This is a genomic window from Martelella sp. NC20, from assembly GCF_013459645.1.
Classification (GTDB): Bacteria; Pseudomonadota; Alphaproteobacteria; order Rhizobiales; family Rhizobiaceae; genus Martelella.
This window is the reverse complement of sequence record NZ_CP054861.1, coordinates 2,819,974-2,876,577: the sequence shown is the minus strand read 5'-3', so window position 1 is coordinate 2,876,577 and position 56,604 is coordinate 2,819,974. Positions and strand designations below refer to the sequence as shown.

At 63.1% G+C, this 56,604-nt stretch carries 51 protein-coding genes and 1 tRNA gene (2 of these 52 cut by a window edge); 25 read left to right on the top strand and 27 right to left on the bottom strand.

Features of this window, described 5'->3' with window-relative positions:
* Positions 1-1,176, top strand: partial view of a bifunctional phosphoribosylaminoimidazolecarboxamide formyltransferase/IMP cyclohydrolase gene (gene purH, locus HQ843_RS13670; RefSeq protein ID WP_180897801.1) — the 3' portion only. 441 nt of this gene lie to the left of the window's left edge; 1,176 of the gene's 1,617 nt are visible here — the last part of the coding sequence; the start codon falls outside the window, past its left edge; the stop codon is at positions 1,174-1,176.
* Here the strand turns inward: purH and HQ843_RS13665 are convergent.
* Positions 1,157-2,479 (bottom strand): MFS transporter, encoded by a 1,323-nt coding sequence (locus HQ843_RS13665; protein ID WP_246710422.1) that lies wholly within the window; start codon positions 2,477-2,479, stop codon positions 1,157-1,159. The genes purH and HQ843_RS13665 overlap by 20 nt on opposite strands.
* Before the next feature lie 133 nt (positions 2,480-2,612).
* The gene (locus HQ843_RS13660; protein ID WP_180897803.1) at positions 2,613-7,394 is read right to left on the bottom strand and encodes an NAD-glutamate dehydrogenase; all 4,782 of its coding nucleotides are present in this window, start codon (positions 7,392-7,394) and stop codon (positions 2,613-2,615) included.
* A 214-nt stretch (positions 7,395-7,608) separates the two neighbouring features.
* Here HQ843_RS13660 and pdxY point away from each other — a divergent pair, with 214 nt between their 5' ends.
* Positions 7,609-8,490, top strand: coding sequence for a pyridoxal kinase (pdxY, locus tag HQ843_RS13655; RefSeq protein WP_180897804.1), 882 nt, complete (start codon positions 7,609-7,611; stop codon positions 8,488-8,490).
* 38 nt (positions 8,491-8,528) lie between these two features.
* The gene (locus HQ843_RS13650) at positions 8,529-9,167 is read left to right on the top strand and encodes a carbonic anhydrase (protein WP_180897805.1); all 639 of its coding nucleotides are present in this window, start codon (positions 8,529-8,531) and stop codon (positions 9,165-9,167) included.
* 22 nt (positions 9,168-9,189) lie between these two features.
* Here the strand turns inward: HQ843_RS13650 and HQ843_RS13645 are convergent, their stop codons facing one another.
* Positions 9,190-9,627 carry a metallopeptidase family protein gene (locus HQ843_RS13645; protein ID WP_180897806.1) on the bottom strand — a complete coding sequence of 146 codons (438 nt, stop codon included), beginning with the start codon at positions 9,625-9,627 and terminating at the stop codon, positions 9,190-9,192.
* A 425-nt stretch (positions 9,628-10,052) separates the two neighbouring features.
* On the opposite strand from HQ843_RS13645, the gene HQ843_RS13640 reads away from it, so the two are divergent.
* A tRNA-Met gene (locus HQ843_RS13640) sits at positions 10,053-10,129 on the top strand.
* Between the two features lie 122 nt (positions 10,130-10,251).
* Here HQ843_RS13640 and HQ843_RS13635 read toward each other — a convergent pair.
* Entirely contained in the window at positions 10,252-11,361 is a 1,110-nt protein-coding gene (locus tag HQ843_RS13635; RefSeq protein WP_180897807.1) for an AbrB family transcriptional regulator, read from the bottom strand.
* A 221-nt stretch (positions 11,362-11,582) separates the two neighbouring features.
* Here HQ843_RS13635 and HQ843_RS13630 point away from each other — a divergent pair, with 221 nt between their 5' ends.
* From HQ843_RS13630 to HQ843_RS13615, 4 genes are all read left to right on the top strand, one after another.
* Positions 11,583-12,734 (top strand): CaiB/BaiF CoA transferase family protein, encoded by a 1,152-nt coding sequence (locus tag HQ843_RS13630; RefSeq protein ID WP_180897808.1) that lies wholly within the window; start codon positions 11,583-11,585, stop codon positions 12,732-12,734.
* Positions 12,735-12,797: 63 nt separating this feature from the next.
* On the top strand, positions 12,798-13,415 hold the full coding sequence (locus HQ843_RS13625; RefSeq protein ID WP_180897809.1) for a TetR/AcrR family transcriptional regulator: 618 nt from the start codon (positions 12,798-12,800) through the stop codon (positions 13,413-13,415).
* Positions 13,416-13,864: 449 nt separating this feature from the next.
* Positions 13,865-14,824, top strand: a complete 960-nt coding sequence (locus HQ843_RS13620; protein ID WP_180897810.1) for a helix-turn-helix domain-containing protein — start codon at positions 13,865-13,867, stop codon at positions 14,822-14,824.
* Positions 14,825-14,999: 175 nt separating this feature from the next.
* The gene (locus HQ843_RS13615) at positions 15,000-15,707 is read left to right on the top strand and encodes a carbonic anhydrase (RefSeq protein WP_246710107.1); all 708 of its coding nucleotides are present in this window, start codon (positions 15,000-15,002) and stop codon (positions 15,705-15,707) included.
* 78 nt (positions 15,708-15,785) lie between these two features.
* On the opposite strand, the gene HQ843_RS13610 is transcribed toward HQ843_RS13615, so the two are convergent.
* Together HQ843_RS13610 and HQ843_RS13605 are read right to left on the bottom strand one after the other, a co-directional pair.
* Positions 15,786-16,817 carry an aspartate-semialdehyde dehydrogenase gene (locus tag HQ843_RS13610; RefSeq protein ID WP_180897811.1) on the bottom strand — a complete coding sequence of 344 codons (1,032 nt, stop codon included), beginning with the start codon at positions 16,815-16,817 and terminating at the stop codon, positions 15,786-15,788.
* 262 nt (positions 16,818-17,079) lie between these two features.
* Complete coding sequence (locus HQ843_RS13605; RefSeq protein WP_180897812.1) at positions 17,080-17,910, bottom strand: phosphatase PAP2 family protein; 831 nt, start codon at positions 17,908-17,910, stop codon at positions 17,080-17,082.
* Between the two features lie 338 nt (positions 17,911-18,248).
* On the opposite strand from HQ843_RS13605, the gene HQ843_RS13600 reads away from it, so the two are divergent.
* On the top strand, positions 18,249-19,199 hold the full coding sequence (locus tag HQ843_RS13600; RefSeq protein ID WP_180897736.1) for an IS110 family RNA-guided transposase: 951 nt from the start codon (positions 18,249-18,251) through the stop codon (positions 19,197-19,199).
* Positions 19,200-19,210: 11 nt separating this feature from the next.
* Here the strand turns inward: HQ843_RS13600 and HQ843_RS13595 are convergent, their stop codons facing one another.
* From HQ843_RS13595 to HQ843_RS13580, 4 genes are all read right to left on the bottom strand, one after another.
* The gene (locus HQ843_RS13595) at positions 19,211-19,960 is read right to left on the bottom strand and encodes a phosphatase PAP2 family protein (RefSeq protein WP_180897813.1); all 750 of its coding nucleotides are present in this window, start codon (positions 19,958-19,960) and stop codon (positions 19,211-19,213) included.
* Positions 19,961-20,069: 109 nt separating this feature from the next.
* Entirely contained in the window at positions 20,070-21,185 is a 1,116-nt protein-coding gene (leuB, locus tag HQ843_RS13590) for a 3-isopropylmalate dehydrogenase (RefSeq protein ID WP_180897814.1), read from the bottom strand.
* Positions 21,186-21,319: 134 nt separating this feature from the next.
* Positions 21,320-22,294 (bottom strand): polysaccharide deacetylase family protein, encoded by a 975-nt coding sequence (locus tag HQ843_RS13585; protein WP_180897815.1) that lies wholly within the window; start codon positions 22,292-22,294, stop codon positions 21,320-21,322.
* 181 nt (positions 22,295-22,475) lie between these two features.
* The gene (locus HQ843_RS13580) at positions 22,476-23,756 is read right to left on the bottom strand and encodes a glycerate kinase type-2 family protein (protein WP_180897816.1); all 1,281 of its coding nucleotides are present in this window, start codon (positions 23,754-23,756) and stop codon (positions 22,476-22,478) included.
* Between the two features lie 209 nt (positions 23,757-23,965).
* Between HQ843_RS13580 and HQ843_RS13575 the strand changes: the two genes are divergently transcribed.
* Together HQ843_RS13575 and HQ843_RS13570 are read left to right on the top strand one after the other, a co-directional pair.
* Positions 23,966-25,303 carry a glycosyltransferase gene (locus HQ843_RS13575; protein WP_180902201.1) on the top strand — a complete coding sequence of 446 codons (1,338 nt, stop codon included), beginning with the start codon at positions 23,966-23,968 and terminating at the stop codon, positions 25,301-25,303.
* Positions 25,290-26,048, top strand: coding sequence for an HAD-IIB family hydrolase (locus tag HQ843_RS13570; protein WP_180897817.1), 759 nt, complete (start codon positions 25,290-25,292; stop codon positions 26,046-26,048). Before HQ843_RS13575 ends, HQ843_RS13570 begins: the two co-directional genes overlap by 14 nt.
* Positions 26,049-26,382: 334 nt before the next feature.
* Here the strand turns inward: HQ843_RS13570 and HQ843_RS13565 are convergent, their stop codons facing one another.
* On the bottom strand, positions 26,383-26,664 hold the full coding sequence (locus HQ843_RS13565) for a BolA family protein (protein WP_180897818.1): 282 nt from the start codon (positions 26,662-26,664) through the stop codon (positions 26,383-26,385).
* Positions 26,665-26,772: 108 nt separating this feature from the next.
* Here HQ843_RS13565 and HQ843_RS13560 point away from each other — a divergent pair, with 108 nt between their 5' ends.
* From HQ843_RS13560 to HQ843_RS13545, 4 genes are all read left to right on the top strand, one after another.
* A complete protein-coding gene (locus tag HQ843_RS13560; RefSeq protein ID WP_180897819.1) occupies positions 26,773-27,411 on the top strand; it encodes a J domain-containing protein in 639 nt (212 codons plus the stop codon).
* Positions 27,412-27,481: 70 nt separating this feature from the next.
* Positions 27,482-28,474 carry a cobaltochelatase subunit CobS gene (cobS, locus tag HQ843_RS13555; RefSeq protein ID WP_180897820.1) on the top strand — a complete coding sequence of 331 codons (993 nt, stop codon included), beginning with the start codon at positions 27,482-27,484 and terminating at the stop codon, positions 28,472-28,474.
* Positions 28,475-28,484: 10 nt separating this feature from the next.
* Positions 28,485-30,383, top strand: coding sequence for a cobaltochelatase subunit CobT (gene cobT / locus HQ843_RS13550; RefSeq protein ID WP_180897821.1), 1,899 nt, complete (start codon positions 28,485-28,487; stop codon positions 30,381-30,383).
* Positions 30,380-31,318 carry an esterase-like activity of phytase family protein gene (locus tag HQ843_RS13545; protein WP_246710106.1) on the top strand — a complete coding sequence of 313 codons (939 nt, stop codon included), beginning with the start codon at positions 30,380-30,382 and terminating at the stop codon, positions 31,316-31,318. Before cobT ends, HQ843_RS13545 begins: the two co-directional genes overlap by 4 nt.
* Before the next feature lie 24 nt (positions 31,319-31,342).
* On the opposite strand, the gene amyA is transcribed toward HQ843_RS13545, so the two are convergent.
* Positions 31,343-32,830 (bottom strand): alpha-amylase, encoded by a 1,488-nt coding sequence (amyA, locus tag HQ843_RS13540; RefSeq protein WP_180897822.1) that lies wholly within the window; start codon positions 32,828-32,830, stop codon positions 31,343-31,345.
* A gap of 186 nt (positions 32,831-33,016) precedes the next feature.
* On the opposite strand from amyA, the gene HQ843_RS13535 reads away from it, so the two are divergent.
* Complete coding sequence (locus HQ843_RS13535) at positions 33,017-34,450, top strand: mannitol dehydrogenase family protein (protein ID WP_180897823.1); 1,434 nt, start codon at positions 33,017-33,019, stop codon at positions 34,448-34,450.
* Here the strand turns inward: HQ843_RS13535 and HQ843_RS13530 are convergent.
* Both HQ843_RS13530 and rpmB read right to left on the bottom strand, forming a co-directional pair.
* Positions 34,440-35,072, bottom strand: coding sequence for a VUT family protein (locus HQ843_RS13530; RefSeq protein WP_180897824.1), 633 nt, complete (start codon positions 35,070-35,072; stop codon positions 34,440-34,442). The two genes, HQ843_RS13535 and HQ843_RS13530, sit on opposite strands and share 11 nt — an antisense overlap.
* Before the next feature lie 96 nt (positions 35,073-35,168).
* Entirely contained in the window at positions 35,169-35,465 is a 297-nt protein-coding gene (gene rpmB, locus HQ843_RS13525) for a 50S ribosomal protein L28 (RefSeq protein WP_180897825.1), read from the bottom strand.
* A 225-nt stretch (positions 35,466-35,690) separates the two neighbouring features.
* Here rpmB and HQ843_RS13520 point away from each other — a divergent pair, with 225 nt between their 5' ends.
* Both HQ843_RS13520 and yddG read left to right on the top strand, forming a co-directional pair.
* Positions 35,691-36,470, top strand: coding sequence for a DUF3108 domain-containing protein (locus HQ843_RS13520; protein ID WP_180897826.1), 780 nt, complete (start codon positions 35,691-35,693; stop codon positions 36,468-36,470).
* Between the two features lie 4 nt (positions 36,471-36,474).
* The gene (gene yddG, locus HQ843_RS13515) at positions 36,475-37,347 is read left to right on the top strand and encodes an aromatic amino acid exporter YddG (RefSeq protein WP_180897827.1); all 873 of its coding nucleotides are present in this window, start codon (positions 36,475-36,477) and stop codon (positions 37,345-37,347) included.
* Here the strand turns inward: yddG and HQ843_RS13510 are convergent.
* Both HQ843_RS13510 and gloB read right to left on the bottom strand, forming a co-directional pair.
* Entirely contained in the window at positions 37,344-37,784 is a 441-nt protein-coding gene (locus HQ843_RS13510) for a cupin domain-containing protein (protein WP_180897828.1), read from the bottom strand. The genes yddG and HQ843_RS13510 overlap by 4 nt on opposite strands.
* Positions 37,784-38,554 carry a hydroxyacylglutathione hydrolase gene (gloB, locus tag HQ843_RS13505; RefSeq protein WP_180897829.1) on the bottom strand — a complete coding sequence of 257 codons (771 nt, stop codon included), beginning with the start codon at positions 38,552-38,554 and terminating at the stop codon, positions 37,784-37,786. Before gloB ends, HQ843_RS13510 begins: the two co-directional genes overlap by 1 nt.
* A gap of 88 nt (positions 38,555-38,642) precedes the next feature.
* Between gloB and HQ843_RS13500 the strand changes: the two genes are divergently transcribed.
* The 3 genes from HQ843_RS13500 (at position 38,643) to HQ843_RS13490 (ending at position 41,633) form a co-directional block, all read left to right on the top strand.
* A complete protein-coding gene (locus tag HQ843_RS13500) occupies positions 38,643-39,404 on the top strand; it encodes a class I SAM-dependent methyltransferase (protein WP_180897830.1) in 762 nt (253 codons plus the stop codon).
* 184 nt (positions 39,405-39,588) lie between these two features.
* On the top strand, positions 39,589-40,713 hold the full coding sequence (gene hisC, locus HQ843_RS13495; protein ID WP_180897831.1) for a histidinol-phosphate transaminase: 1,125 nt from the start codon (positions 39,589-39,591) through the stop codon (positions 40,711-40,713).
* Positions 40,710-41,633 carry a prephenate/arogenate dehydrogenase family protein gene (locus tag HQ843_RS13490; protein ID WP_180903220.1) on the top strand — a complete coding sequence of 308 codons (924 nt, stop codon included), beginning with the start codon at positions 40,710-40,712 and terminating at the stop codon, positions 41,631-41,633. Before hisC ends, HQ843_RS13490 begins: the two co-directional genes overlap by 4 nt.
* Positions 41,634-41,793: 160 nt before the next feature.
* Here HQ843_RS13490 and HQ843_RS13485 read toward each other — a convergent pair whose 3' ends face one another.
* Positions 41,794-42,789: a DUF2125 domain-containing protein gene (locus HQ843_RS13485; protein WP_180897832.1), complete on the bottom strand. Its 996-nt coding sequence runs from the start codon at positions 42,787-42,789 to the stop codon at positions 41,794-41,796.
* A gap of 48 nt (positions 42,790-42,837) precedes the next feature.
* Here HQ843_RS13485 and HQ843_RS13480 point away from each other — a divergent pair, with 48 nt between their 5' ends.
* The gene (locus HQ843_RS13480; protein ID WP_180897833.1) at positions 42,838-43,389 is read left to right on the top strand and encodes a gamma-glutamylcyclotransferase; all 552 of its coding nucleotides are present in this window, start codon (positions 42,838-42,840) and stop codon (positions 43,387-43,389) included.
* Between the two features lie 6 nt (positions 43,390-43,395).
* On the opposite strand, the gene HQ843_RS13475 is transcribed toward HQ843_RS13480, so the two are convergent.
* From HQ843_RS13475 to ftsE, 4 genes are all read right to left on the bottom strand, one after another.
* Positions 43,396-44,187, bottom strand: coding sequence for a lysophospholipid acyltransferase family protein (locus HQ843_RS13475; RefSeq protein ID WP_180903513.1), 792 nt, complete (start codon positions 44,185-44,187; stop codon positions 43,396-43,398).
* Entirely contained in the window at positions 44,187-44,867 is a 681-nt protein-coding gene (locus HQ843_RS13470; protein ID WP_180897834.1) for a YdcF family protein, read from the bottom strand. The genes HQ843_RS13475 and HQ843_RS13470 overlap by 1 nt, the downstream gene beginning before the upstream one ends.
* Before the next feature lie 226 nt (positions 44,868-45,093).
* On the bottom strand, positions 45,094-45,975 hold the full coding sequence (locus HQ843_RS13465; protein WP_246710421.1) for a cell division protein FtsX: 882 nt from the start codon (positions 45,973-45,975) through the stop codon (positions 45,094-45,096).
* 520 nt (positions 45,976-46,495) lie between these two features.
* Positions 46,496-47,155, bottom strand: a complete 660-nt coding sequence (gene ftsE, locus HQ843_RS13460) for a cell division ATP-binding protein FtsE (protein ID WP_180902204.1) — start codon at positions 47,153-47,155, stop codon at positions 46,496-46,498.
* Positions 47,156-47,403: 248 nt separating this feature from the next.
* Between ftsE and hpt the strand changes: the two genes are divergently transcribed.
* Together hpt and HQ843_RS13450 are read left to right on the top strand one after the other, a co-directional pair.
* On the top strand, positions 47,404-47,946 hold the full coding sequence (hpt, locus tag HQ843_RS13455) for a hypoxanthine phosphoribosyltransferase (protein ID WP_180897835.1): 543 nt from the start codon (positions 47,404-47,406) through the stop codon (positions 47,944-47,946).
* Positions 47,947-48,108: 162 nt separating this feature from the next.
* Positions 48,109-48,468 carry a response regulator gene (locus tag HQ843_RS13450; RefSeq protein WP_180897836.1) on the top strand — a complete coding sequence of 120 codons (360 nt, stop codon included), beginning with the start codon at positions 48,109-48,111 and terminating at the stop codon, positions 48,466-48,468.
* Positions 48,469-48,789: 321 nt separating this feature from the next.
* Here the strand turns inward: HQ843_RS13450 and HQ843_RS13445 are convergent, their stop codons facing one another.
* The 5 genes from HQ843_RS13445 to argH form a co-directional block, all read right to left on the bottom strand.
* Entirely contained in the window at positions 48,790-49,539 is a 750-nt protein-coding gene (locus HQ843_RS13445; RefSeq protein ID WP_180897837.1) for an SDR family NAD(P)-dependent oxidoreductase, read from the bottom strand.
* A gap of 118 nt (positions 49,540-49,657) precedes the next feature.
* On the bottom strand, positions 49,658-52,195 hold the full coding sequence (locus HQ843_RS13440) for a TIGR02302 family protein (protein WP_180897838.1): 2,538 nt from the start codon (positions 52,193-52,195) through the stop codon (positions 49,658-49,660).
* A gap of 101 nt (positions 52,196-52,296) precedes the next feature.
* Positions 52,297-53,559, bottom strand: coding sequence for a diaminopimelate decarboxylase (gene lysA / locus HQ843_RS13435; RefSeq protein ID WP_180897839.1), 1,263 nt, complete (start codon positions 53,557-53,559; stop codon positions 52,297-52,299).
* Between the two features lie 12 nt (positions 53,560-53,571).
* Positions 53,572-53,832: an LPS translocon maturation chaperone LptM gene (lptM, locus tag HQ843_RS13430; protein ID WP_180897840.1), complete on the bottom strand. Its 261-nt coding sequence runs from the start codon at positions 53,830-53,832 to the stop codon at positions 53,572-53,574.
* Positions 53,833-54,174: 342 nt separating this feature from the next.
* Entirely contained in the window at positions 54,175-55,566 is a 1,392-nt protein-coding gene (gene argH / locus HQ843_RS13425) for an argininosuccinate lyase (protein WP_180897841.1), read from the bottom strand.
* Between the two features lie 23 nt (positions 55,567-55,589).
* Here argH and tlpA point away from each other — a divergent pair, with 23 nt between their 5' ends.
* Positions 55,590-56,255: a thiol:disulfide interchange protein TlpA gene (tlpA, locus tag HQ843_RS13420; protein WP_180897842.1), complete on the top strand. Its 666-nt coding sequence runs from the start codon at positions 55,590-55,592 to the stop codon at positions 56,253-56,255.
* A gap of 115 nt (positions 56,256-56,370) precedes the next feature.
* Here the strand turns inward: tlpA and HQ843_RS13415 are convergent, their stop codons facing one another.
* A protein-coding gene (locus tag HQ843_RS13415) for a hypothetical protein (RefSeq protein ID WP_180897843.1) crosses the window boundary here: on the bottom strand, positions 56,371-56,604 show its end. It continues 315 nt past the right edge of the window; 234 of the gene's 549 nt are visible here — the last part of the coding sequence; the start codon falls outside the window, past its right edge — the gene reads right to left on this strand; its stop codon occupies positions 56,371-56,373.

Genomic DNA, 56,604 nt, shown 5'->3' with positions numbered 1-56,604 from the left:
GCCAAGAACCACGCCTATGTCACCGTGATCACCGATCCGGCCGATTATGACGAGGTGAGCGAGGCGATCGAGGCCGGAAACGGCACCGTGCCCTACGCGCTCCGGCAGAACCTCGCCGCCCGCGCCTATGCCCGCACGGCCGCCTATGACGCCGCGATTTCCGGCTGGTTCGCTGAGGCGCTGTCGCTTGCAAACCCGCGCCACATGACGCTTGGCGGCACGCTGCGCCAGGAAATGCGCTATGGCGAAAACCCGCATCAGGCCGCAGCCTTCTACGTCACCGGCGACAAGCGCCCGGGCGTGGCAAACGCCGTGCAGCATCAGGGCAAGCAGCTTTCCTACAACAATATCAACGACACCGACGCCGCCTTCGAACTGGTTGCGGAGTTCCCGCCGGAAGCAACCCCCGCCTGCGCCATCATCAAGCACGCCAACCCCTGCGGCGTGGCGCGTGCGCAAACGCTGGTCGAGGCCTACCGGCGGGCGCTCGCCTGCGACAGCCAGTCGGCCTTCGGCGGCATCGTCGCGCTCAACCGCACGCTCGATGGCGAGACCGCCTCGGAAATCGTCAAGCTGTTCACCGAGGTGATCATCGCGCCCGACGCCGATGACGCCGCCCGCGAAATCATCGCCGCGAAGAAGAACCTGCGCCTGCTCACCACCGGCGGCCTGCCGGATCCGCGCGCGCGCGGCATGAATTTCAAGACCGTCGCCGGCGGCTTCCTGGTGCAATCGCGCGACACCGCGATGATCGACGAGATCGAGCTCAACGTGGTTACCGAACGCGCGCCGACCGACCGCGAGCTCGAGGACATGAAGATGGCCTTCGCGATCGCCAAGCACGTCAAGTCGAACGCAATCGTCTACGTCAAGGATGGCCAGACCGCCGGCATCGGCGCCGGCCAGATGAGCCGCATCGATTCAGCCCGGATTGCCGGCATCAAGGCCGAGGAAGCCGCGAAAGCCGCCGGCTGGCCCGAGCCGATGACCAGGGGCTCGGCCGTCGCCTCGGAAGCCTTCTTCCCGTTCGCCGACGGGCTGCTCTCTGCCGTGGCCGCGGGCGCCACCGCCGTGATCCAGCCGGGCGGTTCGATCCGCGATCAGGAGGTGATCGACGCCGCCAACGCCAATGGCGTGGCGATGGTGTTCACCGGGGTCAGGACCTTCCGTCACTGACGGCAACCGTCGCGGGCACGAACAACGCCAGCCCGGCGACCAGAAACACCAGCAGGCTCGCCATGCCGATATTCGGCGAGCCCGTCCAGCTTGTGAGCAAGGCGAAACCGGCCGTCGCCATGAAGCTCGTCATCCGCCCGGTCAGCGAGAACAGGCCGAAGAAGCGGCCTGCCTCCGACGCATCGACGGCGACCGCAAGAAACGCGCGCGAGCCCGCCTGCACGGGACCGAATGCGAGGCCGATGATAACGCCGTAAAGCAGAAACGCCTTTTCCGCGCCCGACGAGAACAGCCCGCCATGGGCCGGCAAAAGCGGTATTGCCCCGAACAGCGTGGCATCGACGCTGGTGGAGACCACGCCGAAGGTCGCGGCAATCAGCATCGAAAGCGTGACGATCACCACCCGTCCGGCGCTGACGCGGCGGCTGAGCCGGGCAGCAACGAAGCAGCCGAAAATGGCGGCGACATTGAGGATCATGCCGTAAATGCCGATCTCGGTGATCGACCAGCCGAACATCGAGGCGGCAAATGCGCCGCCGAGGATCAGGAGACCGTTGAGGCCGTCCATGTAGAGCATGCGGGCGATGAAGAAACGGAACAGCGCCGGGCGTCGTCTGAGGCTGAGAAGGGTCGAGAGAAAGTCGGCAAGCCCTCCCCCCAGCCGCCTGCCTGCCCCGCCTGCTTTTATGCTGTCGGGCGTGAGCAGAATCATCGGCATCAGAAAAACCAGATACCACAGCGCCGCAAGCGGCCCCGCCAGCCGCGCCGGCTCGCCTTCGGCCGCCGACAGGCCGAAGACCGGAGGGCGGCCCAGTATCGTGAGGCCGGTGTCGGGATCGGCGGACACGAACAGCAGGAACAGCACGAGAAAGATCATGCCGCCCAGATAGCCGAGCCCCCAGGCATCGTTGGAAATCCGGGAGATCGCTCCCCGCTCCACCAGCCGGGGCAGCATGGCATCGTTGAAGACCACCGAGAGTTCGGCGGCAATCGTGGCGAACACGATCATCACCGCAGGCCAGAAATAGCCCGAGCCCGGCGCCGCATGCCAGAGCATGGCAAGGCTCGCGATCTGCACGATTGAAAGGGCGCAGATGAAGCGCTTGTTGCCGCCGACGGCATCCGAGAGCGCGCCGGCAAGCGGGGCCGTGAGCGCAATCACGAGGCCCGCCACCGTCGCCGCGTTGGCCCAGGCCGTCTGGCCCGCGACCTTGTCCGGACCGAGTGAGGCAACGAAATAGGGGCCGAAGATGAAGGTGATGATCACCGTGAAAAAGGGCTGCGCCGCCCAGTCGAAGAACATCCACCCCAGAATGCCCGACCGGCCCGCCGCGCGCCCGTCCACCCTGCCCTCAGCCAATGTCACTGCCCTGCCCCCTGTCACGCCTGCCGCCATCCGATAGAATGACGGCGGGCGTTGCGCAAGTCATCCGCGATCAGACGAGATCACGCGCCAGATCTCCCAGGAGACCGGCGGCCACGGTTGTCTTCGCGATTGTCGGGTCTCCGGACGCGGCAAGGCGCGAGAGCTGATCGGTGATCTGCAGCACCCGCCTGGAATGGGCCTCGCGCCAGGCTTCGACAGGTTCTTCCTGATCGCCATGGCCAATCAGCGCGTTGGCCGCCAGATCGCGGCGGCTTGCGGAAATCTGGTCCATGGACCGGGCGAGCGCGAGCGAATCGTAGAAATCGGTGGGACTCATCCGGCTCGCCGCCGACAGCAGCGGCGAGACATAGAACATATTCGTCACCTCGAAATAGGCCTTCGCCGCCTGTTCCAGGCTCTGGCCGCTGCGGCTTGCGATCTGCAACGCCTCCGGCACGAACATCATGGACAGGTGTTGGGCAAGACGCCGCGACAGCACTTCCGGCACGCCCGCCTGCAGCCAGCCAGCCTCCTGGCCCGCCAGCCATTCGGCGCGCGCTTCCGGCAGCAGATCCCCGATTTCCGACTCGAACAGCGAGAACGCGTCACGCAGCTTTTCGACCGAGCCGGCGATATCCCCCTCGGCGAGGCCGTTGCGCAGCAGCAGATGCGTCAGGATCCGGAACACATAGCGAAGCTGGGTATAGATCGCGTTCTGGACATCGCCATCGATCGTGCCGTCAAGCGCATTGACCGCTTCCCAGACCTCCTCCATCGCGAAACCGTCGCGCGCGATGATCGCGGCCTTGACCACCTCCGCCGGCGTCGCCGCCGTCAGATCGCAGGCATTGATGACGAATTCCGGTCCGCCGCGATTGATCACGTCATTGGCAAGCCTGGTGGAGATGATCTCCCGGCGCAGGCGATGGCCGGCGATATCGTCTGAGAACGCCTCGCGCATACGCTCCGGGAAATAGCCGTAGAGCAGCGGCACCATATAGGGATCGTCCGGCAGGTCGCTTTCCAGAAGCTGGTCGAACAGCACGATCTTGCCGTAGGACAGCAGCACCCCGGTCTCGGCCCGCGTCATCGCCTGGTCGGCCTGGCGGCGGGTTTTCAGCGCCTCCTCATCCGGCAGCGTTTCCACGGCGCGATCGAGATGGCCCTCGCGTTCCATAACCTCCATCATCCGCGACAGCGACAACAGGCTCTGCAGCCCCTGGCGGGTGCTGAGCGAGATCGCGAGCGTCTGGAGATAGTTGTTTTCGAGCACGATTTCCGCCACCGCCTCGGTCATCTCCGCAAGCAGGCGGTCGCGGTCCCCGCGCGACAGCCTGCCCGCGCGCATCGCGGAGGCGAGCGCGATCTTGATGTTGACCTCGACGTCGGAGCAGTTGACGCCCGCGGAATTGTCGATGGCGTCGGAATTGCAGCGACCGCCCTTGAGCCCGAAGGCAATGCGGCCCTTCTGGGTGACGCCGAGATTGGCGCCCTCGCCGATGACCTTGACGCGAAGCTCGTTGGCATTGATACGGATCGCATCATTGCCGCGATCGCCGACCTCGGCATTGGTCTCGCCCGCGGCCTTGATATAGGTGCCGATGCCGCCGAACCACAGCAGATCGACCTCGCTCTTGAGGATCGCGGTCATCACCTCGAACGGCGAATATTGCGCGGCCTCGAGCCCGATCGCGGCTGCCGCCTCGGGCGTCAGCGTCACGGATTTCACATTGCGGGAGATGATCATGCCGCCCGCCGACATCTTCTCCCGGTCATAGTCCTGCCAGCTTGAGCGCGGCAGATCGAACAACCGCTTGCGCTCGGCGAAGCCCGCCGCCGGATCGGGATCCGGGTCGATGAAGATATCGCGGTGATCGAAGGCGGCCACCAGCCGGATCTTTTCGGAAAGCAGCATGCCGTTGCCGAACACATCGCCCGACATGTCGCCGACGCCGGCAACGGTAAACGGCGTGGTCTGGATATCGATGTTCATCTCGCGGAAATGCCGTTTTACCGCTTCCCAGCCGCCGCGCGCGGTAATGCCCATCTTCTTGTGGTCATAGCCGGCCGAGCCGCCCGAGGCGAAAGCATCGTCAAGCCAGAAATCCGCCTCCTGCGCCAGAGCATTGGCGGTGTCGGAGAAAGTCGCCGTGCCCTTGTCGGCGGCGACCACGAAATAGGGGTCGTCCTCATCGGCGCGCACCGTATCCTTCGGCGGCACCACCTCGCCGTCGATGATATTGTCGGTGATCGACAGCAGGGTGCGGATATAGCTCTTATAGGCCTCGCGGCCGGCGTTGAACACGTCCTCGCGACTGCCGCCCACGGGCAGGTTCTTCGGATAGAAGCCGCCCTTGGCCCCGACCGGCACGATCACCGCGTTCTTGACCTGCTGGGCCTTGACCAGACCCAGCACCTCGGTGCGGTAATCCTGCCCGCGATCCGACCATCTGAGCCCGCCACGCGCGACCTTGCCGAAGCGCAGATGCACGCCCTCCACCTGCGGGCCGTAGAGATAGACCTCGCGGAACGGCCGTGGCTGCGGCAGGATGGCAAGCGATTGCGAGGCGAATTTGAACGCGAGGTTGGGGCGCGGCGCGCCGTCCTCGTCCGTCTGGAAATAATTGGTCCGCAGCGTCGCGTCGATCAGCTTGACGAACAGCCGCAATATCCGGTCGTCATCGATATTGGGGACGCCTTCGAGCCCTTCCGTGATCGTGCCGCGCGCGCTTTTCAGCCCGTTGCTGCGGGCCTCATCGGAAAGGGCGGGATCGAAGGCGGTCTCGAACATGGAAAACAGCGCCCGCGAAATCACCGGATACTGGCAAAGCGAGTGCGCGATGTAGTCGCCGGTATAGTTGACGCCGGCCTGGCGCAGATATTGCGCATAGGCCCGCAGCACATTCGCCTGACGACCGCTGAGCCGGGCCAGCAGCACCAGCCGGTTGAAACTGTCATTGCTGAGGGCGCCCCGGAAGGCATCGACGAAGGCCTCCTCAAGGCGAGCGCCATCGGCCTCCAGATCGACATCGCCCTCGACCAGTAATTCCATGTCATGAAGAACGACCTCGCTGCTCGCCACGCCGCTTTCGGCATATTCCAGGTCGAAGGTCCGTTCCGAGACAACGGAAAAGCCGAGATTTTCCAACAGCGGCACGCGCCGCGACAGCGGCAGGTGGGAGCCGGCGTGGAAGATCTTCAGGCGCAGCACCTCCGCCTCGTCCTCATGCCTGTCGCGGTAGAAGCCGATGCACATGCCGTCCTTGGCCGCGGATGCGATCAGCCCGATATCGGCATAGGCGTCATCAGGCGAGAACGCCTCGTGATAGGCCTCGTTGCCGTCAATTTCGGGCGCGCCGGGACCGGCGAGTTCCTTGAAGCGCTCCGTCCAGTCGGCCGCAAGCCGTGTAACCTCGGCCTCGAGTTCGGCCTGCGGCACGTCCGGCGTCTTGTCCATGCTGCGCCGTCCGATGATGAAATGCACCCGCGCCGAACGGCCCTCCGGGAACGACGGATAATAGGCGGAAACCCGGCCATGGTAGACGCTGGCGAGATAGTCGCCGATCTTTTCGCGCAGGCGCGAATCGTAAAGATTGCGCGGCACATAGACGAGCACCGACACGAACCGGTCGAAATTGTCGATCCTGCTCAGCACCCGGATGCGCGGCCGGTCCGCGACCGCCATGATCTGTTCGCAGAAAGAGGCAAGCAGCGGCGCGGGCGCCTGGAACAATTCGTCGCGTGGATAGGATTCCAGAGTGTTCTGGAGCATCCGCCCCGCATGGCTCTTTGGCTCGAAGCCGAAGCGGCGGGTGACATCCGCGATCTTGGCACGAAGCAGCGGAATGCGCACCGCCGACTGGGTATAGGCCGTGAAGGTGAACAGGCCGACGATCCTGAGTTCGCCGACAACCTCGCCGTTTTCGCCGAAACGCTTGACGCCGATATAGTCCATATAGGCGCGGCGATGGACGGTGGAGGTGGTGTTGGCCTTGGTCACCAGAAGCAGTTTCGGTCCTTCCAGGAAGGCGATGATTTCCGGGGTGGAGACCACCGGGTTCGGTCCCCGGCGCAACACCCGCATTTCCGGATCGGAGAGAATGCCGGTCGCGGCGTCCGAGACATGCTCGACCCGCGCGCCATCGGCATCGTTGATATAGACGAGTTCGCGCATGCCGAGAAAGGTGAAATTGCCGTCCCGCAGCCAGGCGAGGAAGGCCAGCGCCTCGTCCCGCGCTCCCGCAAAGCCGGAAGGCGCCCGGGTCTCGATCTCGGTCATCGCCGTTTCGAGCTTGGCCAGCATTTCCGGCCAGCCGGCAACCGCGAGGCGGACATGGTTCAGGATATATTCGAGCCGCGCCTTCAGCCGCGCGCGCGTTTCCGGCGCCAACTGGCGCACATGAACCTGAACATGGCTGATCCGGTCGTCTTCCGCATGTTCGATGTCCGGTGAAAACGCCACCGGCTCCCTGCCCTGCGACACGACCAGGATCGGGTGAACGGCCAGCATGAAATCGCTGGTGAATTCCCCGATCTCCGCCATCACCGAATCATAGATGAACGGCATGTTGCGGTCGGTGACCGTGATCACGTCGGTGGCGATGCCTCCCGGCGCGATGCCCTCGACCTGGCCGATCGTGACCAGCGCGTCGCCGCCGTCATAGGCCGCGATCTCGCCGGCGGCATGGAAGGTTGCGGCCGCAATCGCCTCGGGCGTGTAAGGTTCGAGATCCTCGGGGCTGGCGTGTTCGAACATGAAAACCGGGTTGACGTAGGCCTTGCCGCCCTCTTTTGCCAGTCGCTCGGCCTCTAGCATCAGGGACTTGCGCTTCTGATCGGCTTTGCTTTCCATGTTTCCTCCAGCTAGTTATTTTCAAGCGGACTGCGCCGCTATTTTTTAGGCGATTTCCGCTACGAACGAAGATCGTTTAACGCCCCGGCCATGACAGCCGCTTGACAGCGCACTCCAATAGGCGATTTAGAGCGTAAATGAGACGAATGGCAAAACAATTTCATGACCTTATCGTCAAGGCTGGTTTCAGCCCACGCATCAACAGGGCCCAGATATGACATTCGCTCCCCCTGCCGGCGCCATTGTGGCGATCTCAAGCTACGTCATGCGCGGCAAGATTGGCAACCGCGCCATCGTCTTTGCACTTGAATCTCTGGGCTATAACATTTGGTCCGTGCCCACCGTCGTGCTGCCCTGGCATCCCGGCCACTGGCGCGCGACACGGCTGCAGTTTGAAGGCGAGGCATTCGCAAACGCGCTCCGCGAGCTTGGCGAAAGCCGCTGGCGCGGAGAGGTCTGTGGCGTCATCAGCGGCTATCTCGCGAATGCCGCCCAGGCCGAAGCGATCGCGGAACTGGTTGAAAACCTGCGCGCCGAAAGCCCCGGCCTGATCTATCTCTGCGATCCCGTGATCGGCGACGAAGGCGGTCTTTATGTCGGCGAAGATACCGCAAGGGCGATCCGCGACCGGCTGCTGCCGCTTGCCGATATCGCGACCCCCAACCGCTTCGAACTCTCCTGGCTTGCGAACCGCGCGCTTGCCGACAACACCGCCATGATCGACGCGGCACTTGCGCTCGGGCCCGCCGAAGTGGTGGTCACATCGGCACAGTCGATGCTGAAGGAGGGCGTGGCGACGCTGTTTGTCGATCGCAGGCAGGCGCTGCTTGCCGAGCACCAGCGTGTCGAAAATCCGCCGAACGGGCTTGGCGACCTGTTTTCCGCGCTGTTTCTGGCTGCAAGGCTGGCCGGCGCGCCGCCGGGCGAAGCGCTTGAAAAATCGACCGCTTCCGTATTCGAAACGCTGACGCGCGCGGTGCGCGAGGGATCCGATGAACTGATGCCGGAAAAGGATGCGCACAGCCTGAGGGCGCCTTTCGCAAAAGTTGGCCTTCGTCAATTGATGCATCCCTCCCGGCGACGTAAAAGAAACTGACGAGCCGGCAAGGCACCCACAAAAAGGACGGCATTCTGATGGACTCTTTCCCGCAACCCCTTCTCGACGGCTACAAGAACTTCATGTCGGGACGTTATGTCGAAGAGAGCGCCCGCTACCGCCAACTCGCCGAGGAAGGGCAGAAGCCGCAGACATTATTCATTGCCTGCTGTGATTCCAGGGCCGCCCCCGAAACGATTTTCGACGCGAGCCCGGGCGAGTTGTTCGTGGTCCGCAATGTCGCCAACATGGTGCCGCCCTATGAGCCGGACGGCCAGTATCACGGCACCTCCGCCGCCCTCGAATTTGCGGTCGAGGGGCTTGAGGTCAAGAATATCGTGGTGCTCGGCCATGGCCGCTGCGGCGGCATTCATGCAGCGCTTTCGCCGAACGCCGAGCCGTTGTCGCCGGGCGACTTCATCGGCAAGTGGATCAATCTTCTGAAACCCGCCGCCGCCCAGATGAATTCCAATTCCATCATGACGGAAGGCGAGCGCCAGACCGCGCTGGAGCGGATTTCGATCCGCAACTCGCTCGCCAATCTGCGCTCGTTTCCGAACGTGAAAGAAGCCGAGAAACAGGGCAAGCTGAAGCTCTACGGCGCCTGGTTCGACATTTCATCCGGCGAATTATGGGTGATGGACAACAAGACCGGCGATTTCATCCGTCCGGAGTGATGGAGAAACCCCGTCCGGCGTCTCAGCGCCGGGCGTCGGTGTCGACGCTTTCCTCGATGCGTTCCATGTCGTCATCCGACAGGCCGAAATGGTGACCGATTTCGTGGATCAGCACATGGCTGACGATATCGCCCAGGGTTTCCTCGTTCTCGGCCCAGTAGTCGAGGATCGGACGGCGGTATAGGGTGATCCGGTTCACCATCTCGCCCGTTTCCATGGTAAAGCGCTCCGAAACGCCGCGCCCTTCGAACAGGCCGAGCAGATCGAAAGGCGTTTCCAGCGCCATGTCCTCGAATATCTCGTCGCTCGGAAAATCCGCGATTTCGATGACGAGGTCGCCAGTGAGCGCCCGAAACGCCTCGGGCAGTTTCGCATAGGCCTCGATCGCGAGCGATTCCACGCTCTCGAGACTCGGCGAATATCGCCCCTGCCAGTCCTCGCTTTTGTTTTCACGCGCCATATAAGCTCCTTCGTCCGGCCCATATAGACTTTTTCAACGCGTATTTCGAGCAAAGAATGCGCCCTGCCTGCGTGGGAAGGGTGCAAGGCCCGGCCAGAGCGTGCAATCCCCCGCCAGCGCATCGGGCATTGGTTGGCATCGCCCGATGCTCTGGTTTCTTTATTTTAGCGCGTCGGGTTAACGAAAAACCGGATTCCGCTTTTTCACCCGACGCTCCAGGCGAGGAATTTTCCGCTTATTCGCCTGCCAATCACGACGACAGCGCCGGCCTTGCATCAATGCCCGCCGGCGATGCCAGAACCGGCGGTAATTCCAGTCATTCCCGCTTGACACCCCTTGCCGCAGGCCCTAATAACGCCCCGTCCCGCGCGGCCAAGCCGCGTTCCCGGACCACGTCTTTCCCGCCTTTTGCGGCGGACAAGGCTGGCGGAGTAGCTCAGTAGGTTAGAGCAGAGGAATCATAATCCTTGTGTCGGGGGTTCAAATCCCTCCTCCGCTACCATCAGTTCATGTCCATATCTGTTTGGCCCGCAGACGTAAGCGTGACGTCCTGCAATCTCGGCGGCGCGGGCATGCGAAGGGTCGCGACACCATCCCCTCCCTGCCGCTTACAACATCGGGTGATCAGTCGGCATCGCCCGATGTTCCGGATTGTTGGTTTTGGCGTGTCGGCGCGATCAGGAAGCGGTAGATCAGCGGCAGGAACAGGACGGCCGTCAATATCCGGACGATATGGTGGCAGGCCACGTATACCGGGTCGGCGTCGATCGAAAGCGCGATGAGGCCCATTTCCGTTACGCCGCCCGGCGCGAAGGAAATGAACCCGACAACCACGGAATTGTATCCCAGCATCGAGACAGTCAGGCCCGCGACCGCGGCAACCGACAGCGAAACAACAAGCAGCGGTAGCGACAGCACGGCCGACTTGTAGAGCGTGCGCATGTCGACCGCCGCGAATCGACCGCCAAGGCTCGCGCCGATGACGAGCTGGGTGATCTGGACGAGCGATGTGGGGATCAGGGCAAATGTGAGTCCGGTCGAATGCAGCGCCGCGCTGGTGATCATCGGACCGAGCATGTTGGCCGCCGGCAGGTTGATCTTGCGGGCGACGTAAGCGCCGATGACAGCCGCCGCCGCCAGCAGCAGTGTATCCATCAGCCCGATCGGGTTCAGCGCGTCCGGCATGCTCGCCCCGCTCGCGCTGCCTACGGGATGACCGATATAAAGGGTCAGCAGGAGGGGCACGATGGTAACCGCGAGGGAAATCCGCGCCAGATGCTGCACCACGGTCAGGGTCGGATCGCCCTTGAACCGCTCGCTGATGATCACCGCCTCCACGACGCCGCCCGGCGAGGAGGCGAAGAAGGCGGTGGCGCGATCATAGCCGCCCATTTTTTTCAGGAGCGCAAAACTGATCATCTGCGTCACAAGCGCGAACGGAACGACAAGCAGCAGCGACGGCCACCACTGGCCCATATGCACCAGCGTCTCGCGCGTGACCTGCGACCCGATCATCAGCCCGATGACGGGAATGAAGATGTTCCGCAGCGTGGTCGGCATGACCGGTATCGCGCCGAAAACCTTCGGTTTCGCCATCGCGACCACCGCCGCCGCAACGAGCGGCCCGAGCATCCACGGCAAGGGCATCCTGGCGGCGATCGCGACCCAGGCGCCCGCCGAAGCAACGGCAAGGATGACCAGAAGCCGCAATCCGTAACGCACATGTTCATTCATCGGCCCGAACCGTTTCTTCGGACCTGCAAACGGCTGCAGTCGTCTCCCCCACGCTCGAAGCGCCGACATGAAATTGCCGGTTTTACCAATGCAGACCTCCCCTTCCCGGTATCCCGTCCTGCACAGGACGCATTTGACAAGATAGCTTTTCGAATTTATTTCCGGCTAGACGGTTAATAAGTCAATAGCCGGCTCGAAATGCATCGATCGGAGGTCATGAAATGCCAGGTCTTCCCTTGCAGGGAATCAAAGTCGTCGACTTCTCGCGGGTACTCGCCGGCCCCCTGAGCACCCAGGTTCTCGGCGACCTCGGCGCTGATGTGATCAAGATCGAGCATCCCGAGCGCGGCGACGACACCCGTGATTGGGGAATTCGCATCGGCGAGACCGAGACCACGTATTACTACGCCTTCAACCGCAACAAGCGCTCGGTCGCGCTCGATCTCGGCGATCCGGAGATGATCGAGGCGGCGCGCGCGCTGGTGGCCGATGCGGATGTCGTCGTCGAGAATTTCAAGCAGGGCGGGATGGAACGCTTCGGCTTGGGTTTCGAGGAACTGATGAAGATCAACCCGCGGATCATCTATTGCTCGATCGCAGGCTACGACCGGGCCGGAGAAGAAGCCCAACGCCCGGGATACGACCTCGTCGTCCAGGGCGAGAGCGGCCTGATGAGCATCAATGGCGAGGCCGGGCGTCCGCCGCTGAAATTCGGCGTCGCCGTCGTGGACATGTTTGCCGGGATGTATGCAGCCCAGGCGATCCTCGCGGCGCTGGTGGACGTTCAACGAACCGGACGCGGCCGTCGCGTCGATCTCGCATTATACGATTGCGGCGTCACGCTGAGCGCCTATTACGGGCTGGATGCGCTGGTCATGAAATCCGACCCGCCGCGATACGGCAACGCGCATCCGTCCGTCATCCCCTATGGCGTGTTCGACGCCGCCGACGGACCGCTCGTCATCGCGGTCGGCAACAACCGTCAGTTTCAGTCCTTATGCCGGGATGTTCTCGGGCGCACCGACATGGCCGACGATCCACGCTTTGCCACGAATATCCTGCGGTCGGAAAACCGGAGCGCGCTGATCCCCGAACTGGAGCGCGAACTGCTCAACCACAAACGCGCCGATCTGCTGAACAAGCTGGCGGCCGCCGGCATTCCATGCGGCGAGGTCCTCGGCCTTTACGAAGCCCTGTCGCACCCGCGCACCGAGGCGTCAAACATGCTGGTCACGCACAAAAACGCGAAGGGCGAAGACATTGTCTTTACCGCCCCGCCATGGCGTATCGACGGTGAGCGCTGCCGCGTTCGTCCGCCGCCGACCCTCGGGGAGCATACCGCCGAGGTTCTTGCAAGCCTAAAGAACCCCTGATCGACTGTTGACGGCAGGTAGGCAGAATTGCCTCGGCCTTCGCCATGGAGTAGCAATCGTCGGATGAACAAACGCGAAAACCGCGCCGGACCAGGCCGCCCGCCTACGATCAAGGACCCGATCCGCACGATTTGCGACGCGGCCTCCTGCCTGTTTGCCGAGAAGGGCTACGACACGACCTCGCTGCAGGATGTGGCCCATTCCGTCGGCGTGACCAAAGCCGGGCTCTACCACTATTTCCCGACAAAGCAGGCGCTGTTCGATACGATCGTCCTCAATACGCTTGCGGAACTCCATGCAGCCGCATCGTCCGAAATCGCCCGGCATACCGATCACAGCGCCAGGCTGACCGGCTTCATGTCGGCCCACGCCGCTTATTTTTCGGAGCATGGCGACAAGTATCGCGCGAGTTTCTTCGCGCGCGGCGGACGGGAGATGGCACATTACACAGCCGAACAATTACGGGCGCGCAAGGCCTATACCCGCCTTCTCGAGGACCTTCTGGCGGCCGGCGTCCGTGACGGCGCATTCGAGATCGCCGATATTCCAACCTTCGCGCGCGGCATTCTCGGAATGCTGAACTGGATGGCCCGCTGGTTCCGCGCCGACGGGCCACAAACCGCGCCGCAGATCGCGGAAAGCTACGCGAAGACGATTCTCGCCGGCATCGCACACAACTGACCTGATCCGTTTTGCGACAGCGTTGACTCGTTAAGTGTCGCGTTTACTACCGGGCCGGACGGTATTTTCCCGCCGATGCGCTCGGCTCAGGGCCGCTTGTTTGATGGATGATCAGGCTCCACAGGGGGCTGATCACAAGTGATCTTTGTGCCAGCCGACGGCGCGTTTCGAGCGGTATAATCCCGGTCAATCGCAAACGCTTCCACTGGCGGTGCGCCCTGCGGGAATATGAACAGCACAACACGCTCTCCAACGGCAAGGCTCTCCGCCGAAAGCGTACTGGCCGGTCTCGCTCCCGGCGCTTCGGCTGGCGTTTCTCGCAATCCGGACAGATGTAAACGGTTCCCTTTCATGCTATTCCCTGATTGGTATCTCCGCAGACAATTGCCCGCCCGGTCGCGCCGGGAGGGCGCCGTTGACGGAGGATTGGCCGGCGGAGGGATAGCGGGATGGCCGATATTGGGACGAAAGCGCCGGTCTTGCGATCGTCCGTGCTGACATGCGCAGCCGACCAGGCCGCGATGCAGCCATGGATCGACATGGAATGTTTTCAACTCGGCATCGGCAGAACCGTTTGCCGGATGGAGACGATCGATTTCGGCAGCCAGCAGGTGGTGCAGGAGGATCAGGCGGCCTCGGTGCAGAAAATCGGTGCGACGCCGGCCAATCTGTGCACGCTTTCCTACTGCACGCCGAACCGGGCATTCCGGTTTTCCGATCAGGGCAGCAACCATCCGGACACGGTGTTCTTCCTGCCGGAGAACACGCCATTCGATCTCTACGTGCCCGCGGGCACCCGCACGACCTATGTCAGCTTCGACCAGGCTGCTTTCATCCGGGATGCACGGATACTCAACCCGCGGCGCTGGGAAGCAGCGCCCGAGACGATCCGATCATGGACCTCGCCCCTGAAGGGCGCGCTCGCCGCGGATATCACGGCATTCAGTGGCGACGCTGCCCGCGAGCGCGGCGAGCATTGCGACAGCACGATGATCAGGGACCTGCTGCTGCAATCGGCCCTGCAGGTAGCCGCCCGGAGCGAGGGCGTCGAAGACCTTTCGCGTGCGGCGCGGGCCCGCGCCTTTGCCGTTTGCAGCCTTGCGCGCGCCTATATCGAAAGCTGCGCGGAAAGCGACCGGCTGCCGACGATCGTGGACATCTGCGCGGCCACCGGCGTCTCGGAACGCCGGCTGCAATATGCGTTTCACGAATATATCGGCATGTCGCCCAATGCCTACCTGCGTCTGCTGCGCCTCAACCGGACGCGCGCGGCGCTTGCGGCCGCCTGCCCTCGGCAGACGACGGTGACGCGGGTGGCGATACAGCACGGTTTCCTGCATTTCGGCCGGTTCGCGGGCGATTACAAACGGATATTCGGCGAAACCCCGTCGGCCACGCTCGCCTCATAGACCCGGTCGCCGGAACTGCTTTTCCTCAATTTTTGCGGAAATCGGATAGCCAATGGCGGCTGTCGCTGTAAGCCTGTCGCGGCAACCAGGAAAACTGCGCTTGCCGGTCCTGCCGGACCGATAAACAAACAGGGTCAGAGCGGCCGCCGGGTGCGCCGCAGCAGGAGGATATGCCATGTGCGATCAATGCGATAGGGGAACACTCAGCCGACGCGGCCTGCTGATGGGCGGTCTGGCGCTTTCGCTTGCGGTTCCGTTTGGCGGCCGCGCCTTCGCGCAGACCACGACCACCGCGCCGGCTTCCGCCGATGAGGCGATCCAGCGCCTGATCGACGGCAATGCGCGCTATGTGGCCAACACGCCGAACAATGCCGATCATTCGGTGGGGCGCAACACCAGGGCTGCCGGCCAGTCGCCTTTCGCCGCGATCGTTGCCTGTTCGGATTCGCGCGTGGTGCCGGAACTGATCTTCGATCAGGCGCCGGGAGACCTGTTCGTGGTGCGCGTCGCCGGCAATTTCCTGAACGAGGACGGGATCGCCAGCCTCGAATTCGCCGCCGCCGTTCTCGGCGTTCAGGCCGTCATGGTTCTCGGACACACGAGCTGCGGTGCGATACGCGCAACGATCGATTCGATCCGCGACAACGAATTGCCGCCCGGCCACCTGCCAAGCCTTGTCAACGCCATCCGGCCCGCCGTCTACAACAGCATGCAGCAGAACCCTGACGATCTGCTTGCCGCCGCCACCGCCGAAAATGCGGTCTACAACGCCCGCATCGCCGCCGAAACGGGACCGATCCTCAGCGACATGAACGGTTCGGGCGCATTGAAGTCGATCGCCGGCGTCTATGATATCGCAACCGGCAAGGTGGAATTCCTGTAAGGCGCTGCCGGCCGTACCGGAAAACACAAACGGCGCCGGAAGAAATTCCGGCGCCGTCTGCTATTGGGGCATGATGCCTCAGGCCATGGCGCGCGGCTTGACCAGGTTGCGCTCCACCAGAAGCTCGGCGATCTGGATGGCATTGAGCGCGGCGCCCTTGCGCAGATTGTCGGAGACGATCCACATGGCGAGGCCGTTTTCCACCGTCGCGTCCTCGCGGATGCGGGAAATGAAGGTCGCGTCCTCGCCGGCGCACTCGACCGGCGTCATGTAGCCGCCATCCTCATGCTTGTCGATCACCTGGCAGCCGGGCGCCTCGCGCAGTATATCGCGGGCTTCCTCGGCGCTGATTTCCTTCTCGAACTCGATATTGACCGATTCCGAGTGGCCGATGAACACCGGCACGCGCACGGCGGTGCAGGTGACCCTGATCTTCGGGTCGAGCATCTTCTTGGTCTCGGCCAGCACCTTCCATTCTTCCTTGGTGTAGCCGTCTTCCATGAAGCTGTCGATGTGCGGGATCACGTTGAAGGCGATGCGCTTGGTGAACTTCTGGTTCACGATCGGATCGGCGACGAACACGGCGCGGGTCTGGTTGAACAGCTCGTCCATGCCATCCTTGCCGGCCCCCGAAACCGACTGATAGGTCGAGACCACCAGCCGCTTGATCGTCGCGCGGTCATGCAGCGGCTTCAGCGCGACGACGAGCTGGGCGGTCGAGCAGTTCGGGTTGGCGATGATGTTGCGCTTGCGGAAGCCCTCGATCGCATCCGGGTTGACCTCCGGAACGATCAGCGGCACATCGGCGTCGTAGCGCCAGGCCGAGGAGTTGTCGATGACGACGCAGCCCTTGGCAGCAATTTTCGGCGACCACTTCTGCGAGATCGTGCCGCCGGCCGACATCAGGCAGATATCGGTCTCGGAGAAATCATGGTTTTCGAGGTTCTTCACCTTCAGCGTCTTGTCGCCATAGGAGACTTCCCTGCCAACGGAACGGCTGGAGGCAAGCGCCACGACCTCATCGGCCGGGAACCCGCGTTCTTCGAGGATGGACAGCATTTCGCGCCCGACATTACCGGTCGCGCCGACAACTGCAATCTTGAAACCCATGATGATAAGCTCTCTTTCGTTTCTCTCCTCGAAAATCGCGGGAGTGGAAGATCCGCCGAAACGGCGTCTTCCCGTCCCCGGCCGAACCGGGGAGAGAGCGGTGGGCCAGGAACGTCAGACGGTTTTCGTCGTCGTTTTCTTGGCCGATGTGAAGAAATTGCGGGCAGGCGAAATCCGGCCGCCGGCGCGGTGCGCCAGAGTGACATCAACAGCAATGTGACGCACGGATAGCGGCATTCGGCTTTTCCTTCTACCGCGAAGGCTAATGGCCCTTTTGCGTTTCCAAGTCAAGGTCTGTTTGCGGGGCCGGATGGTGCGGATGCTTGCGCATGAATTCCGGCCTCAGCGCGGAAAAGCAGTTGCGCGGCACCGGCCATCCCCGCTCGTCGATGCTGAAGACCATCCGGTAGCGCGAAAAGAAGATCGCGGTCAGATAGGTAAACCAGCTTCCAAAGGCAAGCCCGGCAATGACATCGCTTGGATAATGCGCGCCGACGATGATGCGGCTCATCGCGACGCAGACGGCAAGGCTGAAAAACAGGATGCGATGACGCGGCAGGAAAAACGCCGCCGCCGTGAAGATTACCGCAACCGTGGTGGAATGCCCCGAGGGCAAGCTCGAATAATTGCCGGCGAAACTGACCGGGTCGAAAGCGAAGGGGCTGAGATCATGATAGACTAGCATGTTCGGCCGCGGCCTGCCGATAATGCCCTTCAGAAGATTGACGACAATGCCCGAGGAGGCGACGGCGAGAAAAACGAAACTGGCGGCCTGGGCGAGAAACACGCCCTTGGCGCGCGCGCGCCGGTCACCATCATCCGCCGTACCCGCCGCCGTCATACCGAGCGCAAACACGAGAGCGCAGGTGATCAGTATCCACTCCGACTGGCCGAAATGGGTTACGAACTCGCCATATTCCTTGATCGGACCGGAGAGATCGCGGGCCATCAGCCCGACGGGATAATCGAGAATCGCGAAGGCAACGAACAGCAGGCCGGCGGCCGCAACCGCAAAGCCGCGCCAGTGCGTTGAGGGCCACGGTTGATCCTTCATCTTCCTGCGCTGGCTGAACCAGCGGTAACGCACCGACATTGCACCTCCAAATATCCGAAACCGCCCCCTCATCCAAAGGGCAACTGCCCGGGCGGATGTTAGCCGAGCCGGCCTGCGGCATCAACGCCCGCGACCGGCAGAACCTCGCAAAACGGACTAACGCCCGGGGATTGTTTGTTGAATGCAGGTTATGATGTTGGCGCAGCTGCGGGCTCTTTCACAGCCCGCAGCTGCTGTGGCAGGCGACCGTCCGAGGATTGGGCAACACCCGACGTCATCAAGGTCACTGCCGCACTCTGCCATCGCTTGGAGAGTTGATTGGGCCGCTGCCTGGCACGCCCGCAAACAATCCGAAGCCTAGAGAGGATAGCATCACCATGACCTTTTTGCATCATCCCCCGTGCCGTTGCCTTGGCGTCGATGTCGCCAAGGACACCATCGCCATTTTTGACGGCCGCATCGCGACGGTCATTCCCAACCAGCGAAAACAGATCCGGCACTTCCTGCGAAAGTGCGATGTCGACCTGGTCATTTGCGAGCCCACCGGCGGCTACGAGATCATCTTGATGGAAGAATGCCGGGGCCTGAAACTTCCGCTCCATCGCGCCGACACACGCAAGCTCAAGGCTTTCATCCGGTCACGCGGCCGCTTGGGCAAGAGCGATGCGATCGATGCGCGGGAAATGGTCGCCTATGGGCTGGAGCGATGGGCAACCCTGCCTTTATGGCATGCGGAGGACCCCTGTGAGGCAAGGCTCAAGGCTCTCGTGCGCCGCCGCGCCGATCTGGTGGCCATGAGGGTGGCCGAGCAGAATCGCGCCAAGGCCCCAAGCGCGCGCGAACTGGGCGGGCGCGACCTGGCCGCCACCTTCAAGGCCCTGCTCACTGTCCTCAACCGGCAGATCGTGCTTGTCGACAAAGCCATCAGTGCGCTGATGCGCTCCGCATCCCTTGTGCAGAGGGCCAGGACCGCAACCGCCATGAAGGGTATCGGCGAAACGACGGCCGCAGCCCTCATTGCCGCCATACCGGAACTGGGGAAGATGGACCGAAAGCAAGCAGCGGCTCTGGCGGGCCTGGCGCCTCATCCAAACGAAAGCGGCAACAAGATCGGCTACCGCAGGATGCGCGGTGGACGGCCAGCCGTGCGAACGATCCTGTTCATGCCCGCCATGCAGGCCGCACAAGGAAGGGGCGAATTCGTCGAATTCTACAAACGCCTCATCCACAACGGTAAAAAGCCAATCGTCGCCCTCGCCGCGGTCATGCGAAAGATAGTCATCACATTGAATGCAAGGTTCAGAGACCAGCTAAGCCAACAGAGTTGATGACAGCAAGATTACGACCGAAGACGGTCGCGCGGGCGCGGCCGGCGCCGGCGCACCGGAAGGCCCGTCTCCGGCACCGCAAACAGCAGCCGGTAACGGGCGAAAACGCAGGCGACAAGCACGGAAACCCAGGCGCCGTAGAACAGGCCCGCCGACACGTCGCTCGGATAGTGAGCGCCGACGGCGATGCGGGCAAAGCCGAAGAAGATTGCAAAGGCGGCGAACAACGGCCCGAGCCTCGGATAGAGCAGCGCCAGACCGGCGAAGATCGCGCCGGACGTGGTCGAATGACCGGAGGGGAAGCTTGCGTAATCATAGGCCCAGACGCCGACATTGAAGTGCAGGTCGCCGACCGTATCGAACAGGGTCGGCCGCGCCCGGCCGATCAGGCGCTTGACCACATTGACGGTGGCGCTTGCAAGCGCGACGGAACAGAACAGGTAGAAGCCCTGATGCAGCACCAGCGCCGCGCGGAACTTGGCGCGCGGACCAGCAAGAAAGGTGACCGCCGCGAGGGCAAGGAGCGTGACTGTCCCGCTTGCCCCCAATATCCACGGCGCCGTGGTGACATCGGTCAGCCGCGCGGCGAACCCCTGAAACCGCGACGACATCGCATCGCGCGCGACCGCCACCGGGCCGTCCAGGGTCGCCATGCACAGCAGCGCCAGCGTGGCCGCGGGCAACAGAAACCACGGCCAGCGCGTCGAGGAAAGGCGGAATGCGTCATGGGCAACGCGCCGCTTCCAGAACAGCGGCGGCATGCGGACACCGTTTTTGGGGAAGTTTTGGGGGACGTTTCGTCGGATCTCGCTCATCCCGACAAGATAGCGCGGCGGCGGCGGTTATAAACCCCGCCGCCGGCTCTCAGGTTCAAACGCCGAGCTTGGCGGCGAAGGCGGCGACCACGGCGTCGCCCATTTCGCTGGTGCCGACCTTGCGGCAACCGGGCGACATGATGTCGCCGGTGCGAAGCCCGTCATCCAGCACCCTGGCAATCGCGGCGTCCAGCGCCTCGGCCTCGGTGATCATGTTGAACGAATAGCGCAGGCACATCGCAAACGAGGCGAGCATGGCGAGCGGATTGGCAATCCCCTGCCCGGCGATATCGGGCGCGGAGCCATGGACCGGCTCATACATCGCCTTGCGCTTGCCGGTGACGACATCTTCCGCGCCGAGCGAGGCCGATGGCAGCATGCCGAGCGAGCCGGTCAGCATCGCCGCGACATCCGACAGCATGTCGCCGAACAGATTGTCGGTTACGATCACGTCGAACTGCTTGGGCGCGCGCACGAGCTGCATGCCGCCGGCATCGGCCAGCATGTGCGACAATTCGACATCGGCGAATTTTTCCTTGTGCACCCGGGTCACGACCTGGTTCCAGAACAGGCCGGACTTCATCACGTTGCGCTTTTCCATCGAGCAGACGCGGTTGTCGCGGGTGCGCGCCAGTTCGAAGGCGACGGCGGCGATGCGCTCGATCTCGTAGGTATCGTAGACCTGGGTGTCGATCGCGCGCTGCTGGCCGTTTTCGAGGTCGATGATTTCCTTGGGCTCGCCGAAATAGACGCCGCCGGTCAATTCGCGCACGATCAGGATATCGAGGCCTTCCACCAGTTCCGGCTTCAGCGAGGATGATGCCGCAAGCGCCGCATAGCAGATCGCCGGACGCAGATTGGCGAACAGTTCCAGATCCTTGCGCAGCCGCAGAAGCCCGGCCTCCGGGCGCACGTCATAGGCGACATTGTCCCATTTGGGGCCACCGACAGCGGCAAACATCACCGCATCGGCGGCCATCGCCAGCGCCATGTCGTCATCCGAGATCGCCTTGCCATGGGCATCATAGGCGGCGCCGCCGACAAGGCCCCTCTCGATTTCGAAACCCGCAGCGGCCTTGTCGTTCAAAAGAGCGACCACCTTGAGGAACTCGGTCGAAATTTCCGGGCCGATGCCGTCGCCGGGCAGAAGAAAGAGTTTACGCTGGCTCAATGATGCCTCCCTCGATGCTGGGCCGCGCGCCATCCGGTATGTCGGCGCCTCTGGCGGGCCGAGGCGGTTCTAGACCGCGGGACCGCGCAATTCAAGGCGGTTGAGCGCCGTTGCGGTACGTGTTGGGCCGAAAGCTATTTCAGGGGATTTGTGTCAAGGCGGGCCACCAGGGTATCGGCCTTCTGTGGCGGGACGCCATATTTGAGCTGCACCACCTTGTAGCCGCCCGCCTGCAGCCGCGCGAGCAGCGGGCCGATCGCCCGCGCGGTGCGGCCCTGCAGATCATGCATCAGCACGATCCCGCCGCCCCGGTCCTCGAGCCCGCTCATCACCCGCTCCACCAGTTGCTCGGTCGTCGCCTCGATATAATCGCGGGAATCGACATCGGCGCCGACCGGGATCAGGCCCCGGTTCTGAAGCGCCCTGTCGAGCCGTTCGTTTTCGGCCAGATAGGGAAAGCGGAAGAAGTGCGGCGTTTTGCCGGTTGCCTCCGCCACGATGGCCGCACCCCGGTCGATATTGGCGAGGGCTGCGTCAAACCCGAGCGCGGGCAGATAGGGATGCGACCAGGTGTGGGTGGCGATCGTCTGGCCGGCCTTGGCCACCAGCGCCGCCGTTTCCGGGTAATAATGCGCCATCTCGCCGACCATGAAGAACAGACCCTTGACCCCGTAGGCATCGAGCGCGTCCAGCACCGCGTTGGTGCGGCCGGGAACCGGGCCGTCATCGAAGGTCAGCACCACTTCCAGCGGCGCAAGCGTGATGTCGCGGGTCTCATCCAGATAGATCGTGCGGCCAGCAAGCGGATGATATTCCGGCTTGCCGTCCTCGCCGAGGCTGATCGACATGACCTGCGCGCCGCGATCGGCGCCGTCCACGATGCGCGAATGAATGGATCCAAGCTGCAATGGTGCGTCCTCGATCTGCACGATCTCCCCGATCGAACCCGTCGTGATCACCTCGATCGCATCCGGACCGTCGGAGATGACGCGGGCGGGAGCCGGCAGCAGCGCGGTCTTGAGGATCGCTGTGTCCCGGTCCCCGGTCGAAGCGCAGGACGCAAGCGCGAGAACGCAGAGGCCCGCCAGGCCGGTTACAAAAGAACGCATTGGTAATCCACTTCAGCCAATCAGATGCAGGACGCGAAATTCGCCGCGCGGGCCTGATGCGAAAATGTGGGAATATGGTTACCAAAGGGTAAAGCGAGACAAACATAGAGCCGGGCGCAAGGCGCATAGGGTCGGACGATACTGCGGCCGGCGCGCCAAAGCCGCCTTGCGCGGCGCAAATTCAAAGGATCAGGATAGCCCGAAAATCATTGACATTGGTCAGCGTCGGCCCGGTGATCACCTGGTCGCCCAGCGCCTCGAAAAATCCGTGACCGTCATTGTCGGCAAGCGAGGCGCGGGCATCGAGGCCGAGCGATCGCGCGCGTTCGAGCGTGTCAGGACCGATCACGGCGCCTGCCACCTCCTCCCGGCCGTCGACGCCGTCGGTGTCGCCGGCAAGCGCGTGGACGCCCGCAAGCCCGTTGAGTTCGACGGCAAGCGACAGCAGAAACTCGACATTGCGCCCGCCGCGGCCTTCGCCCCTGACGGTCACGCTGGTCTCGCCGCCGGAGAGGATGATCGCCGGCCGTTTTGCGGGCACGCCGTGGTTGACGATCGCGCCTGCGATGCCGGCATGGACGATGCCGACATCCTTGGCCTCGCCCTCGATCGTATCGCCGAGCACCAGCACGTCGAGCCCGGCCTCGCGGGCGATGTCGGCGGCGGCCTCCAGCGACATGAACGGGGTCGCGATGATGTGGTTTTCGGCCCGCGCCAGACGCGGATCGTCGGGGGCGACGCAGCGCGCGGCCGCCGTGCCGAAATGGCGGGCGACATGGTCGGGCACATCGATGGCGTAGCGTTTCAGGATCGCCCGCGCATCCTCCACCGTGGTCACCTCGCCGACCGTCGGGCCGGAGGCGATGATCGCCGGATCGTCGCCCGGCACATCGGAGATCAGAAGCGTGTGGCAGCGGGCGGGGTGGATGGCGGCGGCAAGCCTGCCGCCCTTGATCGCCGACATGTGCTTGCGCACGCAATTGACCTCGTCGATCGACGCGCCGCAGCGCAGCAGCGCCTTGTTGAGGGCGATCTTGTCTTGAAGCGTCACCCCTTCCGGCGGCAGCGACAGCAGGGCCGAGCCGCCGCCCGAGATCAGCACGATCACCAGATCGTCTTCCGTAAGGCTAGAGACCGTTTCCAGAATCCGTTTCGCAGCCTTTTCGCCGGCTTCATCCGGCACCGGGTGGGACGCCGAGAGGATTTCGATCCGCTCGCAGGGCGCTTCATGGCCGTAGCGGGTCACGACCACGCCTTCGAGCGGCCCCTGCCAGCAAGCCTCCAGCGCTTCCGCCATGCGCGCCGAGCCCTTGCCGGCCCCGACAACCACGGTGCGGCCCTTCGGCGGCTCCGGCAGATATCCGGCGAGCTGTTTCATCGGATCGGCGGCGGCCACGGCGGCATCGAAAAGCATACGCAGGAAAGCGCCGGGTTGATCTTCGAAATTGATACGGGAATTCATGGGGTTTTCCTCATGCGGCTGTTCCCCTATGTTCCACATAACCTCGGATCGCTCAAGTTTGTTCGGAACACTTTGCTCCGGTTGTGCGTTCGGAGAACAGCGGGTCGTGCGCCCGGACGATTCTTTTCGCCTCTCTGTGCCCAGCCGCCATGACAGAACCGAATCCGCGCAGCCACGCCACGCTCTATTTTTGCAAGGAAGGATTGATGATGGCAGATAATAACGGGTCCGGTAAATATCCCAATATCGCGCTTGTTTCCACGCATGGATATGTTGCCGCAGATCCGCCGCTTGGCGCCGCCGATACCGGCGGACAGGTCGTATACATTCTTGAACTGTCGAAAAAACTCGCCCAGCTCGGCTTTTCCGTCGATATCTACACCCGCCGGTTCGAGGATCAGCCGGAGATCGACGAGGTTGACGAGCGTGTCCGCGTGGTGCGCATTCCCTGCGGCGGCAAGGACTTCATTCCCAAGGAATATCTCTACAAGCATCTGCTGGAGTGGAGCGAGAACGCGCTGCGCTACATGCGCGAACACGACCTCCATTATACCTTCATCAACTCCCACTACTGGGACGCCGGCTATGCCGGCCTGCGGCTCGCCGAGGCGCTTCATATTCCCCATCTGCACACGCCGCATTCTATCGGCCTGTGGAAGAAGCGGACGATGGAGACCGATTATCCGGACAAAAAGGAGCAGTTCGAGAAGGACTTCAACTTCACCGAACGGATCAAGCATGAAAACAAGATCTACCGCGCCTGCGACAGCGTGATCGCGACCACGCCGATCCAGGTCGACATGCTGGTGGAGGATTACGGCATCCGCGAGGACCGGGTCTACATGATCCCGCCCGGCTATGACGACAACCGCTTCTACCCGGTTTCCGGCGCGACCCGGGGCATGCTGCGCGAACAGTTCGGCTTCAAGGGCAAGACCGTGCTGGCGCTCGGCAGGCTTGCCACCAACAAGGGCTACGACCTCCTGATCCAGGCGTTTTCGGTAATGGCCGAGCGTGTTCCAGATGCCGAGCTCCAGCTTGCCGTCGGCGGTGCGGACATGGATGAGCTTGAAACCAAGATCCTGAACGAGCTCAAGGCGCTGGTGACGGAACTGGGGCTCGAGGACAAGGTTCATTTCTCCGGCCATGTCTCCGACGAGGCCCTGCCCGACATCTATCGCGCGGCCGACATGTTCGTGCTTTCAAGCCGCTATGAGCCGTTCGGCATGACCGCGATCGAGGCGATGGCATCGGGTACGCCGACAGTGGTCACCACCAATGGCGGGCTTTACCGCGCGATCAGCTTCGGGCGACACGCGCTGTTTGCCGACACGTTCGACAAATACGATCTCGGCATCATGATGATGAAGCCGTTCAAGCACCAGCGGCTCTATAACCGCCTGGCCCGCATGGGAGCGCACAAGGCGCGCAGCCTGTTCACCTGGACCGGGATCGCGCAGCAATTGATCTCGCTGGTGGAAGGCCGCCCGATGCGGCAGTCCTTGGAGGACAGCGACTGGGCCGAACCCTGGCATGACGGCGACTGAGGCGATGGCAATCCGGCTTTTCTCATCCGATCTCGACGGCACGCTTGTCGGCCACAATGGCTCGACGGAACGTTTCCGCCGGGCCTTCGATGCCATGCCCGAAGCCGAACGACCGCTGCTGGTCTATAACAGCGGGCGGCTCGTCAACGACATTCGCGAGCTGATCGGCATGGTCGGCCTGCCGGAACCCGATTTCCTGATCGGCGGCGTCGGCACCATGGCGCATGACCACCGTGCCGGCCTGCCCGTTGGCGGGTTCGACGATTTCATCGGCAGTTCGTTCGATGCGGAAAAGGTCGAGCGGATCATGAACAGCATCCCCGACGTGACCCGCCAGCCCGACCGCTACCAGCACGGCTACAAATCGAGCTGGTACCTGCAAAACGCCAAGAAGAGCCGGCTCAAGGTGATCGAGGAGGCGCTGACCACCAAAGGCCTGGAGGTCAAGCTGGTCTATTCATCGGCGCGCGATCTCGACATCCTGCCGCGCAATGCCGACAAGGGCGCCTGTCTTTCGTGGCTGTGCCAAAAACTCGGCATCGCCCATGACGATGTCGTGGTTGCCGGCGACACTGGCAATGACAGCGCGATGTTTGCGGTGCCCGAGGTGCGCGGCATCATCCCCGCCAACGGCCATGACGACCTGCGCGCCCTGGCGAAAAGCAATGGCCGGATCTACCAGGCCCGCGGCGAAATCGCCGACGGCGTGATCGAGGGGCTCAGGCATTTCGGGGTCGCGATTTAAAGCCCGAAACCAGCGACGACGGGGCCGCGATCGCCTGGAAGAACAGGCCCGTGCGCCGCATTCTGTTTGTTGACACCCCCCTGCGCAATCACGGCGTCGCCTCCCTCTCCACCGTCATACCGGCCTTGAGCCGGAATCCAGCAAGCGCCGAATCCTTGCGCGCGAAGGTACTTTTCTCGCCTCGCCACAAGCGGCCCTGGATCCCGGCTCAGGGCCGGGATGACGAATGGGCTTGAGGAGAACTTTGTCAGAAATTCGAACGGAAAAGCGCGCCCCGCTTTTTCCTCGGGCGTCGCTGTTCACATGGTCCGTCACGCCATTCGGCTGGGCTTTGCTACCACCGCGTCGGCTCGCCGGGCGCGGCGGCTTCGATCGCCAGCGCGTGAAGGCCATCGGCGAATTCGGGGCCCAGTGCCTCATTGACGGCACGATGTCGTGCGATGCGGCTCATCCCTTTGAACTTGCCGGATACGATCCTGATCCTTAAATGGGTGATCTCGGGAGCGTCCGGCTCATCGTAGTGGCCGGCATGTTGCGCGCTCTCGTCTTTCAGAATCAGCCGTTCGGGACGGAAGAGTGTGGTAAGTCGGTCTTCGATTTTGGCGGCCATCGTCATCGATCTGCTCCTCATTTGCGGCTGAAGCGGTAACAGTCCAGAAAGCCTGTAACAAACCCCGTTGTCAATTCTTGTTGTGGCGGGAACGTAAGGTCATAATCAAGCGTCATGAATCTCGATTCCAAATATTTCGACCGCCTCCGCACCAAGCGCAAGGGTCCCGCCTCGGCAAAGCCAGAGCAGGAGACCACTGTGCCCGAGTGCCAGTGGGACGGCTGCCACAAGCCCGGAAAGCACAAGGCCCCTGTCGGCCGCAATGCCGAAGGCCAGTTTTTCCTGTTCTGCTTCGAGCATGTGAAAACCTACAACAAGGGCTATAATTATTTCGAGGGCCTGTCCGACAGCGATATCGCGCGCTACCAGAAGGAGGCGCTCACCGGCCACCGGCCGACATGGACCGTCGGCGTCAACGGCGATACCCGCAAGACGCCCTTCCATGGCTCGAAGAAAGCCGGCAATGCCGCTTCGGCGGCGCGCCTGCGCGACCCGTTCGGTTTCGTCAACGACGGCAAGGATGGCCGGCCGCTACGGCCGAAGCGCGAGCGCAAGCTGAAGACGCTCGAAGCCAAGGCCTTCGACACGCTGAATCTGACCGCGACGGCCACCTCCGACGATATCAAGAAGCAATACAAAATGCTGGTCAAGAAGCATCACCCGGATGCCAATGGCGGCGATCGCGGCTCGGAGGAAACTTTTCGTGCCGTGGTGCAGGCATACCAATTGTTAAAGCAGGCCGGCTTCTGCTAGGAACACTTCTATCAAAAGCAGATAAAAGACCGTTGAGCGGCTTTTTCCCAGGAGCCGCGCTGGAGAAATGATGAGCAAGATCGATCTTGACTACTCGAACCTGCCGGACATCACCGTCTCGGTTCGTGAAACCTTCGGCCTCGATGTCGACCTGAAAGTCCCGGCCTATTCGACCGATGACCCTTACGTTCCCGACCTCGATCCCGATTACCTGTTCGATCGCGACACCACGCTCGCCATTCTCGCGGGCTTTGCCCATAACCGCCGCGTGATGGTTTCCGGCTATCACGGCACCGGCAAGTCCACCCATATCGAACAGGTCGCCGCCCGCCTGAAATGGCCGTGCGTGCGCGTCAACCTCGACAGCCATGTCAGCCGTATCGATCTCGTCGGCAAGGATGCGATCGTGGTCAAGGACGGGCTGCAGGTCACCGAGTTCAAGGACGGCATCCTGCCCTGGGCCTATCAGCACAATGTCGCGCTCGTCTTCGACGAATATGACGCCGGCCGGCCGGACGTGATGTTCGTGATCCAGCGCGTTCTGGAATCCTCGGGCCGGCTGACGCTGCTCGACCAGAGCCGCGTGATCAGCCCCCACCCGGCCTTCCGCCTGTTTGCGACCGCCAACACGGTCGGCCTTGGCGACACCACCGGGCTTTATCACGGCACCCAGCAGATCAACCAGGCCCAGATGGACCGCTGGTCGCTGGTCACCACGCTCAACTACCTGCCGCATGAGCAGGAGGTGAACATCATCCTCGCCAAGGTCAAGAGCTTCGCCAAGACCCCCGAGGGTCGCGAGACCGTCTCCAACATGGTGCGCGTTGCCGACCTCACCCGTTCGGCCTTCGTCAACGGCGATCTTTCGACGGTGATGAGCCCGCGCACGGTGATCAACTGGGCCGAGAACACCGAGATCTTCGGCAATGTCGGCTTCGCCTTCCGCGTCACCTTCCTCAACAAGTGCGACGAGCTGGAGCGCACGCTGGTGGCCGAGCAGTATCAGCGCGCCTTCGGCGAGGAGCTGAAGGAAAGTGCCGCCAACGTCGTGATCAGCGCCTGAGGAAATTTTCATGGCCGGTCCCGGCGACAACCGAAAATCCAACCCGTATGCACCGGTCGATCTGGAGCCGCTGCATCGCGCCGTTTCCGGCTGCGTGCGCGCGATCTCCGGAGAGCGGGAGGCCGAGGTCGTGTTTTCGCGCGACCGGCCGGGGATGAGCGGCAACCAGATCCGGCTGCCGGAATTCTCCAAGCGCCCGACGCCCGAGGAACTTGCCGTGGTGCGCGGGCTTGGCGATTCGATGGCGCTCAGGATGGCCTGCCACAATCCGGTGACCCATGCGCATATGTCGCCCGGCGGCACCGAGGCGCAGGCGATTTTCGACGCCGTCGAACAGGCGCGGATCGATTCGATCGGCGCAAAACGCATGCCCGGCATGGCGAAGAACCTTGCCGCCATGCATGCCGAGAAATATGAAAAGGCCAATTTCGCCGCCATCGACCGCAAGGAGGACGCACCGGTTTCCGAGGCGGTCGCCATGCTGGTGCGCGAAAAGCTGACAGGCGAAAAGCCGCCGGATTCGGCCGGACAGGTGCTCGATTTCTGGCGGGAGTTCATCGAGGACAAGGCCGCCGTCGATCTTGACCGGCTGCAAGGCTCGATCGACGATCAGGACGCCTTTGCCCGGGTTATCCGCTCGATGCTGTCGTCGATGGAAATGGCCGATGACTACGCCGGCGACGATCTCGAAAACGACGACGAGGAGGAAAACCTCTCCGACGACGAACAGCCGCGTTCCGAACGCGAAAACGACGAGCAGATGCAGGAGGAAGCCGGCGAGGATTCCGCCTCCGCCGATGACAGCGACAGCGCCGATGAGGAGATGGACCAGGGCGAACTCGACGGCGCGGAAGTGGCCGATACCGATCTCGACGACGAGGCCGATCCGGATTCCGAGGTCGCCGGCGAGACCAAGCGCCCCAACACCGCCTTCGACGATTTCAACGAAAAGATCGACTACCGCGTGTTTTCGACCGAATTCGACGAGGAAATCACCGCCGAGGAATTGTGCGACGCCGAGGAACTGGCGCGCCTGCGCGCCCATCTCGACAAGCAGCTCGCCCATCTTCAGGGCGCGGTCGGCCGCCTTGCCAACCGGATGCAGCGCCGGCTGATGGCGAAGCAGAACCGGTCCTGGGATTTCGATCTCGAGGAAGGCTACCTCGATACCGCCCGGCTGGTGCGCATGGTCATCGACCCGATGCAGCCGTTGTCCTTCAAGATGGAGCGCGACACCCAGTTCCGCGACACCGTGGTGTCGCTGCTGATCGACAATTCCGGCTCGATGCGCGGCCGCCCGATCACGGTCGCGGCCACCTGCGGCGATATTCTGGCGCGCACGCTGGAGCGCTGCGGCGTCAAGGTCGAGATCCTGGGCTTTACCACCAAGGCCTGGAAGGGCGGGCAATCGCGCGAAAAATGGCTCGAAGCGGGCAAGCCCGCGGCACCCGGCCGGCTCAACGATCTGCGCCACATCATCTACAAATCCGCCGACAGCCCCTGGCGGCGCGCGCGCGCCAATCTCGGCCTGATGATGCGCGAGGGGCTGCTCAAGGAAAACATCGACGGCGAGGCGCTGATCTGGGCCCATGACCGGCTGATGGCAAGGCCCGAACAGCGCCGCATCCTGATGATGATCTCAGACGGCGCGCCGGTCGATGATTCGACGCTGTCGGTCAATCCCGGCAATTTCCTGGAGAAGCATCTGCGCGCGGTGATCGAGCATATCGAAACTCGCTCGCCGGTGGAACTGCTGGCAATCGGCATCGGCCACGACGTCACCCGCTATTACCGCCGCGCCGTCACCATCGTCGACGCCGACGAACTGGCCGGCGCGATGACCGATCAGCTTGCGGGTCTGTTCGAGGAACAGGCGGCCGAAGCGCCGAAGCGCCGCCGCGGTCGATGATACGCGCCCTCCTGCTTGCCCTGACGCTGTTTAGCGCGCATGCCTCGGCTGCGGATGTCTCCGTCACGCGGATCGAAAACTTCGCCAGTGATCCGGCGATAACCCGCTTCGGTCAGCTGGAATTCGTCGGCGGCCTCAGGCTTTCCGGCCTTCATTCGATGTCTTCGATCCGTTTCCTGCCCGGCGGCCAACGCTTCATCGCGGTGGCCGATGACGGCCACTGGATCGACGGCAACATCGAGCGAGATCGCGCGGGCCGGCTCTCCGGCGTTGCCGACGTAACCGTGACGCCGATGAAGAACACCAGGGGCGTCCACGCCGAAAAAGCCGCCATGGATGCCGAGAGCATGACCATCAAGGGCGACCGGATACTTGTCGGTTTCGAGGGCAAGCACCGGATCGATCAGTATCCGCTGCAAGGCCACGACAGCGCGACCGCGAAGCCCGGCCCAAATTTCCTGATCCCGGTCTCGGAGCTGCGCGCCAATGGCAGCCTCGAGGCGCTGGCGACGAATGCCGAGGGCCGCACGGTGGTGATCACCGAAAAGAGCGTCGATGCCGACGGCAACCTGTTCGCCGCGACCATCTCCGGCCCCGACACGGGTATTTTCAAGGTGGTGAAGCGACAGGACTTCGACGTCACCGACGCCGCCTTCCTGCCGGATGGCGACCTGCTGCTGCTGGAACGGCGGTTTTCGCTTCTGGCCGGCATCGGCATGCGCATCCGCCGCATTGCCGCCGACGATATCCGTCCCGGCGCTGTGGTCGACGGGTCGGTCGTCATGCAGGCGAGCGGCGCGAACCGGATCGACAATATGGAAGGCCTGGACATTGTTCCCATGCCCGACGGCAGCCTCCATCTGATCATCGTCTCGGATGACAATGACTCGATGCTGCAGGAAACGCTGATGCTGGAGTTCCGGCTGGCGAAATAGGATTTCCGTCCTATCAGGTCGGGCCTACAGACTGTCTTCGCGCACCCACACGCTCACGCTGCCGCCATTGACCGGAAACCTCGCCCTGCCGTGTTCGTCGGCGGGCACCGTCTCCTCGCGATGGCCGAGGAAATCGCGGAAGGTCGCGCCCTTGTGCCCCTCTCCGAGGTCGATCGCCTTGGCGGTTTCGCCGCCATTGGTCAGCACCGTCACCGAACCCGGCGCCTCATCGGTTCCGTGGCGCACGATCGCCAGGCAATGGGGATCGTCGAAAATGTCGGTCTGGCCGCCATTGGCGAATCGACTGCGGGCGGCAATCAGCCCCGGCAGGCATTCAATCTTCGGCATCACGATGTCGTAATCTTCGTCGTCGCCGCCCTTGTCGCGATATTCCGCCCCGTAAAGATCGGCATAGAATATGCTCGGCACGCCCTGCTCGCGCATCAGGATCAGGGCGTAGGCGAGCGGCTTGAACCATGGCTCGACAGCGGCTTCCAGCGATTGCAGCGGCTGGGTATCGTGATTTTCGACCAGCGTGACCGCATGTTCGGGCTGTTCCGACACCAGCGAACCGTCAAAGATCGAACGCATGTCGAAGGAGCCACCGCTGGTCGAGGCCTCGTGGAAGCGATGATGCAGGGCGACGTCGAACAGCAGGAGCTGGCGATCCACGAGGTTCAGGTAATTGTCCAGTGCGCCGATATCGGGATGCCAGTATTCGGCGACGACGAACAGGTCTTCCTTCACATTTTCGCGCATGTGGCCGATCCAGTCGCGGAAGAACCATGCCGGGATATGCTTGGCGGCATCGAGCCGGAAACCGGCGACGGGCACCTGTTCTGAAAACCAGCGACCCCAGTAGTTCAGCTCTTCATAGACCGCGCGGTTGCGGAATTCGACATCGGAGCCGATCAGGTAGTCATAATTGCCAAGCTCGTCGTCGACCTCGTCATGCCATTCGCCCTCGCCATATTCGTTGACGAGACGGAAGACGCCGGTGTCGGTCGGGTCCTCGATGTAATCGACGCCGGTAAAGCACTTCTGGCTCCAGATGAATTCGGAATATTTGCCCTGGCGGCCCGGAAAGGTGAAACGGGTATAGGCGTGGGTATCGAAGGCTTCGTCCTCGATTTCGTTGCGCTCGTCGGGGTTTGCGCGGCGCACCTTGACCGCCTCCCGCTCGTCGCCGCCCATCTTGTGGTTGAACACCACATCGTGGATGGCGCCGATACCATGGTCGGCGAGCGCCCGACAGGCGGCCTCGAACTGGCCGCGATCGCCGTATTTGGTGGCCACGGAGCCCTTCTGGTCGAACTCGCCGAGATCGAACAGGTCATAGCTGTCGTAGCCGACCGAATAGCCGCCGGCGGACCCCTTGTAGGCCGGCGGCAGCCAGACGTCGGTCACGCCGATCTCGGCGAAACTTGCGGCTTTTTCGGCAATCTCGTTCCAGAGCTTGCCGCCGTCCGGATAATACCAATGGAAAAACTGAAGAAGAACGCGTCCGGCCAATGTGCCCTCGCTGAATTCGGAGTGGGGTAGCGCTCAGAAACGATTCGTATCCGGTAAAGTTCCCTGCCGTCGCGCGCGCCCCATTCTGGGTCAATCGCCGCTGACATGCAAACAGGACTTGACCGTCACCGCTGCCCGCCACGATAAGCTTTCGGAAACACCAACAGGCGTTCACGAGGAAAACCGATGCAAGAGACCGTCATCCGCGCCAATTTCGACCCGGCGGCGCTGCGCCCGCGCATCCTCCATATCGGCTTCGGCGCCTTTGCCCGCGCCCATCTGATGGTCTATCTCCAGGAAGGCCTGAACGCGGCCGGCGGCGATTGGGGCGTGGTGGCCTGCCGCCTGAACTCCGGCGCCGCGGAACTGTCGGCGCTCGATGACGCCGGGCGGCGCTATCTGGTGGCCGAGATCGACGGCGACAGCGTGACCGCGCGCGAGATCGCCGTGGTCGTCGGCACCTGCCATCCGGGCCGCGACGGCATTGATTCGCTGCTCGACCTGATTGCCTCCGAACCGCTCTCCGTCATCAGCCTGACGATCACGGAAAAGGGCTATTGCTGCCGCAATGGCAGGCTCGATCTCGACCATCCGGGTATCCGCGCCGATCTCGAAAACCCCGACAAGCCCAAAACCGCGATCGGCGTCATCGTCGCGGGGCTTTCGCGCCGCCGGAACGCGGGCCTCTCCGGTCTCACCGTGCTTTCCTGCGACAACCAGCCCGACAATGGCAGGCTGGTGCGCGCCGCCGTGCTGGCCTTCGCCCATCATCGTGACGGCAGGCTCGCCGACTGGATCGACGCCAATGTCACCTTCCCCGGCACCATGGTCGACCGGGTGGTGCCGGCGCTCGACGGCGAGGGTCGGGCGCTGCTGAAGGAGATCAATGGCGGCAAGGCGGATGACAACGGCATCGTCTGCGAGCCCTTCCGCCAATGGGTGGTCGAGGATGATTTCGCCGCCGGACGCCCGCCCTATGCCGAGGGCGGAGCGATGCTGACCGACGACGTGCGCCCGTTCGAGATGATGAAGCTCAGAATGCTGAACGGGGCGCATACGTTCCTGGCGATGCTCGGAAGCCTTGCCGGGCTGGAGACGGTCGATGCCTGCATGGCCGACCCGGTGTTCCGCAAGGCCGCCCGAAGCCTGATGCTTGACGAACAGCGCCCGACGCTTCCGGCAATCGAAGGGCTCGACATCGAGGCCTATGCCGACGACCTGATCGCCCGCTTCGCCAACCCGAAGCTGAAACACCGCACCGCGCAGATCGCCTGGGACACCAGCCAGAAACTGCCGCAGCGCCTGCTTCATTCGATCGAGGACAATATCGAGGCCGGCCGGCCCTTTCCGCTTCTGGCGCTTGGCGTGGCGGGCTGGATGCGGCTGGTGAAGGTGACGGCGACGGATGGCGGCACGCTCACCGACCCGCTTTCCGCCGATTTGCTGGCGATCGCGCGCGAACGCGACGGCGAGGCGCTGGTCGACGGCCTGATCACCATCGACACGATCTTCGAAAGCGATCTCGCCAACCACGCCGCCTTCCGCGCCGAAATCCTCAAGGCTTACGACAGCATCGTGGAAAACGGCGCGCGCGAATCGGTATCGGCTGCTATCCGTTGACCGTGCGCATCGGCCGCAGCCATGAAATCAGCGCCGCATAGGGCAGCAGCATGATCAGGCTGAAGGCGAGCTTGACCGAGAGATCGCCGAGCGCCCAGGAGATCCAGCGCGGCACGTCGAGCGAAAACACGCCGAAGAGCGGCGCCATGCCGAGCGCGAAATCGTCGTTCGGCCCGATGAAGGCGAAGACGGCGGCGAAGCTGATCGAGAAGAACAGCACCGTGTCGAGCACCGAGCCGAACAGCGAACCGGCAAGCGGCGCCTTCCACCATGTCTGGCGGCGCAGCCGGTTGAAGACCGAGATATCGAGGAACTGGCCGACCAGAAACGCCGTGCCCGAGGCGATCGCGATCCGCGGCGCCGAGGCGTAGAACGAGAAGGCGACGCCGACGACGAAGCCCGCGACCACCACTTTGCGGGCGGCCGACGGTCCGAACTGGCGATTGGTGAGGTCGTTGACCAGGAAGGCGAGCGGATAGGTAAACGCGCCCCAGGTCAGAAGGTCGGCGAGCGAGATGCCGTAAAGCGTTCCCGAAACCGGATACTGGACGAGAATGTTGGAAAGAAGGACGACGCCTGCCATCAGCAGGCTGTAAACGAGCACGGTTTGCGTCTGACGCATTTTTTTATCCTGGGTGATGCCACCAGTTGGAGAACGAATAAAGAGAGCCCTACCGGCTGGCGGCAAGGCTCTCCAGTTTAGTCAGAATGCCTGAAATCAGGCAGCGGCCTGTTCGGCCGTCTTCTTGATGATTTCCTTGCGCAGAAGGCGGGCGCGCGGCGAAAGTTCGCGTTCGCCCGACTTCAGCAGGAATGCGTCGAGACCGCCGCGATGTTCAACGGAGCGCAGAGCAGCTGCCGAAACACGCAGGCGATAGCTCATGCCGGTTGCTTCCGACATCAGGGTTACCCGGCACAGATTGGGAAGAAACTTGCGGCGGGTCTTGTTGTTGGCATGGCTTACATTGTTGCCGGACATCACGCCCTTGCCAGTCAATTCACACATGCGGGACATGGTTTCACCTATTATTCTTCATTGGGCCAAGGCTCTCAACGGGACAGCCACGCCCCGCGATCCAATTGGCGGCTATTGGAAAGTTGCGGTTCTATAATCTCGCACTCATCAAAGGTCAAGGCGATTTGCCGGTTTTTCGCCGGTGGCAAAAAATTTACCGCTGTTTTTTTGAGGCCAGCTGCGACATAAACGGGGGTAATCGAAACTTCAACGGACGGATGCAGGATGGCAGTTAAATTTCTTCAGGCGCTTGGAATTGCCGCGGCATTGCTGACAGCCCCTACCGTTCATGCCGAGGATATCAAGCAGCAGACCGTCTACACGCTGTCGTTTTCCGGCATCAAGATCGCCGACGCCGTGTTCAACACCACGGTCGCCGACGACAAATACAACATCAATGCCGATATCGAGGCGGCGGGAATCGGCAGCCTGTTCACCTCGATCGCCGTGAAGGTCGATGCCGACGGATTGTGGAAGAACGGAAAGCCGGAAACGCGGGAGTTCCAGCTCATATATCGCGATGGCGACTATGCCCGCGATTACGCCGCCACCTTTACAAACAAGCGGGTAACGAGTTCAAGCATCGAGCCCGATCCGGGTCCGCGCGGAGAGAACTGGGTCGAGGTGAAATCCAAACACCTGCGCGATGTGATCGATCCGGTCTCGGCGCTGCTGCTGCCGCCCTCCAAGAACCCCTGCGCCACCACGATCTCGATCTTCGACGGCGAGACCCGGCTGGAGCTCGAGATGGCCTCGGCGGGAAACCGGCCGTTTTCCACAAAAGGCTTTTCCGGGCGGGCGATCGGCTGCGCGATCCGGTTTCGTCCGGTCGCAGGCTATGAGCGCAAGGATGAGGATATCGAATACCTCGCCAATTCCCGCGAACTCGTCGTCTGGTTCGCTTACAACGAGGAACTGAACGTGTTCGCGCCGGTCATGGCCCATATCCCGCTCAAGATCGGCAGGCTGACGATCTACGCCTCCAAATTCGGCCTTCCCCGCTAGCACGATGAATATGCGCGCCACCCTGATCGGGTTTTCCGCCGTGCTGATGTGGTCGTTCCTGGCGCTGTTTACGGCGGCCTCCGGCGATGTGCCGCCGTTCCAGCTTTCGGCGATCGCGTTTTCGATCGCGAGCCTGCCGGGGATCGCGGTGCTGATCGTCCGGCCCGAACGCCTGAAGCGGCTGCGCCAGCCGCCTAAGGTCTGGATCATCGGCATTGCCGGCCTGTTCGGCTATCATTTCCTCTATTTCACCGCGCTCAGAAACGCGCCAGCGGTCGATGCAGGTCTGATTGCCTATCTGTGGCCGTTGCTGATCGTGGTCGGTTCCGCGCTGCTGCCGGGCGAGCGGTTGAGGCCGCACCATATCATCGGCGCGCTTGCGGGCTTTGCCGGCACGGCGATCCTCGTGACCCGCGGCGGTGGACTGGCATTCAGCGGCGCCTATGCGCTCGGCTATTTCGCCGCCTTCCTCTGCGCATTCACCTGGTCGGGCTATTCGCTGGCATCGCGCTCCTTCGCCAAGGTCTCGACCGATGTCGTCACCGGGTTCTGCCTTGCGACCGCCCTGCTCTCGCTGATCTGCCACATCGGGCTCGAAACCACGGTCTGGCCCGCGACCGGCGGCGAATGGCTGGCGGTGGCGGGGCTCGGCCTGTTTCCGGTAGGTCTGGCGTTCTACGCCTGGGATTACGGCGTCAAGCACGGCAACATCCAGGTCCTGGGCGCCGCAAGCTATGCCGCGCCGCTGCTGTCGACGATCATCCTGATCATCGCCCGCTTCGGCGAGCCGGGCTGGCGGGTGATCGTCGCCTGCCTGCTGATCACCGGCGGCGCTGTGATCGCAGCGCGCGACATGATCAGAGGAAAGAATTCCTAGTTTTCACCCGGCGCCCATCCGGGAGCGGCCAGTTCGAAATCCTCGAAGGTGAAGCCCGGCGCGACGGTGCAGCCGACCAGCGTGAAGTCGCCGGTGGTTTCGGCCGCCTGCCAGCAGCCTGCGGAGATTACCCCTTGCGGGCGTTCGCCTTTCACGATGTCCGGGCCGAGAATCTGCGTTTCCACCGTCTTGCCGTCGGCGGATCGCATCAGCCTCAGACCCGCGCCGGCATAATAGTGCCAGACCTCGACGGCGCTGTGCAGGCGATGCCAGTGCGAGCGTTCGCCCGCCTTCAGCAGGAAGTAGATCAGCGTCGAGGCCCCGCGCCCGCCGCCGGACGGGTCGCGGCCCGCCTGATCGCGGAATGTCTCGGCAAACCACCCGCCTTCGGGATGCGGCTTGAGACCAAGCGCCCCGATGATCTCGTCGGCGGTCATCAGAAATTGTCCTTGCGCTTGCGGATTTCGGCCAGAACCTCGGCGTCGCTCGCCTGTTCCATGCCGAGCAGTTTGCGGATAGCCGGATCGCCGACCCGCAGGAACGGGTTGGTCTTCTTCTCCAGCCCGATCGTGGTCGGTATGGTGAAACCGCCGGCCTCCCGCAATTCCGCCACTGCCTCGGCGCGCTCCTTCAGCACCGTGTTGTCGGGATCGACGGTGAGCGCGAATTTGGCGTTGGCGAGCGTATATTCATGGCCGAAATAGACCTCGGTCTCGTCCGGCAGCGCCATCAGCTTCTGGAGCGACGGCCACATGTCGGAGGCCGGGCGCTCGAACAGCCGGCCGCAGCCCATGGCAAACAGCGTGTCGGCGGCAAACAGCAGACCGTCCTCGACGAAATGATAGCAGATATGGCCGGCGGTATGGCCGGGGGTTTCGATCACCTCGACATTGCGGCCGGCAAAATCGAGTTCGTCGCCCTCGAACACGGCGAGGTCGAGCCCCGGTATCACCACGGCTTCCTCGATCGGGCCGACGATGCGGCAGTCATATTTCTCCTTGATCGGGAGATTGCCGTCGACATGGTCCTTGTGGTGATGGGTGGTGAAGATGTCGGTGATCGTCCAGCCGCGCTGTTCGGCTTCGGCCATCACCTTTTCGCCATCGGGAGCATCGATACTGACGGTCTTGCCGCTTTCCGGCTCGTGCACCAGCACGCCGTAATTGTCGGAGCGGCACATGAAGACGGCGATTTCCAGGGAACGCATATCAGGCCTCGCAATTGCTTACTCAATCAGCTTCAATGTAGTACGGTGGGCCCTGAAGTCCAACCATGACCCGGACGAACCTTAGCCCATGAATGCCGATATCGTAGACCTGCGCGCGTTTTATCATACCGAGCTCGGACGGCTTGCCGCCCATTCGATCGCGATGGCGCTCGCGCCGATCTGGCAGAAGCTTCCGGAGGAACGGCTGGCGGGGCTGGGCTACTGCCTGCCCTATCTCGACCGGCTGGGCGGCGATGCCGAACGAACGATCGCGCTGATGCCGGCGTCCCAGGGCGCGATCAACTGGCCGCCGTTCGGCCCCTCGGCAACCGTCCTCGTCCATGAAGAAGAGCTGCCCCTGCCCGACGCCTCGATCGACCGCGTCCTGCTGGTGCACGCGCTGGAATTCACCGAGGCTCCGCGCGAGACCATGCGTGAGCTCTGGCGGGTGCTGGCGCCCGGCGGGCGGGTGATCATCGTGACGCCCAACCGGCGCGGCGTGTGGGCGCGTCTCGAACACACCCCGTTCGGCAATGGCCGGCCCTATTCCAAGGGCCAGATCATCGAATTGCTGCGGGAAACGAATTTCACGCCCGCGGCCTTTGCGGAGGCGCTGTTCTTTCCGCCGTCGAAAAGCCGCGCGATCCTGAAATTCCGATCCAGTCTCGAGCGGTCGGGCCGCACCTTCTGGCCCGCCTTTGCCGGCGTCAACATCATCGAAGCGCAGAAGCGGCTCTACCAGGGCTTGCCGGTTGCCGCCCGCGCCTCGCGCAAACTGCTGGTGCCGGCGCTTGCCCCGCAGGGCGTGCCAACCACGCGCGCGCTACATCCCCTCTGGCATCCCGGCTGACACTCGACAAAGCCCGCAATCGCAATTATTGCTGCTGACGCTGAAACATTGAGCGCCTGGTCGGCATCGCCCGATGTTCCGGATTCTTTGTTCTGGCGTGTCAGGTTAGCGAAAAACCGGATTCCACTTTTTCGCCCGACGCTCTAAACCGGCCCGAAATGGCCGCCAATTTTCGAGGTTTTCGATGACCGAACAGATGATGAAACCGACGCCGCGCCCCGGCATCATGGATATTGCCGCCTATGTGCCCGGCAAATCCCATGGCGAGGGCGCCGGCAAGGTGCACAAGCTGTCATCGAACGAGACGCCGCTCGGGCCGAGCCCGAAGGCGATCGCCGCCATGCAGGCCGCAAGCGAGCACCTTGCGCTTTACCCCGACGGCCAGTCGCGCGCGCTGCGCGAGGCGATTGCCGCCAAATACGGCCTCAACATCAGCAATATCATCTGCGGCAACGGCTCGGACGAGCTTCTGGGCCTGATCGCACACGTCTATCTCGGCCCGGGCGATGAAGCGATCATCACCGAGCACGGCTTCCTGGTCTACAGGATCCAGATTCAGGCCAACGGCGCCATCCCGGTCACGGTGAAGGAAAAGAATGCGCGGGTCGATGTCGACGCGATCCTCGCCGCCGTCACCGACAGGACCCGGGTCGTGTTCATCGCCAATCCCGGCAACCCGACCGGCACCTACGTGCCGTTCTCCGAAATCCGGCGGCTCCATGCCGGACTTCCGAAAAACGTGGTGCTGGTGCTCGACGCCGCCTATGCCGAATATGTCCGCCGCAATGATTACGAGGCCGGGCTGGAACTGGTCGCCGAAAACGACAATGTGGTCATGACAAGAACGTTTTCGAAGATCTACGGGCTTGCGGCGCTGCGCGTCGGCTGGCTTTACGGGCCACTCGATATCATCGCAGCACTTGAGCGCGTTCGCGGTCCCTTCAACCTCAACGCGCTGGCCATCGCTGCCGCCGCGGCCGCGATCAGGGACGACGCCTTCACCCGGGCGGCGGTCGATTTCAACCTGCAATGGATCGAACGGCTGACCGAGGCGTTCACCGCGCTCGGCCTTTCGGTCACGCCCTCGGTCACCAATTTCGTGCTGATCCACTTTCCCGACGAGGATGGCAGGCGCGCGGCCGATGCCGACCGTTATCTGAGCGAGAGAGGCTATATCCTGCGCGCCGTCGCCGGCTACGGGTTCCCCAACGCGCTGCGCATGAGCGTCGGCACGCAAGAGGCCAATCTCGGCGTCATCGAGGCGCTGAAGGCGTTTTTGGCCGCCAGGCCGGAAACGGACAGGACATGATTGAATTCGAACGCATCACACTGATCGGCATCGGTCTGATCGGCTCCTCGCTCGCGCGCGATATCCGCGCGAGAGGCCTTGCCCGCGAAATCATCGTCTCGACCCGTTCGCCGGAAACGCTGAGACGGGCGGAAGAACTGGGGCTCGGCGACCGCTATACCGTGGCAGCCGAAGACGCGGTGCGCGGCGCGGACCTCGTAATCGTTTCGGTGCCCGTCGGCGCGTCCGGCGCGATCGCCGAGCGCATCGCCCCCAATCTCAAGCCCGGCGCGATCCTGACCGATGTCGGCTCGACCAAGGCTTCCGTCATCGCGCAGATGACGCCGTTCGTGCCGGAAAACGTGCATTTCATTCCCGGCCATCCGATCGCCGGCACCGAGAAATCCGGGCCGGATGCAGGCTTTGCCGGCCTGTTCAAGGGTCGCTGGTGCATCCTGACACCGGGCGAGGACGCCGACCCCGCCGCCGTGGAAAGGCTCACCCGGTTCTGGCAGGCGCTCGGCTCCCGGGTCGATACCATGGCCGCGGACCATCACGACAAGGTGCTGGCCATCGTCTCGCACCTGCCGCATATCATCGCCTACAATATCGTCGGCACCGCCGACGATCTGGAGGCAGTGACGGAATCGGAAGTGATCCAGTATTCCGCCTCGGGCTTTCGCGATTTCACCCGTCTTGCGGCCTCCGATCCCACCATGTGGCGGGACGTCTGCCTTCACAATCGCGACGCCATCCTCGAAATGCTGGCGCGCTTTTCGGAGGACCTCGCCTATCTCCAGCGCGCGATCCGCTGGGGCGAGGGAGACAAGCTGTTCGAACTCTTCAGCCGCACCCGCGACATTCGCCGCTCGATCGTCGAGGCCGGTCAGGATGTCGAGGCAGCCGATTTCGGCCGCCACGCGCTCGACGACCAGGACTAGAGTTTGTCAGGGAAAAGTGGAATCCGGTTTTCCCGAAAAAACAAACGAAAACAAATAAATCTAGAGTCTGTCTGGTTCGATTTGAACCTGACAGACTCTAGCGCATCGGCCCGAAAATCGGAATCGATTTTTGGAAAGCACGATGCGCAGATTCAATACATCAGAGCGGCGGTATCTTGCCGAGCGGAATGAAGCCGAGCACGGCCCTGCCATGGTCGACGCGCACGTCGAGCGTCACGGTGCGCTGACCGCCGGTGAAGCTTTTGACAAGGCCGGTCACCGTGTCGATCACGCCCGCCGCCAGGGGAAACGCAAGTCCGGCAAGCTGCGCCACGCCATCTATGCCGGTCAGCTCGAAACTGAAGCGGCCGTCGAGATAGCCGTCCTTGTCGAAGGAGAATCGACCAGAGACCGCCATCAGCGACTGGCTCTCGCCGATCGCCAGCGCCGCCTGGTTGACGATCCCGCTCTTGCCGCGCAGCATTTGCGGGCGGAAATCGGTCTCGATCAGCGCGCCGCCATCATCGACGGTTGCCAGAAGATTGAGTGACACGGCGGGCAGTGCATCCGCATTGTTTTGCGGACGCAGGACCGCGTCGTTAAGGGTAAGCGCGACATCGAGATCTCCGCCATCATTGCGCACAAGCCCCTGACCGTGTTCCGCCGTCAATGTACCCTCTCGCCCCTCCGGATCGGCGAAACGCGTGGTCATCGCATCGAAGGTGAACGAGACGAGGCGGGGCGCGCCGCCCTTGTAGATCAGCTTGCCGTCGAAACTGTGCCATTCCGCGCGCGCAAGCATGCCGGCATCGTTTTGAAGCGTGGCGGGACCGGTGACCGTTGCCAGAACCGACCACGGCGAATAGACCGGCGCCTCAGCATTGAGTTGCGGCGCATCGAATACCGAATCCGATGCCCGGTCGCGCACATGCAGGCCGTCACAGAAAAAACCGAATGTCGCGGGAAAGCCGTTATAGCCGATATCCTCGCAGCTGACGACGACATTGCGCTGGTCCTGGCCCTGAAGCAGCGAGAAAATCCGGGCCTTGACGGTGCGCGCAACGTAGAACCAGCCGAGGGCGTAGGCGACGATCAGCCCGATGAGAACGATCAGCGTCCACATCACAAACTTGCGCGTCCGGGTTGATCTCGCCATCATGGCCCCCAGTGTAATTTTGAATCTCAACAGTGTCAGGCATAGCATATGGACGAATTCTGGGTATTTGGCTACGGCTCGCTGATGTGGAATCCGGGTTTTGCGACCCATCGACGCATGCCGGCCCGCCTTGCGGGTTATCACCGCAGCCTCTGCGTCTACTCCCACGTCCATCGCGGCACGGCGCACAGGCCGGGCCTCGTGCTCGGTCTCGACCGTGGCGGTTTTTGCGAGGGCGTGGCCCTTGCCGCCAGGGTCAAGGACGAGGAAGAAGTCCTCGAATACCTGCGCGGACGCGAACTCGTCACCCGCGTCTATCGCGAACTGGTGCTGCCGGTGCGGCTGTCATCGGGCGAGAACGTGCCGGCCATCACCTATGTCGTCGACCACGCGCATGAACAATATGCCGGCAGGGTCGATCTCGACCACGCCGCCGAAATCGTGCGGGGCGGCCATGGCCAGTCGGGCTCCAATCGCGACTATCTCCTGAACACGGTCGACCATCTGCGTGACATGCGGATAGATGACGCGGCGCTGGAAACGATCGCGAACCTCCTGAAGAACGAGCAGCCCCGGCCGGTCCGCGGGGACGCGCCGTAAAGCCTTTCAGACACCTGCCACACGCAATGCGGCGATCCGCTCGCGGGTCACGGCCGGCAGGTCGATATCCGGATTGGCATCGACGGTTTCGATCAGCAGGCGGTCGCTCTCGCGTTCCATGGTCTCCACAAGCTGATCGAAAAACAGCCGTGGATCTCTGCCGGGCGGGATCGCGGGCAGGATCCGCACCTTGAAATGGCCGCCCTGGCGGCGGAAACTGCCGCGCGGCCAGAACAGCCCCGGATGCATCACCACCGGAATGACGGGCACGCCGAGATCGCGGTAAAGCCGCTGGATCCCGCGCTTGTAGTCCGGCGCGGCGCCCGGCGGCCGGCGCGTTCCCTCCGGAAAAATCACGAGCTGGCGCCCGGTCTCGACCTCGGCCTTGGTGCGCGCGATCGCGTCCGCCATGGCCCGGCCGGTCTGTGCCCGGTCGACCGCGACCTGACGTTGTTTCTTGAGATACCAGCCGAACAGCGGCATCTGGATCAATTCGCGCTTGAGCATGAACACCGAATCCGGGATCCATGGCAGAAGCATGATCGTATCCCAGGCAGACTGATGCTTGGGGGCGATGATGCAGGGGCCGTCAGGCAGGTTCTCGAGCCCTTCAATGGTGAAGGTCGCGCCGGCCCATATCCGCATCTGCCGGTTGACGAAGCGGCCCCAGCCCTGCACGACCACGCCGTAGGCATTCCTGCGCGACGCCAGGAAATAATAGGGGGACTGCACGATCATCAAGAACGCGGTCCCGACATAGAAAGCGATGTTGAAAGCGGCCGAGCGGATCACCCCCATCATTTCCCCTCCCCGGCCGGCGCAAGCGCCGCAAGCCCGGTCTCGGCGCGCAGGTGAGCGCCGATAAACTTCAGATATTCGAATCCGAGAATCCTGAGATAGCGCAGGTTTTGATGCCAGGGCGTGCCGGGATCGGCAAGCGGCACCGGATAGCCGACGAAAACGGTGTCGGGATCGATATTCCTGAGCTCGAAAAGACCGCGCGGCAGGTGATAGGCACTGGTAACGACAAGGATGCGCCGATAGCCGTGCTCCTCGATCCACTTGCGGGTCTCCACGGCATTGCCATGGGTATCCAGCGCCTCGTAGCCGACATCGACACAGCATTCGAAAAGCTGGCCGTCGCCGCCGATCGTGTTGCGGATGCTCTCGGGCGTGGTCGAGGGATTGACGCCGGATATCAGCAGCCGCTCGCCGGCTCCGGCTTCCAACAGCGCAAACGCCTCTTCGATCCGGCGCGAACCGCCGGTGAGCACGACGATCGCGTCGGTCTCGTAGATCTGCGGCGGCTTGGCAGTGAGGATATTGAAGCCGAAAGCCACAAATCCGCCGCCGAAAACGATCACGCCAGCAACGAAGAGAAATGCAACAAGGCGCGCGAGACGACCGGCAGGCGAACGCCGCCGCGCCCCGCGATCGCTGCCGCCTGTTCGACGCGGCTTGCGCACCCTTTCCGCCATGCCCGACCCATTTCCAGTTCTGCGCCCGGCTCGCCGGGTATTTTTTTAAATCGCGTCCAGGAAAAGTGGATACCGGTTTTCCATCCGGACGCGCCTGTTCATGAAACCGTCCGAATCAGACGATTGACCCGCCAATCTATACAACACAGCAAATAGAGTTGAAATTCAGGCGGACGGATCGGTTCGGCAATCCCGCGAAATCAGCCCGCGAAATCAGCCCTTGAAGTCAGATTGTGTCGGTCCGCTCCGGGTCCGAACGCACGAGGTCGATTTCGCGGATCGTGCGGATGACCGTCAGTCTTGTCGTCAACGCTGTCAGGCCGGCGATCGCGATGATCGTGAGCAGGATGCCGAAATAGGCGCCCCAGCCGATCGAGATCGTGCCGAACAGCGCGGTTGCCTGATCCGCGCCGGGGGTTGCCAGATAGCGCATCTGCCAGAACCGCGCCAATACGAAAAACAGGCATGCCAGCGCGCCGCCGAGAAACGCGCCCTTGAGCGCGACATTGAGAAAATGACGCTGGAACTGGCGGGCGACGAACGAGGCTTCCGCGCCGACGAAATGCAGCACCTCGACGATATCGCGGCTGCCGGCAAGCGCGCCGCGCGTCGCAAACACCACCGTCAGCACCATCGCCGAAAACACCAGCGCCATGATCGAAACGCCGATCGTGGTGGTCGCATCCGCCATCGCCGAAAGCCGGCTCACCCAGGCGCGATGATCATCAAGAGAGGAACCGGGGACGGCCTCTTGCAGCGCCGTGGCCATTGCCGCGAAATCGGGCGGGTTGTTTTCGTCGATGGTCACGATCACCAGCCGCGGCACGGGCAGCATATCGAAATCAAGCCCGGTGCCAAGCCATGGCTCCAGCAGCCGCTCGGTCGCCGCCTCGTCGACCACCCGGCCATCCAGCGTTCCGACGAACTGGAGCGCCACATCGCGCGCGTTCAGCAGCGCCTGGTTCATGTCGCGGCCCTCGCGCGGCTTGATCTGGATGGTGACCTCGCGCGAGATGCCGCCCTGCCAGCTTGCCGCCGTCGCGCGCACCATCGAGACCGCGCCGAGCGTCAGGCAGGCGAGAAATGCCATGATCGCCACCACAGCCATCAGCGCCCGCGTCTGGACATTGGAGGGCGGCACGATCGGGGTCGGCTTGCGCGGCGCCTGATGCGTCGGTCGTGCGCGGGATTTGCTGCCCGTCGGCAAAGGCTGCGCCTGAGGCGGGAGCCGGGTATTGCGGTCAGCATCCGGGATTGAAGTCCGGTCGGGCGGCGACGGCTTTTCAGGGGCCGGAGCCTCGTTCTCCTGGCCTGGCGGAACGGGATTGGCGCGCGATCGAGATGCCGGCGGCGGAGTTGACGCCTTCGCCCGCGCTTGCGCCGTGCGCTCGGCCTGCCGCGCCGCCTGTTGTTCCCTGGCGCGGCGTTGCTCGAGCTCCTCGGCGCGTTGTTGCGCGAGCTGGCGCTGTTGTGCCGCCTGGCGCCTCGCCAATTCCTCCTGCTGCTGCCGGATATCCTCCAGCCGCCGCGCCTCGAGCAGTCGTTCCTCTTCGGCGCGCTGTTCGGCAAGGCGCTTCTCAGTGCGTTCTCTTTCCTCAAGTCTGGGATCGCGAAGCGAGCGGGGCGGCCTAGTCATGAATATCGAGCCTTCCCTCCGAAAGGATCATCCGCCGCGCATTGTAGCGGTCCATCAACGCGATATCATGGGTGGCGATGACGACGGCGGTGCCCAGCCGGTTGAGCTCGACCAGCAGGCTCAGGATGCGTCTGGCCATCGGCGGATCGACATTGCCCGTCGGCTCGTCGGCGAGCAGCACTTCCGGCTGGTCGATGAGCGCGCGCGCGATCGCCACGCGCTGTTTCTCGCCGCCGGAAAGCACCGGCGGGCGGGCATGGAGCCGCTCGCCGAGCCCGACCCATTTCAACAGTTCGATCACGTCATTGCGGTAGGAGACCTCGTCCCTGCCGCGCACCCGGAGCGGCAGGGCGACGTTTTCATAGGTCGTCATGTGGTCGAGAAGGCGAAAATCCTGGAACACGATGCCCACCCGGCGGCGCAGCATCGGCAGTTCGCGATGCGGAATGACGGCGACATCGCGATCGAACAGGCGGATCAGTCCACGCGTCGGCTGCAGCGCCATCAGCATCAGTCTGAGCAGCGTGGTCTTGCCCGCGCCGGAAGGTCCGGTCAGGAACTGGAAGGAGTTCCTGGGAATCTCGAAGGACATGTCCCGCAACACTTCCGGGCCCATTCCATAGCGCAGCCCAACATTTTCAAACTGAATCAGTGCCATGCCCTGAGGCTGTCCTCGTCGTTCCATCGCGGCCAGTTTCCCCGATTATGAATAACAGGTCGTGAACAGGCCGCAAGTTACCGCCATTTTGACGGATATCCACGGTGTTTTGACCCGTTGATGCGATTGCATCCGGCGTTGCGATTGCCCGGCTCGGCCAAACCCACTAAAACCGGTCATCTTCAATCGTACACGGCGTTTCCGGCCCTTGAGGCCACGCGCTGAAGGCAAGGGAGCGCGCCATGCATGTCGTCCGCGGCAAAAACATCGAAGTCCTGTTCTCGCCCGAGGAAATCGCCGCGCGCAACGAGGAGCTTGCCCGCGAGATCGCCAAGGGACCATCGCAGGATCTGCTCGTGATCGCGATCCTCAAAGGCTCCTTCGTGTTCGCCGCCGATCTGATCCGCGCCCTGCACAAGGTCGGACTTGCGCCCGAAGTGGAATTCATGACGCTGTCGAGCTATGGCACCGGCACGGTCGGCAGGTCCGTGAGGCTGGTGAAGGATATCGACAGCCAGGTCGAAGGCCGCGACATCCTGCTGATCGACGATATCCTCGAATCGGGCCGCACGCTGCGCTTCGCCCGGGAACTGATGCTGGAACGGGGCGCGGCCAATGTTTCCGTCGCTGTTCTTCTCGACAAGCGCAACAGGCGCGAGGAAGCGCTTGAGGCGGATTATGCCGGTTTCCATTGCCCGGACAAGTTTGTCGTCGGCTACGGCATGGACGTGGCTTACGCGTTCCGCGAGCTTCCCTTCGTCGGCGTGGTCACCGGGGATGCTTAATCAAGCATAAACAGGCTCCGAACAGCTTGTTAACTACATAAACCGCCACATTTCGATGTTTACCTCTCGCTAGGAAAGTTCTGGTCATCTCATCTGCAACAAAGCCTGGAACAACGGGCTTGCAAGACGGGTTTTGAAAGACAGAGAGAACTGGATAGCGCCATGGCGAGGATTCTGATTACCGAAGACGAGGCATCGCTGCGTATGTTTGTCGCCCGCGCATTGCGGCTCGACGGCCACGAAACGGTGGAGGCCTGCGACGGCGCCGAAGGGCTCGAACTCCTCGGCGAAAGTCACTACGACCTGCTGCTCTCCGACGTGCGCATGCCGATCATGGACGGCATCGCGCTCGCCCATGCAACCGCGCACGACCATCCGCGCACCAAGATCCTGCTGATGACGGGTTTCGCCGAGCAGCGCGAACGCGCCGACGACCTGATGGAAAAGATCGTCGACGTGGTCGCCAAGCCCTTCGCGCTTCCCGATATCCGCAAGGCCGTGGCCCGGGCGCTCGCGGCTTGAGACCCGCCTGCTCTTGCAAAGTTTTCGTATATTGGAAAAGGCCGTTGTCCGCCAAGTGCAGCTGCCGTCAGACTGCTGACAAACCTATCCATTCTACGGACGTCATCCTCGGCCTTGTGCCGAGGATCTAACCACGTTGCCCCACGAGCGGAGCTCGCGTTTTGCAACAGACTGATTTATTGCGTCTTTCCGTCCGAAAATCCTGTCGTGGCGAAACGTGGTTAGATGCTCGGGACAGGCCCGAGCATGACGAATGCGTGTGAAGCGAGCTTTGTCAACAAACTGAGGGGCGCGGCCCGTCAAGGGCGGCGGCCTTTTGCCTTACTGAGCGGAATAGCCGCCGTCGACCAGATGGTAGCTGCCGGTGACGAACGAGGCGTCTTCGGAGAGCAGGAAGGCCGTCAGGGCGGCGACCTCCTCGGCCTTGCCAAGACGGCCGATCGGGTGCAAGGCGACCAGGTTTTCAATATCCTCAGGCTCCAGATTCTCATCGAGCAGCGGTGTGCGGATGAAGCCGGGGCCGACGGCATTGATGCGGATGCCGCGCTTGGAATATTCCAGCGCCGCCGATTTCGTCATGCCCACCAGCGCGTGTTTCGAGGCGACATAGGCCGGTGCGGTGGAAAAACCATTGGTGCCGAGGATCGACGACATGTTGACGATCGACCCGCCGCCGGACGCCTCGATCGCGGCGAGCTGATACTTCATGCAGTAGAAAACCGAATGCAGGTCGACATTAAGCACCTTGTGCCAGGCGTCGATATCATAGTCGCCGATCGGCGCAGACGGACCGCCGATACCGGCATTGTTGACCGCGCCGTAAAGCCCGCCGAATGTCTCGACGGCGAAGTCGACCATGGCCTCCACCGCTTTCGGGTCGCTGACATCGACGGCGAAGGCGGCAGCCCTGCCGCCGGGCACCGCGGAAGCGACGTCCTTCGCGGGACCTTCATTGAGGTCGGCGACGACGACATTGGCGCCCTCGCGCGCGAGAAGCTGTACGCAGGCCTCGCCAATACCGGAAGCGCCGCCGGTAACGATGACGGTCTTGCCTGCAAATCTCTCTGTCATGGTTTTTTACTCCCTGAAACAGGGCGTCTTGGACCGCGCCCCTCGGAGCGCCTCGAACGAAAGCGCCTGCTAACGATGTGGAGATGCCCGATCGGGTTTTAAAGCCGGACAGCAAGAATCAGTTTTGCGACTGGGGTTCCAGAAGCCGCTCGAGATAAGGCGGCTCGGAGGGCAGCGGGGCCTGTTCGTTCAGGCGCTCGCGGATGGCGTCGAGAATTTCGCGGGCGCGCTGGACGGTGATCTCGTCGGGGACGTCGACATTGTCGCCGAAATCGAGGCCGTCCGAGCCCTGATTGCGGCCAAGCGGATCACGCCCGGCCTGATTGCCCCAACCGGTCTGCCCGCCCGGCCCCTGCCCCTGCTGGCCCTGGCCCTGGGCCATCATCGAATTCATCATTTGCTGGGCGCCCTGACGCAGCGCCTCAAGCGCATTGCCCTGCCCCTCGACGGCCTCAGAGCCTTCGCCCTCGCCGAGCGCTCCGGCAGCCCCTTCCATCGCCTCGCCGGCCTGATCGAAGCCTTCCGCCGGCGGCATGCCGAGTTCGGAGAGCTTCTGCTGCATTTCCGACAATTGTTCGGCGAGCCCCTGCTGCTGCTGCTGAAGCTGTTTGAGCGCCTCGCGCAATTCCTCTTCCGTCATGTCGCGGGGCGCTTTCTCGCCGTTCTCGCCCTGTTGATCCGGTGCGGGCTGCGGGTCGCCCCAGCGTTCGCGGTCGCGCAATTGCTGATCGAGGTCGAAGGTCTCGTTCATCAGCCGCTGCTGTTCCTGGATCAGTTCGCCGAGCTTGTCGATCTGCTGGCGCATCTCGGAATTCTGCTGTCCGCCCTGCTGCTGGGCGGTGGAAGACGGCGGCTGGAGATTGTTCATCATCCGCTGCAGTTCCGACAGAAGCTGCTGGGCGGCTTCGCGATTGCCGGAGCGGGCAAGGTTTTCAAGCTGGTTCAGGAGATTGTCGAGATCACGCTGGCGAAGCGTCTGCTGGTCGCCCGGAGCCTGCTGCGAGGGTTGCATGCTCTGCGCCATCTCGGACATGTATTCCTGCATGGCCTCGCGCAATTCCTGCATCAGCCGGGCGATCTCGGCATCCGAAGCGCCATTCTCCAGCGCCTCGCTCAACGCATCCTGCGCCTCGCGCAACCGCCGCTCGGCATCCGACAGCGCGCCGTCCTCGATGCCGGTCGCGATATCCCACATGTAGTCGGCGGTATCGCGATAGCTGTCGGCGTCATGGGCAAGCGTCATCCGGGTCTGCGCCGACTTGATCAGCAGGAATTGCTTGAGGTCCGGGATCGTCTCCTCCGGCCGCAGCGTGATCGCCGCGCTATATTGCAGCGCCACCGGCATGCGGCGCGTGTCGAGCGCGAAAATCCGGCGCTGCTCGGCAACGGAACCTGCCAGCAGATTGTGGAAGGCTCTCTCCGGCAGCACCATCTCCAGCGCCGGGCTTCTGCCCACGTGACCGGCCGCATCCTCGGCGATCAGCGTGATCGTCACCGGCGTGCCGGAAAGCGGGTGCTCCGTCAGATTGCGGCTGGTGAAGGCGGAATGGTCCTTGGAGGAGCGCGCCGGCATGTTGAGCGGGAACTCGGGAAGCGGATAGACCGGTTCGGCATCCGCATCGATATCGCCGGCCGGCGCGATCTCGGCATGGGCGCGGGTCACGCCGTAATCGTCGGTCACGGTATATTCGAGTTCCAGCGCCCCGTTTGCAGCCGCCCTCGGCGTACCCTTGAAGGCGATCACCGGGGCCGCGTCGGGGTCGACCGCAATCTGCCAGCTCCGTCCCGCCGCGTCGAGCCGGCCACCGGAGGAGAGCGAAAAACTGGCGCTGCTGGAAAGCGCGTCCTGTTCCGCCTCCGCGGACGCCTGCGCGTCCTCGCTGCCGTCGGGAGTGAAGGTGATCGGCTGGTCGGCGCCCTCGCCGGAAAGCCGGACGGTGAGCACCGAGCCCTCGGGAATGCCGGCAATCGCCTCTCCGCCATCAGCCTGAAGATAGACCGGCGCCCTGCGGGTATAATCAGGCGGCGAAATCCAGGCATCGAACCGGAGCGCCACTCTGGTTTCCTCATCGCCCGCAGGCGGCGCGAAGGCATCGGCAAGCCGCGCCGTGCCATCGGGGCCGGCGTAAAACCACGCGACGAACAGCAAAAGGGCGGGCACCGCGCGCAGTGCATAGGGGTCGACGGCGGCAAGGTCCGGTTTCGGCAGGCCGCTGTCGATTTCGCGCAGGCGTTCGGCCATGCGGCGCTGATGGGCATGCCAGAGCGCCATCGCCTCCGGTGTTTGCCGCGCCGGCCGGTCCAGCCTGACGGAAATTGCCTGATGGGCGAGCGCGTTGTGGACCTCAAGCCGCCGCTCGGCGGCATAGGCCGAGGGGATGCGCACATGACGCAGCGGCCAGAGACTGAACACGAAACCGGCGATCAGGAAAAGCAGCAGCGCGATCCTGACCGCAAACGGCAGCAGCAGAAACACGCCGAGCCAGGACAGCGCGACATAAAGCGCCACCACGGCAACCGGCCACAACAGCCGGGGCGCGAGAGACTCGACCAAGAGATTGAAACGCGTAAGCGCACGCTTGCGGCGGATGCGGCGCGTCAGCGCGTCATCGACAGCATCTTTGCGTTTGCCCGCAGTGTGTTTCTGCCCGGTCATGAGCCCCTGTGGTCGCGCGGCGTGATGGGATCAGAATAGCACGCTTTGTGTCGATAGCGAGGTGAGGCCGGGAAATTCCCGGTCACATTGCCGCGACCGGCCTAAAGCCAGTCGGGCAGCGAATCGAGGCCGATGAGTTCTTCATAGCTGCCGCGCGGGCGGACCACATGGAAGCGGTCGCCATCGACCAGCACTTCCGGCACCAGAAGGCGGGTATTGTAGGTGCCGGCCTGAACCGCGCCATAGGCGCCGGCGGTCGAAACCGCGATCAGGTCGCCGGGCGCGGGGCGCGGCATTTCCCGCGACAGCGCCAGATAATCGCCGGTCTCGCAGACCGGGCCGACGACATCGGCGGTGATCCGCTCGGCCTCGGGCTTCAGCACCACCGGGCGGATCGCATGATAAGCGTCGTAGAGCGTCGGGCGGATCAGGTCGTTCATCGCGCCGTCGACAATGACGAAGCTCTTCGCCTCGGCGTCCTTCACATACAGGACCTCGGTGACGAAGATGCCGGCATTGCCGGCGATCATCCGTCCCGGCTCGGCCACGATCCGGCAATCGAGACCCGAAAGCTCCTCGCGGATGACGCTGGCATAGGCAAGCGGCTCCGGCGGCGGATTGTTGTCGAACTGGTAGGGAATGCCGAGCCCGCCGCCGACATCGACATGGTCGATCGCGTGGCCCGCCGCGCGCAGTTCCGTGACCAGTTCCCGCATCAGCCGGAAGGCATCGCGGAACGGCGAAAGCTCGGTGATCTGGCTGCCGATATGCATGTCGATGCCGGTCACGCGAATGCCGGGCAGGCTTGCCGCGTGGGCGTAGACCTCATGAGCGCGCGAAAACGCGATGCCGAACTTGTTTTCCTTCTTGCCGGTCGAGATCTTGGCGTGGGTCTTGGCATCCACATCCGGATTGATGCGGAAGGAGACCGGAGCCGTAACGCCCTTCGCCACGGCGCGTGCGTTCAGCACCTCGAGTTCCGGCTCTGATTCGACGTTGAAGCAGTAGATGCCGGCATCGAGCGCGAAATCGATCTCGCGCACCGTCTTGCCTACGCCGGAGAACACGATCTTTTCGGCCGGCACGCCGGCGGCAAGCGCGCGGCGCAATTCGCCTTCCGACACCACGTCCATGCCGGCGCCGAGCCTGGCGAGCGTCTTCAGCACGGCCTGGTTGGAATTGGCCTTGACCGCATAGCAGACCAGCGCATCGGTGCCCGCGAAGGCCTCGGCGAACACCTTGTAATGCCTTGTGAAGGTGGCGGTGGAATAGCAATAGAACGGCGTGCCGACGGCCGCCGCGATCGCCTCAATGGAAACGCCCTCGGCATGCAGCACGCCGTCACGATATTCGAAATGGTTCACGTCTGGCCTGCGTCAGTTAAGCAGTGGATCGAGAAGGAAGGGCTCGCCATCGACAGCGGCATCCGGCCCGGCATTGATGACGTTGTCTCCCGAGCCGTCAAGCACGATCGGCTTGTCATTGGGCGCAAGCCGGATCGTCGGCTCGGACTGCGCCTGCGCCGCCTTCGCCTGCTGTTCCGGCGTCGGCGGCGGCAACTCCAGCGGCCCGCGTCGTCCGCAGGAAGCAAGCGAAAGCGCCATCAGCGCAACAACTGCAATCGTGATTATCTTCATCAAGAGCCCCGAACACCAAGCGGGCGCCGCAAACGCCCATGGCAATCCTGATACCCGATCAGAACCGCTTTGTGCACCCCAAATTGCGCGTCTGAAAGAAAGTCGCGGCCCGCGGGACCGTGTCAAACCCGCGCGGGCGAACGCTTCTGGGCATAAAGCAGTCGAAGCTTGCTCCCAATATTCTCTCCCGCCTGCGGGAGAGATACCCCGAAAGGGAGAGTGAGGGTGATGCAGCATTTCGAAACGTGAGGGCGTTCGCGGGGATAGACTCGCCCCTCACTGTCGCTGTCGCGACATCTCTCCCCTCCGGGGCGAGAAGATTGGCGGGCTATGCGGCCTGCCTCAGATCCGCTCCCGCCACCAGGCGATCTGCTTCCTCACCTCGTCGGGCGCCGTGCCGCCGAAGCTCTTGCGGGAGGCGACGGAGGCTTCGACGGTGAGCACGTCGAAAATGCCCGCGGTGATCGCCGGGTTTATGCCCTGAAGCTCTTCCAGCGACAGTTCCGCGAGATCGCAGCCCTTCCTTTCCGCCAGCGCCACGGCGGCGCCCGTCGCATGATGGGCGTCGCGGAACGGCAGGCCCGCCTCGCGCACCAGCCAGTCGGCAAGGTCGGTGGCGGTGGAAAAGCCGGAGCCGGCGGCGGCCTTCATCGCGTCCACATTGACGGTCAGGTCACCGACCATGCCGGTCATCGCGGCGATGGCGAGATCGAGGCTGCGGGCCGCATCGAACACCTGTTCCTTGTCTTCCTGCATGTCCTTGGAATAGGCGAGCGGCAGGCCCTTCATCACCGTCAGGAGCGCCACCAACGCGCCGTTGATGCGGCCGGTCTTGGCGCGCACCAGTTCGGCGGCATCCGGGTTCTTCTTCTGCGGCATGATCGAGGAGCCGGTCGAAAATGAGTCCGACAGCCGCACGAAATTGAATTGCGGCGTCGACCAGATCACGATCTCCTCGGCCAGCCGCGACAGATGGGTTGCGCAGATCGAGGCGATCGACAGGAATTCCAGCGCGAAATCGCGGTCCGACACGGTATCGATCGAATTGCGCGTCGGCCCGCCGGCAAAACCAAGAGCCTTGGCGGTCATGTGCCGGTCGATGGCAAAGCCGGTGCCCGCGAGCGCCGCCGCCCCGATCGGGCTTTCGTCGAGATGCTCGATGGCGTGGCGCACACGGGCGCGGTCGCGGCCGAACATCTCGACATAGGCCATGCAATGGTGCCCGAAGGTGACGGGCTGGGCGGTCTGCAGATGGGTGAAGCCCGGCATCACCGTTCCGGCATGCTCTTCCGCGCGCGTCAAAAACACGCCGATCAGCCGGGTGAGCGCCGCCTCGGTGCGCCGCAGTTCCTTCTTCACCCACAGCCGGAAATCGAGCGCGACCTGGTCGTTGCGCGAGCGGGCGGTGTGCAGGCGTCCGGCGGCGGGGCCGATCAACTCGCGCAGCCGCGCCTCGATATTCATGTGAATATCCTCAAGCTGGCGCGAGAAGGCGAACGTGCCCGCCTCAATCTCACGGCGAATTGTTGTCAGCCCCTCGATAATTGAAGCGCTGTCCTCTTTCGAAATGATGGCTTTTTCGGCAAGCATGGCGGCATGCGCGATCGAGCCGTCGATATCCTCGTTATAGAGTGCCTTGTCGAAATCGATGGAGGCATTTATCTCCTCCATGATCGCATCGGGACCGGAGGCGAAACGTCCGCCCCACATCTTGTTCGAGTTATCGGAAGCCATGAAGTGCCTATCTGGAGAATGACATGACAGAGCAGAAGAGCCGCAAAAGCCCGTTCTCCGCCAAACTGGTTCTAATCGCGCTTGCCGCAGGCCTGATTGCCGGCGCTGTGGCGGTATACGTGAAAAACGCCGTTTATGGCAATGGCATGGGCGAGATCGCCGCCGCAAGCCAGTGCAAAGCCGCGGCCGAAACCGCAAAACGCCTGAAACCGCTGGCGATCGGCGAAGTCGCCGCCTTCATCCCCGCCGAAAAGCCGCGGAAGCTCCCGAACCTCGCCTTCCGCGATATCGACGGCGAAACCTCGCTCGCCGCCCTTTCCGGCAAGACCGTGCTGATGAACCTGTGGGCCACATGGTGCGTTCCCTGCCGCGAGGAAATGCCGGCGCTCGACCGGCTGGAGGCCGATATGGGCAGCGACGCCTTCGAGGTCGTCGCCGTCAACATCGACACCGGAACCGACGAAAAACCGGTCCGCTTCCTCGAAGACATCGGCATCCAGTCCCTGGCCTTCTACCGCGACGAAACCATGGCGACCTTCAACACGCTGAAGAAGCAAGGCCTGGCGTTCGGCCTGCCGTCGACGGTGCTGATCGATGAGAACGGGTGTTTGCTGGGCGCGATGAACGGGCCGGCGGAATGGGATAGTGCCGATGCCAAGGCGCTGGTGGGGGCGGCTGTTGGGGGGTGAGGCAGCTCGAAAGATGCAGCCATTTTCCGCGCACCACAGCTCAATTTGCGGACCTTATCTCCAATATTGACCTCGACCCACCGCCCGAATGAGCTTGCAAACAGAGAAGGCCGAACTAAGCCACCTGCTCGATCCGCCAAGTGGACTTCGCTTTGCCGGAGAGCATTCGATGAAGATAGGTTATGAGCATGTTGGCATGCTGCGGCTTAGGTACGAATAACATCACGGTTCCCCTGGATAACTCAATCAACTCATGATGGATTCTGGGAATGTGAACTCCATCTTCAGCCATGAATTCGCGCATCGAAAAGTCGTGCCAAGGTATAGACTCCAATGCATAGTGCGAGCC

What these genes read in the sequence shown, in the direction of transcription:
- HQ843_RS13480 (WP_180897833.1), top strand. Translation starts at nt 42,838, where the DNA reads ATGGACGAATTCTGGGTATTTGGCTACGGCTCGCTGATGTGGAATCCG.
- cobT (WP_180897821.1), top strand. Translation starts at nt 28,485, where the DNA reads ATGGCCGGTCCCGGCGACAACCGAAAATCCAACCCGTATGCACCGGTC.
- HQ843_RS13630 (WP_180897808.1), top strand. Translation starts at nt 11,583, where the DNA reads ATGCCAGGTCTTCCCTTGCAGGGAATCAAAGTCGTCGACTTCTCGCGG.
- HQ843_RS13580 (WP_180897816.1), bottom strand. Translation starts at nt 23,756, where the DNA reads ATGAATTCCCGTATCAATTTCGAAGATCAACCCGGCGCTTTCCTGCGT.
- HQ843_RS13585 (WP_180897815.1), bottom strand. Translation starts at nt 22,294, where the DNA reads ATGCGTTCTTTTGTAACCGGCCTGGCGGGCCTCTGCGTTCTCGCGCTT.
- HQ843_RS13475 (WP_180903513.1), bottom strand. Translation starts at nt 44,187, where the DNA reads ATGGGGGTGATCCGCTCGGCCGCTTTCAACATCGCTTTCTATGTCGGG.
- hisC (WP_180897831.1), top strand. Translation starts at nt 39,589, where the DNA reads ATGACCGAACAGATGATGAAACCGACGCCGCGCCCCGGCATCATGGAT.
- HQ843_RS13635 (WP_180897807.1), bottom strand. Translation starts at nt 11,361, where the DNA reads ATGAATGAACATGTGCGTTACGGATTGCGGCTTCTGGTCATCCTTGCC.
- HQ843_RS13490 (WP_180903220.1), top strand. Translation starts at nt 40,710, where the DNA reads ATGATTGAATTCGAACGCATCACACTGATCGGCATCGGTCTGATCGGC.
- HQ843_RS13450 (WP_180897836.1), top strand. Translation starts at nt 48,109, where the DNA reads ATGGCGAGGATTCTGATTACCGAAGACGAGGCATCGCTGCGTATGTTT.
- HQ843_RS13470 (WP_180897834.1), bottom strand. Translation starts at nt 44,867, where the DNA reads ATGGCGGAAAGGGTGCGCAAGCCGCGTCGAACAGGCGGCAGCGATCGC.
- lptM (WP_180897840.1), bottom strand. Translation starts at nt 53,832, where the DNA reads ATGAAGATAATCACGATTGCAGTTGTTGCGCTGATGGCGCTTTCGCTT.
- HQ843_RS13620 (WP_180897810.1), top strand. Translation starts at nt 13,865, where the DNA reads ATGGCCGATATTGGGACGAAAGCGCCGGTCTTGCGATCGTCCGTGCTG.
- HQ843_RS13510 (WP_180897828.1), bottom strand. Translation starts at nt 37,784, where the DNA reads ATGACCGCCGACGAGATCATCGGGGCGCTTGGTCTCAAGCCGCATCCC.
- gloB (WP_180897829.1), bottom strand. Translation starts at nt 38,554, where the DNA reads ATGCGTTCCCTGGAAATCGCCGTCTTCATGTGCCGCTCCGACAATTAC.
- HQ843_RS13545 (WP_246710106.1), top strand. Translation starts at nt 30,380, where the DNA reads ATGATACGCGCCCTCCTGCTTGCCCTGACGCTGTTTAGCGCGCATGCC.
- HQ843_RS13645 (WP_180897806.1), bottom strand. Translation starts at nt 9,627, where the DNA reads ATGGCGCGTGAAAACAAAAGCGAGGACTGGCAGGGGCGATATTCGCCG.
- HQ843_RS13600 (WP_180897736.1), top strand. Translation starts at nt 18,249, where the DNA reads ATGACCTTTTTGCATCATCCCCCGTGCCGTTGCCTTGGCGTCGATGTC.
- HQ843_RS13595 (WP_180897813.1), bottom strand. Translation starts at nt 19,960, where the DNA reads ATGCCGCCGCTGTTCTGGAAGCGGCGCGTTGCCCATGACGCATTCCGC.
- HQ843_RS13625 (WP_180897809.1), top strand. Translation starts at nt 12,798, where the DNA reads ATGAACAAACGCGAAAACCGCGCCGGACCAGGCCGCCCGCCTACGATC.
- HQ843_RS13500 (WP_180897830.1), top strand. Translation starts at nt 38,643, where the DNA reads ATGAATGCCGATATCGTAGACCTGCGCGCGTTTTATCATACCGAGCTC.
- yddG (WP_180897827.1), top strand. Translation starts at nt 36,475, where the DNA reads ATGAATATGCGCGCCACCCTGATCGGGTTTTCCGCCGTGCTGATGTGG.
- HQ843_RS13575 (WP_180902201.1), top strand. Translation starts at nt 23,966, where the DNA reads ATGGCAGATAATAACGGGTCCGGTAAATATCCCAATATCGCGCTTGTT.
- HQ843_RS13465 (WP_246710421.1), bottom strand. Translation starts at nt 45,975, where the DNA reads ATGGCTGTGGTGGCGATCATGGCATTTCTCGCCTGCCTGACGCTCGGC.
- hpt (WP_180897835.1), top strand. Translation starts at nt 47,404, where the DNA reads ATGCATGTCGTCCGCGGCAAAAACATCGAAGTCCTGTTCTCGCCCGAG.
- HQ843_RS13440 (WP_180897838.1), bottom strand. Translation starts at nt 52,195, where the DNA reads ATGACCGGGCAGAAACACACTGCGGGCAAACGCAAAGATGCTGTCGAT.
- tlpA (WP_180897842.1), top strand. Translation starts at nt 55,590, where the DNA reads ATGACAGAGCAGAAGAGCCGCAAAAGCCCGTTCTCCGCCAAACTGGTT.
- HQ843_RS13535 (WP_180897823.1), top strand. Translation starts at nt 33,017, where the DNA reads ATGCAAGAGACCGTCATCCGCGCCAATTTCGACCCGGCGGCGCTGCGC.
- HQ843_RS13520 (WP_180897826.1), top strand. Translation starts at nt 35,691, where the DNA reads ATGGCAGTTAAATTTCTTCAGGCGCTTGGAATTGCCGCGGCATTGCTG.
- HQ843_RS13560 (WP_180897819.1), top strand. Translation starts at nt 26,773, where the DNA reads ATGAATCTCGATTCCAAATATTTCGACCGCCTCCGCACCAAGCGCAAG.
- HQ843_RS13530 (WP_180897824.1), bottom strand. Translation starts at nt 35,072, where the DNA reads ATGCGTCAGACGCAAACCGTGCTCGTTTACAGCCTGCTGATGGCAGGC.
- rpmB (WP_180897825.1), bottom strand. Translation starts at nt 35,465, where the DNA reads ATGTCCCGCATGTGTGAATTGACTGGCAAGGGCGTGATGTCCGGCAAC.
- cobS (WP_180897820.1), top strand. Translation starts at nt 27,482, where the DNA reads ATGAGCAAGATCGATCTTGACTACTCGAACCTGCCGGACATCACCGTC.
- HQ843_RS13615 (WP_246710107.1), top strand. Translation starts at nt 15,000, where the DNA reads ATGTGCGATCAATGCGATAGGGGAACACTCAGCCGACGCGGCCTGCTG.
- HQ843_RS13605 (WP_180897812.1), bottom strand. Translation starts at nt 17,910, where the DNA reads ATGTCGGTGCGTTACCGCTGGTTCAGCCAGCGCAGGAAGATGAAGGAT.
- HQ843_RS13660 (WP_180897803.1), bottom strand. Translation starts at nt 7,394, where the DNA reads ATGGAAAGCAAAGCCGATCAGAAGCGCAAGTCCCTGATGCTAGAGGCC.
- HQ843_RS13610 (WP_180897811.1), bottom strand. Translation starts at nt 16,817, where the DNA reads ATGGGTTTCAAGATTGCAGTTGTCGGCGCGACCGGTAATGTCGGGCGC.
- pdxY (WP_180897804.1), top strand. Translation starts at nt 7,609, where the DNA reads ATGACATTCGCTCCCCCTGCCGGCGCCATTGTGGCGATCTCAAGCTAC.
- HQ843_RS13445 (WP_180897837.1), bottom strand. Translation starts at nt 49,539, where the DNA reads ATGACAGAGAGATTTGCAGGCAAGACCGTCATCGTTACCGGCGGCGCT.
- HQ843_RS13485 (WP_180897832.1), bottom strand. Translation starts at nt 42,789, where the DNA reads ATGGCGAGATCAACCCGGACGCGCAAGTTTGTGATGTGGACGCTGATC.
- HQ843_RS13650 (WP_180897805.1), top strand. Translation starts at nt 8,529, where the DNA reads ATGGACTCTTTCCCGCAACCCCTTCTCGACGGCTACAAGAACTTCATG.
- argH (WP_180897841.1), bottom strand. Translation starts at nt 55,566, where the DNA reads ATGGCTTCCGATAACTCGAACAAGATGTGGGGCGGACGTTTCGCCTCC.
- HQ843_RS13570 (WP_180897817.1), top strand. Translation starts at nt 25,290, where the DNA reads ATGACGGCGACTGAGGCGATGGCAATCCGGCTTTTCTCATCCGATCTC.
- HQ843_RS13565 (WP_180897818.1), bottom strand. Translation starts at nt 26,664, where the DNA reads ATGACGATGGCCGCCAAAATCGAAGACCGACTTACCACACTCTTCCGT.
- HQ843_RS13665 (WP_246710422.1), bottom strand. Translation starts at nt 2,479, where the DNA reads ATGTTCTTCGACTGGGCGGCGCAGCCCTTTTTCACGGTGATCATCACC.